Source organism: Haloterrigena alkaliphila (assembly GCF_017352155.2).
Lineage (GTDB): Archaea > Halobacteriota > Halobacteria > Halobacteriales > Natrialbaceae > Haloterrigena > Haloterrigena alkaliphila.
This window is the reverse complement of sequence record NZ_CP071462.1, coordinates 3417881-3473634: the sequence shown is the minus strand read 5'-3', so window position 1 is coordinate 3473634 and position 55754 is coordinate 3417881. Positions and strand designations below refer to the sequence as shown.

Genomic DNA, 55754 nt, shown 5'->3' with positions numbered 1-55754 from the left:
TCGGACTCGTCCGACGGTCCGGGAGAGCAGCGGCACCGCTCGCCCCAACGGGCCGGTGAACATCTCCTCGTAGAGGCGCGCGCGGATCTCGGTCCACTCGCCCTCGAGCGCGAGCCGGTGGAGTTCGCGGACGATCGGTCGGCCCGCCCCGGCGAGTCGACAGCCGGAGACCCCGAGGGCGAGTCGATCGACCAGATCCGGCCGCTCGCGGGCGAGTTCCTGTGCGATCAGGCCGCCCATCGAGAGGCCGAGCACCGACGCGGAGCCGACGTGCTCGGCGAGGACGTGCTCGTAGTCCCGGGCCATGGCCGCGATCGATTGGTGATCCTCGAGCCCGCGCGGCCGACTCACCTGATAGACGGTGTAGCCGTCGAGGAACCGCCGGAACGTCGCGGCGGTCGTCACCGCGTCCGTGCGGTCGTACTCCCCGTCGAACATCGCGTCGCCGACGCCTGGGATCACGAGCAGCGTCTTCGGGCCGGTGCCGACTCGCACGTACGGAATTCGGCCGTCGAACTGTCCGGTGTCGAATCGCCGCGTCAGTGCCGTTCCCATGCGACTGTCGCCTCTCGAGGTTACGGACGTGGGCAACCCTCAAAACGGTTGGACGCGCTCGTGCCATGACGCCTCGTGTGTGAGATAACTATGGGATTCGCTCAGTGCGTCTGCGGATGGCTCGACGCTTCGAGAGAAGTGGATGGCGAAGAAAACTGTCCTGCTATCGTGGCAACAGGGAGTAGCCACTTCCTCCCCAACCGATTCGCTCGTTCGCAGGCTCACTCGCTCATCCCTCGCACGAATTTGTCAGCCGCCCTCGCTATCACTCGGTCGGCCGACGGCGCGCGCCACAGCACGCCGGTTCCTCAACGGAGCGTAATCGGTTCTCAGCCAATACGCACCGAGTTGTTCCCACCTCGATTTGAGGAAAGGAACTGCCTTCCGGACTACTGAAGGCGTATCGGAGTATGCAGAAGGTTTTTCTCCGAACATGATTCACGTATTATCTATGACAAAACCGTCCCCGACCGGACCAGGATCGGATGCCTACGACATCTCCACGGTCGACCTCGATGACGACCGATACGAGGTCAAGCAGTCCGCAATCCGGAACAAATACGTCGTCCGTGACAGCGCTGCCGACGTCGTCCTGCGAGGGAAGCAGAAGCTGTTCAAACTGAAAGAGGAGTTTCCGTTCGTGACCGGCGACGGCGAGGATGCGTTCACCGTGAAGGCCGGTGGCATCATGGACGTCGCGGGAAACTACACCATCACGGACGCGGGCACCGACGAGGAGGTCGTCGTTCTCGACGAGGACTACTCGCTGTTCGCGGAGAACTGGACGATCCGAGACCCCGACACGGAGGAGTCGCTGGCGACCATTCGATCGAAGAGCAAGCTCCTCTCGGCGCTTCGGCACCTCGTCTCCGTCGCGAATCTCGTTCCCAACAAGTACGAGATATTCGACGCTGACGGCGACCACGTCGGCGACATCGAGGGGAAGTTCTCGCTGCGGGACGCCTACACGGTCAGCATCGACGACGCCAGCGACGTTCCGAAAGAGGCGGTGATCGCGTCCGCGTGCATCCTCGACGCCCTCGAGAACGAGTGACCCTTCGCTTCCGTTACGGAGACAGGTCCGGCAGCCCCGCCTCGATCTCCTCGCGGCGGTCCTCGAGCCACTCGGGGAGGACGAGTCGCTCGCCCAGCGACTCGAGGTCCTCGTCGACGGTGTAGCCGGGCGACTTCGTCGCGAACTCGAAGAGCACGCCACCGTACTCGCGGGCGTAGACCGATTTGAACCACTTGCGGTCGATGATCTCGGTCGGCCGCAGCCCCCGGTCCATGAGGAACTGCCGCCACGCCTCCTGCTCATCCTCGGTCACCTGAAAGGCGACGTGGTGCACGGTTCCGGCGCCGGGAATTCCCTGGGGCGCCTGCGGGTCCTCGAGAACGTCGACGACGTACCCGAGGTCGCCGTCCGCTTCGTAACGCTTGCGCGTCCCCTCGCGGTCGGTCTGGCGGTACCCCATCGCCTTCAGCAGGTCGCCGGTCGGATCGGCGCTCGTCAGCGAGAGCGTCACGCCGAAGAAGCCCCGGATCGCGTGGGCGTGGGGTACCGGGCTCTCCGGGAGGTTCCCGGCCGGCGCGTCCGTGCGGGCGACCAGTTCCAGCGGCAGGCCGTTCGGGTCGGTAAACGGGAGGACGGTGTCGCCGAACCGGTCGCGGGGCTCGTCGGGGTCGGCGCCGGCGTCCTCGAGTCGGCTTCGCCAGTAGTCGATCGATCCCTCGGGGACGAGAAACGAGACGGTGCTGGCCTGCCCGGAACCGACCTGGCCGGCGCGGGCGTCCGTGTAGGGGAAGAAGGTCATGCTCGTCCCCGGCGACCCCTCGTAGTCGGCGTAGAAGAGGTGGTAGACCGAGACGTCGTCCTGATTGACGCTTTTCTTGACGAGACGCAGGCCGAGCGTCTCCGTGTAGAACGCGTGGTTCCGTCCCGGATCGCTGGCGATTGCGGTGACGTGGTGAATTCCTGGCGTGTCAGCGGGCATACCCCTTTCTACGCCGTCGGGCGTGAAAACGCTGCGGCAGGGAGTCGAACGTCGGACGCGACAGGGAGTCGAGCGCGCGACGCGGCAGTGCCGATCACGACGTCGCGGGGAGCAACGTCGATTCGTTGAACCAGAAGGCTTCGACCGCGTGACCCAGTTCCGCGAACTCGCCCGGATCGCTGGGCTTCGTGAGGTAGGCGTTGGCGCACAGGCGGTAGCTCTTGGCGATGTCCTCCGCGTCCTCCGAACTCGTGAGGACGAGCACCGGCGGTGCCGTCAGTTCCGAATCCTCCTTGATCGTCTCGAGGACCTCGAAGCCGCCGGTCCGCGGGAGGTTGAGATCCAGGAGAACGAGGTCGATTTCGGCTCCCGACGGATCGTCGTGTTGCTCGTGGAGGAACTCGAGGGCTTCGTCACCGTCGCGAACCGCGTGGAAGGTCGTCTCGACGTCGGCTTCCCGGAACGCCTCCCGGATCAGCCGGACGTCGCCCGGGTTGTCCTCGACGAGGAGAATACGGATCGGAGGAGAGGGGCGGTGATCGCTCATATACGTACACTGACACCAGATCCGGATAAGTCTGGTCACTAAAGACGTTGGAACGACGCCGGTGCTGGAATCGCCACTGATCGCAACTCGACCGAACCGCGGTACGGGCGGCAGTCGACCGGCGGATCCTGACAGCGAGCGGGGGGATACGGCACCGGGTCGAAACCGGTGGTCGGTTCACGAACGCGAGCGACTACTCGAGCGAGACCGGAGGGAGGCCGTCGTCCGCGCCGGTTATCGCTCGACGAGCGTGCCGCCGGCCAGCCCCTCCCACTCGACGCGGTAGCCGAGTTCGGCGAGGATCGCGCTCGAGTCGGTGATCCCGTACGCCTCGAGCGCGTCCTCGGCGTCGGCGAGGTCCATGCCCGCCTCGAGGTCCTCGCTCAACGATTCGAGGACGGCTGGCCGCACGAGCGTCCGGCCCACTCGCTCGTGCTCGGGGAAGGCGACGTCGGCCAGCGCGTCCTCGCTGACGCCGCGGCGCTCGGCAAGGGTCTCGAGCGAGACGACGTCTTCGTCGGGGGCGAGTTCGTCCGGCAGCGCGGCGGCGCTCTCGGCGACGAGTTGGCGCTCGTACTCCCGGAGGACGGCGGCGACGTCCTTCAGACGGACCGTCCCGAAGTAAGGAATCGCCCGGAAGTCCCGCGCGGCGATCTCCTCGCCGACGCCCAGCGACTCGTCGACGGCGACGATCAGTTCGACGTCCTCGAGATCGGCGAGCTGCGAGAGTTTCTTCTCGACGTACTCCGGCGTCCAGAACCCCATTATCTCGAAAAATGCGCGAAACTCGCCGTGCTGGTAGTCGAACGCGAAGTCGGGAATCATCACCCGCGTCCCCGTCGCGAGCGGTTCGGGTTCGCGCACGAGGTCCCACTCGAGGTCGAGGTTCGAAAAGCGGGCGGCGAAGTCGGACTCGACGCCGCTGTCGAAGGTGACGTCGGCGACCGGTTCGGCGTCGGGGACGCGGACGGGATCCTCGTGGGACAGTTCGAGCGTCCGCTCGGTTCCGCGGTCGTCGATCGTCGCCTCGAGGTGCCACCTCTCCGCCTTCGCGACCGTCCGCAGGAGTCGCGCGAAGCGGGTCCCGTACCGCCGGGTCGCCCGGAAGAGGCGAGTCGGACCGGTGACGATCACCTCGCGTTCGGCGACGCCACCGCTCCCGCTTTCGCTCTCGCCACCTTCGTCCCCCAGCCGCCGAATCTCGTACATCAGCCGCAGGCGCTTGATCGCCGAGATCAGCGCCTTCGGATCGCTCGAGCGGACCCGGACCTCCGTCGCGTCGAAGAGGGCGGTCTGTGCGAGCGATAAGTTATACTGGCTCACCAGGCCGTCGGGATCCCACCGCGAGTCGAGGTCGACGAGGACCTGTCGCTCCTCGAGGTCGGCGTACAGCGCCCGCTCGAGGTCGTCCGCGGAGATGCCGAGCGATTCCCCGGCGCGGATGAGCGCCATCGCGCGGTCGTCGTCGGAGACGACGCCGACCGCTTCGGCGGCCTCGAAGGCGGCCCGACGGCCCCGCTCGGGGTCGACGATCGCCTCGGTCTCGAACGTCGCCTCGCGCTCGAGCAGGGTCGAGAGGCCTCTCACGAGCTTGAAATCCACCGATTCCGTCTCGAGGTCCGCGAGCGCGTCCTCGAGGGCCGCGCGGGGTTCGCCGACGTGACCCTGGTAGGTGCCGATGACGCGGGCGGCCAGCGGCCGGTGCTCCCGGTCGGCGAACTGCGGCCGATAGCCGCCGGCACGCGAGACGCGAAGCAGGTCCTTCGTCAGCATCCGCCTCACACTCGGCGCGGCAGGTGCAAAAGTGACGCGCAACTGAACGGCGACGACCGGCGGAGCCGACCGTCGACGCCGCCCGTCGGGGGTTCAGGCACCGACGTTACGGCGAACCGGACCGAACGGGCGAGTATGGACGATTCGGACCTCCGGATCGCGTACGAGACCCACGACGGCGTGCGGGAACTGATCGACTGCCTGTTGCACACCCTCGAGTCGATCAGCCTGAACTTCGACCGCTGGGACGAGCAGTACGTCAAGGGACCGGGAATGTACGTCGCCGTCGTCGCGGGGCCGTCGGTCGCGGAGTTCGCCGACCCGATGGGCCACAACACGTGGCCGACCGATCGCTGTCGGAACGTCTGCATGGACATCGAGACCTTCTTCGAGACGGCCCAGCAGGTCGCGATGAACCAGGACGGCGCGGTCGTCGTCAGCGTCGACGGCGTCGTCCAGGAGCAGATGGTTCGCTTTACCGACCTGCTGCCAGGCGAACTCGAGCGCGTCGACGTCGCCGAGACGGAGTACGAGGACTGGATGGGGTCGCGTCACATGAGCGCGCTGGACACCTCGCAACGACCGAACGTGATCTCGACGCTGACGCTGAGCGAGGAGACCGGCCGCGTGACGATTTTCGAGGACGGGGAGTTCGACACCTACCGGCGGACGGAGCTGGGTGGGCAGTGGAACCCGCGCGTACTCCTGACGAGGCTGAAGAAGCAGGCGGCGTCCGTGTCCGACGTTACTGTCCGGGCGCCTCGCCGTTCTCACAGTCCGAGACGAAGTCTCCGGCCAGCGGATGGTCGGGATACAGGTCCAGAACGGTCTCCATCTTCGCCGTCGAGGTCTCGCAGTCGCCTCGCCAGTAGGCCTCGAGGCCGTCCTCGTAGGCGAGTTGCATCTCTCCGGCGGTGTTCTCAACCCCGAGCGTGTTCAGGAACCCCTTCGCGATCTCTATCGGCAGCCCGAACTGGATGTCCTGGATCTGGACGTCGATCGGGCTGAACGTCGCAACGCCGACGACCTCGCCGTCGCTGTTGTACATGGGACCGCCGCTGTTGCCGCTGTTGATCGCCGCGTCGGTCTGAATCGAATCGATGCCGGTATTGAGCGTCCGCCGCGAACTGACGATGCCAGTGGTCATCGTCGGCTCGAGGACGGTGTCTCGATTCTCGAAGAATTCGCCGATTCCGATATCGGGGTAGCCAATGACGAAGAGGTCCTCGCCAGTCCCGACATCGGTCGCGTCTCCGAGCGTCACCGTCGGAAGGTTCTCTCCGCTGACGCTCAGGACGGCGATATCACGGCCCATGGACGGCTCTCCGCCGGTGTTCTTGTAGACCGTCCCCTCGGTCTCGACGGTCGCCGCCCAGCTCTCGACCTCGAGGTCGTCTTCGGGTGTCGCACGACCGTTCAGGACGTTCACCGCCTCGGAGATGCCTTCCACGCCGGCGTACTCCTCGTAGTACGCCATGGCCTCGTCGAACAGGATATCTTCGATCCGCTCTCGCTCCGTGTCACTCAGGCTCTCGTCGGAAGCCAGGTCCTGCCGAAGCGAGTCGCGCTCGTCGATCGCGAATCGCCGATAGAGTCGTTCTTCTGCGTTCTGGTGGGCTCCGACAACGTGTGCGTTCGTAACCACGTAGCCATCGGGCGAGACGATAAAGCCCGATCCCGTCCCGCCGCTTCGGACCGATTCTTGTTTCGTCGAGCCGTTCGGTTCGGGGACGACAATCAGATCATCGGCCACCGGAACGGGACCTCGTTCGTCGGCCTCGATTTCCTCGCGTTCGTATCTGATCCGGTGGGTTCCGTCGAAGTAGAGGTCCAGAACCGGTAGCGACGCGTCCGTTTGGACGGAGTACTGCCACTCCTCCGTACCCCCCGACTCATAATCGAGATACAGATAGTCGTCCCGTCTCGCATACTCCCCGGAATAGCTGTAGTTCGGTCCCTCGAGCGCGAATTCGCGATCATCCGAGAAATAGGCGTACTCGTCACCGTCGGACCGCCAGACGCCGAGGAGGTCCTGATCGACGGTATCGACCCACCTAGCCGAGGGCCACGTCACTGACCCGTCGACGATGTGCTGGACGCTAACGATGGCGGCCTTGTCCCGCTGGAAGATCTGTTGCTGGACGTTCGGCGGATCGGGCGTCGGTTCGGTGGTTTCCGTCTCCGACCCGGTTTCCGTCGGTTCGGTCTCGTCTCCGTCGTCGGAACAGCCGGCAACTGCGACGCTCCCCGCTACTGGAATTGCACACAACAGCCGTCGCCGACTCACGGTGCCTTCGCTATCCATTAGATACGATGAATTTCGATGTTACTTATAAGTATTCTCTGGCCGACCGATCGACTTCCCGACGGACCGCGATGCTATCGCGTCGAGGAGTCGTTCGAGTCGGTACTCGTATCGACGAGCGGCCGCCCTCGCGGCTCACCGACGTCGGATTACGTCGCTTCGCCTGGGGCTGCTCACTCGGATTCGATCGCGTCCTCGCCGAGTCGCTCGCCGCAGTTCGGGCAGCGGTCGTAGCGGAGGTCGCGGCTCGCACGGTGGACCGACTCCATCGCGTCGCGGATCCGTCCTTCGGCCTCGAGTTCCGTCTCGTGGGAGAGGTCCGCCCCTTCGACTTCGATCAGGAACCGCGCGACCTCCGTCGCCTCGGAGGCGATGTCGTCCAGTTCGCCGGCCGTGAAGAAGTCGGCGTCGGCGCCGTAGAGGAACGTCGCGCCGGCCTCGCGAACCTTGTCCTCGAAGGAGCGACGAGACTGGTAGACGGCCTGTCGCGTGTACTCGTCGTCCATGAAGGGAACGAGGTCGGGGAGGTGCTCCCCGATGGTCGTCATCTCGACCCCCCGTTCTGGTCCGAAAGTCGGCACAGAGGCGCGCGACCGCCCACTCGCGGGGTGTGAAGGCGACGCGATCGCGGAGGAACTCGGCGACGCGGTCGTAGTCGGCGCCCTCGAGTCGCTCGAACCGATCGGTAGTCGATGCACTGGCGCTGCTCCGGGAGGATGACTGCGTCTCTTCGGGCATGGTGGTTTTCTGCGGTTGCCCGCGTCACGTTCAGGGGTCCGACGAGGATAACGCTGTCCGTCCGCCGGATCGGGCGATCCGACCGGTCGCATTCATCGCCGATCGGCCGCGGAGTACGGCGATCGAAACCGACCTTTTCGACGTTTCTCGCCCCTAATTCGACCAGGTTCACTTCCACTGTGCTACGCGAGTCCTTTTCCCCGATGATCCCCTCCCTCCCATATGGTCCTCTCGAAAACCAGCACGGGACTCACAGTGACGAACGTCGAGACGAGAGTGGCGCCGCAACTCCAGTCTGACCGGAACGAGGTGACCGCCGATGGCGCGTAATTCGTCGCCCGACGGCGTCGTGGCCGACCCGAACCACTCCCGCGCGGAGAACGGCCGGACGCTCGAGCGAGTCACGTTCCGGGCCACCGACGAACAGCTCGCGGCGCTCGAGTCGCTCGTCGACGACGGCGTCTACCACTCCCGGAGCGAGGCGCTCCGGGCCGGCGTGCAACGGCTCCTCGAGCGACACCGTCGGACCGACGGCGACCGCAGCGATGCGTCCGCCCGTTCTCGAACGAATCAGTAGTCGCGACGGCGTCCCGCGATCCGCTCTTCACCGGTGTTTTCGGAGATAATCTCGTAGAGGATTGCACGTCGGCCGTCTTCCTTGGGTCGCAGAATCCGCCCCAGCCGCTGGACGAACTCCCGCTCGCTGCCGCTGCCCGAGAGGACGACTGCCACCGACGCGTCGGGGACGTCGACCCCCTCGTCGAGCACGTTCGAAGTCGCGATCCGGCTATAGGTCCCCTCGCGGAAGCGCTCGAGGATCTCCCGTCGCTCCGCCGTCCCGGTCTGGTGGGTGATCGTCGGGATCAGAAACCGCTCGCTGACGTCGTACGCGAGGTCGTTGTGGGCCGTGAACACGATCGTGCGCTCGCCGCGGTGGTCGTCGAGGATCCCCTCGAGGGCCTCGAGTTTGGCCGCGCTGCCAAACATGATCTCGCGTGCGCGCTGGCGTGCGAGCAGCGCCTCGCGGGCCTCGGGGTCGTTCCCGGAGCGCTTGACCAGTTCCTGGTAGTCCGACCCGCTGCGCATCTCGATGCCCGAGCGCGCGAGGTAGTCGGTGAAGACCTCCTGATTGCGCTCGTAGGTCTCACGTTCGTTGGCCGTCAGCGACACCTCGAGTCGCTTCACGTCGTAGGACGCGAGGTGGTCGCCCGCCAACTCGTCGACGTCGACGCGGTGGACGAGCGGTCCGACGATTTCCTCGACGACCTCGTGGGCGCCGTCGGGGCGCTCGAACGTCGCCGTCAATCCAAGGCGAGCGGGTGCGGCGAGTAAGCGAGCGATCTCGCGGTAGCCTTCGCCGCCGAGGTGGTGGACCTCGTCGAAGACGACGAGGCCGAACCGGTCGCCCACCGAATCGGCCTTCAGGTACGCCGAGTCGTACGTCGAGACGGTGATCGGCTCGAGGCGCTGTTCGCCGCCGCCGAAGCGTCCGATGGGCCTCTTGAACTCGCGCTCGAGTTCCCGCTGCCACTGCTCGAGCAGATCGATCGTCGGGACGACCACGAGCGTCGGCGTCGAGAGCCGTTCGATCGCCTTCAGGGCGATGACGGTCTTGCCGCTACCGGTCGGGAGCTCGAGGACGCCGGCCGGGGCGCGTTTCGGTGAGACGAAATCATTGTTGGCCTCGCCGTGCCAGCGATCGGTCTCCAGCCAGTCCTCCAGGGCCTCGCGCTGGTACGCGCGGAGTTCGTACGCCGAGTCGAGGGCCGGCAGGGACTCGATCGCGAGCACGCGGTCGTCGATCCGGTCGGCGTCGACGCCGGCGTCTCGCAGGGCCGCCCGGAGAACGGCGTAGCGGAAGGCGGGTACCCGCCAGCCGTCGGTTCGCGGATCGGCCTCGAGTTCCGGGATCGACTCGCGCACCGCGGTGAGCGTCGCCCCCTCGAGGCCGTCGATCCGGACGGTGCCGTCCTCGTACCGGAGCGTGATCGGCGTCGACGTCGTGCGCTCGTCCTGTGGCCGCGTCACGGTTCGCTTTCGGGGTCGAACAATCAAATACTGTCGGACTGTCGACGCCGTGGATCGGGAGCGCGACCGACCGGTCGCCGTACCTCAACCCTTTTATTACCGCTGTTCCTTGACAGGCACATGAGCGAAGACGAGGGCACGAACTCCTCCGCCCAGGGTGTCCCGTCCGAGGACCGATCCGACGACGGCGAGACGACCGACGGCGACTCCGCGGCAACGGGAGCGGACGAATCGACCGTCGAATCGGAGACGTCCGGTACGGACGCGCCGACCGAGGAAGACGACTCGAGCGAACGCGCGACCGACGACTCGAACGGGAGCGCGGACGCCGACGACGCCGATGCCGACGCATCGCCCGACGCCGAGCAGGCCGCACCCGAAACGAGCGACGACGTCCAGCAACTGGTCGACAGCGTGACCCAGTACGACGACGAACTCGCGCACAAGGTCAACGCCATCGTCGAGGAAGCCCGCGACCTGAACGCGACGGTCACCCACCAGCGCGAGGAACTCGAGGATCTGACCGAACGCGTCGAGGAGCAGGCCGAGACCATCGAGAACCTGCAGGCGGAGGTCGAGGCCCGCGACGAGAAACTCGATGAGTACGAGGAGGAAGTGGAGGACCTGAAGAGCCGTCTGAAGCGCAAACAGGCCGACTTCCAGAACTACAAGAAACGGGCCAAGAAGCGCCAGGACCAGATCAAAGAGCGCGCGACCGAGGATCTGGTCGAACGGCTGCTGGGCGTCCGCGACAACCTGAAACGCGCCCTCGAGGAGGAGAGCGGCGACGCCGACAGCCTCCGAGACGGCGTCGAAATGACGCTCAAGGAGTTCGATCGCATCCTCGAGGACGAGAACGTCGCCGAAATCGATCCCGAACCCGGGACCGAGACGGATCCCCAGCGCCACGAGGTCATGATGCGCGTCGACAGCGGCCAGCCGGAAGGCACCGTCGCCGACGTCTACACGCCCGGCTACGAGATGGGCGACAAGGTCATTCAGAACGCGCAGGTGACCGTCTCCAACGGCGAACTCGAGGGCGAAGCGGACGCCTCGAGCGGGGATTCGACCGCCGAGACCGACGCGGATGACGGGAGCGAGGACGTAGCGAACGCCGAAGACGCGTCGGACGACGGTGCAAGCGACGGATCCGCGGACGAGGACGATAGCGAGGGCGCGATCGAACTCGGCGGCGAGGTCGCCGAGGAGGACGACCGCACCGAGGCCGACGAGGCGAACTCGGCCGGCAACGGTGACCGCGAGTCGACCGCGGACTCCGAGTGAGCGCACCGAACCGTTCGACCATCGTCCCTGTTTCCGGCCAATTCAGTTTCGGTTCCTTGACTTTCCACTCGACATATATTATTCGTAATTAGGCGACTTGGATTGCCTATGGCGGCGTATCCGGCCAATTAGTCGTATTTTATTCGGCCCGTGATATCCCCTAGTAAGCTTTAAAACAAAGTGCGCACAATAGCCGTCCACGATGGCGAGCAACAAAATTCTCGGAATCGACCTCGGGACGACGAACAGCGCGTTCGCGGTGATGGAAGGCGGCGATCCGGAGATCATCGTCAACGCGGAAGGCGAACGGACGACCCCCTCCGTCGTCGCCTTTACCGACGACGACGAGCGACTCGTCGGGAAACCGGCGAAGAATCAGGCCGTTCAGAACCCCGAGAAGACGATCCAGTCGATCAAGCGCCACATCGGCGAGGAGGACTACACCGTCGAGGTGGATGACGAGGAGTACACGCCCGAACAGATCTCGGCGATGATCCTCCAGAAGATCAAGCGCGACGCCGAGGACTATCTGGGCGACGAGATCGAGAAGGCCGTCATCACGGTCCCCGCGTACTTCTCCGACCGACAGCGCCAGGCGACCAAAGACGCCGGCGAGATCGCCGGCTTCGAGGTCGAGCGCATCATCAACGAGCCGACGGCCGCGTCGATGGCCTACGGCCTCGACGACGACTCCGATCAAACCGTCCTCGTCTACGACCTCGGTGGCGGCACCTTCGACGTCTCTATTCTCGATCTCGGCGGCGGCGTCTACGAAGTCGTCGCCACGAACGGTGACAACGACCTCGGTGGCGACGACTGGGACGAGGCGATCATCGACTGGCTCGCCGACGAGTTCGAGGAGGAACACGGCATCGACCTCCGCGAGGACCGGCAGGCCCTCCAGCGCCTCAAGGACGCCGCGGAGGAGGCCAAGATCGAACTCTCGAGCCGGAAAGAGACCGAAATCAACCTGCCGTTCATCACGGCGACCGACGACGGCCCGATCCACCTCGAGGAGTCGATGACGCGAGCGAAGTTCGAGTCGCTCACCAGCGACCTCATCGACCGCACCGTCGAACCGACCGAGCAGGCCCTCGAGGACGCGGGCTACGAGAAAGAGGACATCGACGAGGTGCTGCTCGTCGGCGGCTCGACCCGGATGCCCCAGGTCTCGGAGAAGGTCGAGGAGCTGACGGGCAAGGAGCCCCAGAAGAACGTCAACCCCGACGAGGCCGTCGCGCTCGGCGCGGCGATCCAGGGCGGCGTCCTCGGCGGCGAGGTCGACGACATCGTGCTGCTGGACGTCACGCCGCTCTCGCTCGGTATCGAGGTCAAGGGCGGCCTCTTCGAGCGACTCATCGAGAAGAACACGACGATCCCGACCGAGGAGTCGAAGATCTTCACCACCGCGGCGGACAACCAGACCTCCGTCCAGGTCCGGGTCTTCCAGGGTGAGCGCGAACTGGCCGAGAAGAACGAGATGCTCGGCGAGTTCCACCTGACCGGCATCCCGCCGGCCCCCGCGGGGACCCCGCAGATCGAGGTCACGTTCTCCATCGACGAGAACGGCATCGTCAACGTCAGCGCGGAGGACAAGGGCACCGGCACCAGCGAGGAGATCACCATCGAGGGCGGCGCCGGACTCTCCGACTCCGAGATCGAGAAGATGCAGCGCGAGGCCGAGAAGCACGCCGAGGAGGACAAGGAGAAGCGCGAGCGTATCGAGGCCCGCAACACGGCCGAGGCCACGATCCAGCGCGCCGAGACGCTCCTCGAGGAGAACGAGGACGTCGACGACGACCTCCGCGCCGACATCGAGGCGGCCATCGAGGACCTCGAGGACACGATCGACGACGGCGACGCCGACGCCGACGACATCGAGGCGGCGACCGAGGACCTCAGCAAGGAACTCCAGGAGATCGGCAAGCAGATCTATCAGGACGCCGGCGCCGCGGAGGCCGGCGGTGCGGCCGGTGGCGCCGCGGGCGGCGCGGCAGGCGGCGCTGCGGGCGCGGGCATGGGCGGCGGCCCGAACCCCGGTCCCGAGGGCGCTGCGGCCGGCGGCGAGGACGAGGAGTTCGTCGACGCCGACTTCGAGGACGTCGACGACGAGGCTGAAGACGACGAATAAATCACCGTCTTCGACAGGTCAGACGTAGTCTGTCCCTCGGCGAGAACTCGTACCTTTCAGTCCTCTTCTTATTTGCTAGCGACTCTCCAATTTTGTTGAGCCGGCGACGGGGACGACTGACTCGAGTCCTCGTTTTCGAATTTGAGAAGGACGACTGGTTATCGTCTTCGGTGCGTTGGGATACATGATAGAGTAAAGCGGAGCCCGTATCGCAGCGGTCGAGGTGCAAGCGCTGCAGCCGCGAGCGACCAACGGGAGCGAGCGGCCTTTTTAGCGTAGATTTTTGCGCCGAGCGGTGAGCGAGCGGTGCGCGGTTCGGAGCGAACGGAGTGAGCGAGAACCGCGACAATGCGAACGGCGAAGCCGTGAGCGCAGCGAGCGAACCCGAGGCGGAAAAAGGTACTTCTGGAACGTTCGTTTCAAGTGTCTCAATCGAGTATCGGTTTGACAACGAATGAGCGAGGACTTCTACGACGTACTCGGTGTGGACCAGGACGCGTCCGCCGAGGAGATCAAACAGGCCTACCGGAAGAAGGCCACGGAGTACCATCCGGACGTCAGCGACGACCCCGATGCCGAGGAGAAATTCAAGAAGATCCAGAAGGCGAAGAAGGTCCTCACCGACGAGGAAAAGCGCAGCGCGTACGATCGCATGGGCCACGACCGCTACGAACAGGCCGAGAAACACGGCTTCGACGCCAGCGAGAGCGGCGGTGCCGGCGGCATGGGCGGCGGCCCGTTCGGCGGCATGGGTGGCGGCGGTGGCGGCATGGGCGGCGGCGGTCTCGGCGACATCTTCGAGCAGGTCTTCGGCGGCGGTGGCGGCGGCCGCGGACGTCGTCGCCCGCGCAAGGGCCGGGACCTGCGGACCGAACTCGAGATCGACCTCGAGGAGGCCTACGAGGGCGTCGAGAAGCAGTTCACCGTCGAGCGACCCGAGGAGTGTGACGTCTGCGAGGGGGAAGGCCACCCGCCGGAGGCCGACGCCGAGACCTGTCCGGAGTGTCAGGGTCGCGGGCAGGTGACGCAGGTCCAGCAGACGCCGCTGGGGCGCGTCCAGCAGACGACCACCTGTCGGCGCTGCGAGGGCGAGGGGACGCTGTACTCCGAGACCTGCGACGAGTGTCGCGGCGAGGGGTACGTCCGCAACGAAGCGCAGTTAACCGTCGAGGTCCCGGCGGGCATCCAGGAGGGCCAGACGCTCCGGATGGAAGGCGAGGGCGCGCCCAGCCCCGAGGGCGGCCGCCACGGCGACCTGCTGATCGACGTCGTCGTCCGCGACCACGACGAGTTCGAACGCCAGGGCGACGACCTCCAGTATCGGCTTCCCATCTCGTTCCCGCAGGCCACCTTCGGTGACGACGTCGAAGTCCCGACGCTCGACGGCGCCGCCGAGTTCGAGATTCCGAAGGGCACCCAGAGCGGCGAGACGTTCCGACTCGAGGGGAAGGGCATGCCCCGCCTGCGCGGTCGCGGACAGGGTGACCTCCACGTGCAGGTGCAGGTCGTCACCCCCGAGAGTCTCAACGAGGAGCAGCGGGAGGCCCTCGAGGCGTTCGCCGAGGCCGGCGGCGACGAGATCGAGGTGAAGGAAGGGTTCTTCGAGAAGATCAAGCGGGCGTTCTGAGCGCGTCCCGGCCTAGTTGTACCCTCGCTCTACCCGACGCCGTGTCGGATTCACGAATCGTATTATCCATCCGTCGCGTGCTATCAGATCGGAATGTGAGAGCTTGATTACTGCGTGGGACGTACTAGCACACGGATTTCCCCGCGTTAGGCAACGAACAGAACGGGAGCCGGATGACGACCGAACGGATGTCGGACGACGGCGAGAAATCCACAGGAGTGAGCGAATGGTATCTACAGAGACCCAAGCGGAGATCGAGGAGTATCTCGGACGAGTCCCCAGTTGGATCGACGCGCTTCCGGAGTCGGCCGCCGACCACAGTTGGGCGATCGTGCGAGACCTCCAGTTAGGCGAGACCGAACTCGAGAGGCGCGAGAAGGCGCTGGTCGCCCTCGGCGCGGCCGCGGCGATCCAGTGTCCGTACTGCATCCGTTTCCACAGGGAGGAAGCGAAGATCGACGGCGTAACCGACGACGAACTGTCGGAGGCGATCGGGGTCGCTAGCGGCGTGCGATACTTCTCGACGGTACTCCACGGAGCGGAGGTCGATCTCGAGGCGTTCGAATCCGAGACCCAGGAGATCGCCGACCACGTCAGAGACCAGCAGGCTGCCGCACCGAGCGACGACTGAATGACCGGACGCCCGGTCACGGTATTTCTTCCATCGCGACCGACTCGAGCGACTCGTGTGCGCCTCCGTGAGTGTCACGGTATCACCCAACACAGATTATGCCGACTGTCGTCGAATCGATACGCGGGGATACCCATGTCACAACAGATCCTGCTCCTCGCGGGCGATTTCGTCGAGGACTACGAGATAATGGTGCCGTTTCAGGCGCTCCAGATGGTCGGCCACGAGGTACACGCGGTTTGCCCGGAGAAAGAATCGGGTGACACCTGTCCGACCGCCATCCACGACTTCGAGGGCGACCAGACCTACACCGAGAAACCGGGACACCGGTTCGAACTGAACCACGATTTCGACGCCGTCGACCCCGCCGAGTACGACGCGCTCGTCGTTCCCGGCGGCCGCGCCCCGGAGTACCTCCGCACCTACGACGAGATCCTCGAGATCACCCGCCACTTCTTCGAGGAAGACAAGCCCGTCGCGTCACTCTGTCACGGCGTCCAGATCCTCGCCGCGGCGGACGTCCTCGAGGGACGGACCTGTACCGGCTATCCGGCTCTCGAGGCCGACGTGCGCGGCGCCGGCGGCGAGTGGACGGGTGAGGTCACGCGCGACGCCAATCTGGTGACGGGACAGGCGTGGCCCGACCACCCCGAGTGGCTCGCCGAGTTCCTCGAGTGTCTCGGCACCGAGATCGACCACGCCGACGCCGCGCCCGCTGCGGCGGACGACTGAACCGTCCGCTGCGACGCGGGGGCCGATCGCGCCACCGTCGTACGACGGCCGTTGACGGTCACGTCGCCGCCGCGAGTCGGCGCGCTTTTTTCCGCCGGGGCGGGAGTACGAGGTATGACCGCTGCGACAGTCGACGAGTTACTCACGCGCGAACTCCGGGCCGAGCACACGTCGCTGGTCGACGCGACGGGCCGGGAGTTCGACCACCACTGGCTGTGTACGACCGCGTGGAAGGCCGGGAACTTCCTGCGCCACGCGGGCGTCCGGAAGGGCGTCACCGTCGGCATCGTCGGGGAGAGCCCGCTCTCCCTGCTGGCCTGCTTCGGAACCGCGCTGCTCGAGGGAGCGACGCAGTTCGATCCGCCGACCGACCTCACAGATGCCGACGAGTTCCGGGCGCTCGTGGCGCCGGTCCGGGACCTCGAGTCCGGCACCTACGACCTCCCGCGGGGCGCCCAGCGGGTCGGCTACGGGGCGAAACCCGAGGAGCCGGACATCCACCACTTCGACGCCGGCGTCTGGACGGAAAACCCCGCGTTCCCGCCGCTGGACATCGATCCCGAGACGACGCTGCTGACGGACGGCGAGCGGACCGTCAGTCACGGTGCCGTGTGCGAGGCCGCCGTGAACGTCGTCGCGGAGTACGGCCTCGAGGAGGGCGACCGCGTGGTGATCCGGACCCCGTTCTCGGATCCGCGGACCGTCGCGGCGGGCGTCGTCGCCCCCCTGCTGGCCGACGGCGTCATCGTCCTCACCGGCGAGACAAAGGAGACGGCGGTCGAACGCGGCACGTACGCGGTCTCGAGCGACGATGATGGTCCGGATGCCGTTCCGGAACCGACCCGGATCGACCTCGGCGACGTTTCGCTCTAACTTGCCGATTCGAACGAGCGATCCGAATTTCGTACAGTCGCGATCGTTCCCGGTTAATCACGGGAACCGTCCTGCTATCGTGGCAACCGGGAATAGCCACGCCCTCCCCAATCGATTCGCTCGTTCCCTTCGTCTGCTCACGGGCGCTGCGGGACGGCTTCGCCGTCCCGACAGTCGCGGCGCTACGCGCCGCGCACTGCCCGTTCGCACGGTACGCGGGACCGAAGGTCCCGCGCCGGTCACTCGTTCATCCACTGGAAGACGCTTTGCGTCTTCCAAGCTGCTGAAAATCGAAGATTTTCGCATCAAGCGAAACCTTCGGTTTCGCGGACATCGCGAAGCTTCGCTCAGTCACGAGACGGCAAAGCCGTCTCGAACGACTTCGTTCACTCCGTTCACGAAGACCTCGTGCGACTCCGGACCACGGTTCGCTCGTCGCTCACCGTGGCCGGGCGCGCGCCACCGCAGCTAGATTCATGTTTCAGTTCGCCCGAACGTCACCAGCCTTGCGGACCACTCTTGGAACCCGTCCCGAACGCACCTCCGAACAGCGCTTCCACGCGAACTGATCAGAGTTCCCGATACGGCAATCCCTCGAGCGCGGGCCCGGAGAGCACGTCGCCGTCGTGGGTGAAGCGCGAGCCGTGACAGGGGCAGTCCCAGGTTCGCTCGGCGTCGTTCCACCGGACGAGACAGCCCATGTGGGGGCAGACCGCGGAGACGGCGTGGACCGAGCCCTCCTCGTCGCGATAGACCCCCATCGGACGGCCCGTCCGGCGGACGATCTTCCCCTCGCCGGACGAGGGAAGGTCGGCGCCCCCGTCGGCGCCGAGCGACGAGAGGAGCGACTTGATCCGATCGCCGACGAAGCTCCCGCCAACTACCGCGTTCTCCTCGAGGAAGCTCTTGGCCGACGATTTCGGCGGGAGCCGCTGGGGATCGAACACGTCCGCCCACGGACTCGAGCCCTCGACGATCAGGTCGGCGAGGATCATCCCGGCGGCGGTGCCGCCGGACATGCCCCAGCCGTTGAACCCCGTACCGACGTAGACGTGCTCGGACAGGGGATCAATTTGCCCGACGAAGGGCACCTTGTCGACCGGCGAATAGTCCATCGTCGACCAGCGGTACTCGATCGATTCGACGCTGAAGTGGTCGCGGGCGAATCGCTCGCAGCGCCGGTATCGCTCGGAGGTCGGCGGCCCGCTGACGCTCGGTTTGTGGCTCTGGCCGCCGACGAGGACGAGTTCGTCGGCTGCGGTATCGTCGTCTTCGCGGTCGCTCCGGTCGGATTCGGCGGCGTACGTTCGAATCGTGGCCGGCGGCGACGCCGTGCTGTAGTACATCCCCGCCGGTGGCTCCTCTTCGACGCGGACGGCCAGCAGGTAGGCCCGGTGGGGGTGCATCCGCGAGAAGTAGCCGGCCCGATCGAAGAAGGGGAAGTGCGTGGCGACCACGACGTCGTCCGCGACGACCGCGCCGCGTTCCGTCTCGACGCGGCAGGGGTCACCGGGCTCGAGGTCGACCGCCTGCGTCTCCTCGAAGACGTGGCAGCCGTCGCCGTGAATTGCCTCGGCAACGGCGAGCAGGTACTTCCGGGGGTGGAACTCCGCCTGCTCGTCGAAGCGGACGGCCCCTTCGGTCTCGAAGGGCAGGGGCGTCTCCGCGACGTATTCGGCCGGGAGGCCGAGCCGCTGGGCCGTCTCCACCTCCTCGCTGACCCGTTTGACGTCGGCGGACGAGGCCGCGTACGTGTACGCCGGCGTCCGCCGAAAGTCGCAGTCGATGTCGTGCTCCTCGATGCGTTCCTCGACCGCGTCGATCGCCGCCTCGTTGGCGTCGGCGTACTGTTTCGCCTTCTCGGGGCCGAACTGGGATACGAGCGTGTCGTAGATCAGCCCGTGCTGGGAGGTCAGTTTGGCCGTCGTGTGGCCGGTCGTGCTCTCGACGATGCGGTCCGACTCGAGCACCGCCACCGTCTTCCCAGCCTCTTTCAGGTTGATCGCGGCGGTCAGCCCGGTGATGCCGCCACCGACGACGGCGACGTCTACCTCGAGGCCGTCCTCGAGCGGTTCGTAGTCGGTCGTCGGCGTCGTGGCCAGCCACAGCGACTGCGGGCGCGGGGACTCGGGTCCGGGTTCGGGATCGAAATTGTGCGACATGGGGAGCAACGGGTCGTGCTATCTACACTCGTGACAAAAGGGGTGTGGGGTGATAACGCACGGTCGTCTCGGTTCGGGTGCCGGGTCGATTCGGAACAGCCGAGACGGCGTCGGGCGAGCCGGTGGCGCTACCGGCTCCTCGAGCGCCCGTGTCGCTCGCCGGACGGAAAAGCGGTCCCGCCTGACAGTGCCCCGAAACTCGCTGTGGACCGCCGAACGGGGGGAGGGGGAGGGGGTGACCGGCACCGGCGGGCCCACTCGCCACGGACGAACCGAGACCGAGGGAGAAGGCGCAGGCGGCAGGTTTTACCCGTTCGTCTGACTGAGTTGATGATATGTACGCGCAGCGGCCAAGCGGTCCATACAGGAGTCGAGGGCGTCGCGCTCGAGATGACTCCGGACCGGGTTGGGCACCGAAACGGGACGGCAGCGCAGACCGATCGACGACCCGGAGGGTTGCTCCGTGAGGGGGCGAACGCTCGGAACGATGGCGGCGGCCACCGCCCTCACGGTGCCGTGGATCGCCGTCTGGGCGGCGACCAGATACGACCTGGGGTTCCTCGGTGGCCTCTCGACGCTGGCCACCGTCGCGATCAGCGGGGTCTCGATCCTCGGCGCCGCGTTCCTGCTCGCCTGGGCGGCTGAAACCGCCGAAAAGGACGTTCCGCGCGCGTTCGCGATCGCGATCCTCGCCGTGCTGGCGGTCGCCCCGGAGTACGCGGTGGACGCCCTCTACGCCTGGAACGCGGGTCAGTTCGCGGGCACCGAGCGCGGCATCGAGGCGGGCAACCTCGCCGTCGCCAACATGACCGGCGCCAACCGGATCCTCATCGGGCTGGGCTGGTCCGGCATCGCGCTGTTCACGGTGTTCCGTCGCAACTCGACCGAGGACCCCGCCGTCGAGGACCGCGACGGCTACCTTCGGGACGCGGTCTCGATCGATCCCGACATCAGCCTCGAGATCGTCTTCCTGCTGTTGGCGACGCTGTGGGCCTTCCTGGTACCGCTGAACGGCGGGATCGACATCTTCGACATGGCGTTTCTGGTCGGGCTCTACGTGACGTACATCGCGATCGTGATCCGCGGCGACGTCGAACCGGAAGACGTCCACACCGGCGTGCCGGCCTATCTCCAGACGTTCCCCAAACCGCTGCGGATCGCCAGCGTCGTGTCGCTGTTCGTCTACTCCGGGTTCGTGATCTTCGTCGCCGTCGAACCCTTCGCCCACGGCCTCGAGGAACTCGGTACGGCGGCCGGGATCCCGCCGTTCTTCATGATCCAGTGGATCGCGCCGCTGGCCTCCGAGTCGCCGGAACTGATCGTCGTCGCCTACCTGGTGAACAAGACGCGGTCGACGGCCGGCTTCAACGCCCTGATCTCGTCGAAGCTCAACCAGTGGACGTTGCTGATCGGGACGCTCGTCGTCGTTTACTCCCTGGCGCTGGGTGAGTACGGGGCGCTCGAGTTCGATTCGAAGCAGTCGGCCGAGATCTGGCTCACGGCCGCTCAGTCGCTGTTCGCCATCGCGCTCCTGATCGACTTCGAGATCACGGCTCGAGAAGCGATCACCCTGCTGGTGCTGTTCGTCTCGCAGGTACTCCTCGAGTTCGCCGTAATCCGCGACGTCGTCACGCTCCCCGTCACGACCTACGAGATGCTCATCGCGTATAGCGTCGTCTACATCGTGCTCGCCCTGGCGCTGCTCGTCCACCGCCGCGAGTCGTTCCGCTATCTGGTCGGGCACAGCGTCGGAACGATATCCAGCGCGTTCCCGGGCCGCGAGCGGCCACAGCGGGCCGACGACTGACCACGGAGTCGACACCCGAGCGCGCCCGCCTCGAAGCGGGCCGCAGAACGATCCGTTTTTGCACCGATTCCCCCAATCGGCAGTATGGAGAAGCTCATCGAGTCCCTCGACGACGCACCGATCATCGATAAAGACGGCTACGAGTACCTCGTCCACCCGATCAGCAACGGCGTGCCGATGCTCGACCCCGACCTGCTGCGCGAGGTCGTCGTCGAGGTCATGCAGACGGCGGACCTGAACGTCGATAAGATCGTCGCCCCCGAGGCGATGGGGATCCACCTCGCGACCGCCCTCTCCTTACAGACCGACATCCCGCTGGTCGTGATCCGCAAGCGCCCCTACGGCCTCGAGGGCGAGGTCTCCCTCCATCAGCAGACCGGGTATTCGGAGTCGGAGATGTACATCAACGACATCGAGGCGGGCGACCGCGTCCTGATCGTCGACGACATGCTCTCGACCGGCGGCACGCTGGCGTCCATCTGCACTGCGCTGGACGACATCGGTGCCGACATCGTTGACATCGTCGTCGTGATGCGGAAGGTCGGTCCCTCGGCGCTCGACGACACGAAGTTCGAGGCGACGAGCCTGCTGGACATCACCGTCGAGGACGGCGAAGTCACCGTCCACTGACTGTCTCGCTCCCCCTCCATACATCTCGTTCCAACGCCCGGTCAGCGAATAGCTGGACGGTAGTGGTTCCGCGTCGTCGATCCGACGGTGATACACGAACGTGCCCATATCAACCGTCTGATCCCCGTTAGATGGGCGCATATACGAGACTTTTTGTGGATCGACTCGCAAGGGAGCGGATATAGCATGTCGAACGAAACGGACGCGGCCGACGGGGGGATTCAACTGGAATACGGCGTCGACGATAAACCGCCGCTGCCGAAGTCGATCCTGCTGGGGTTACAGCACGTGGCGGTGATGATCGTTCCTGCGACGGCGGTGGCGTACGTCGTCGCGGGCGGCGTCGGCCTCGACGCCGCGGACACGGCCTACATCGTCCAGATGGTCCTGCTGTTCTCGGGACTGGCGACGATGGTACAGGCGTACACCGTCGGTCCGGTCGGCGCGCGCCTGCCGATCGTCATGGGCTCGAGTTTCACCTTCGTGGGCGCGTCGATCTCGATCGGCGCCGACTACGGACTGGCGGCCGTCTTCGGCGCGATCCTCGTGACCGGCTTCGTCGTCGAGGGCCTGATCGGCTGGCAGTTCAAGCGCATTCAACCCTTCTTCCCGCCCCTGGTGACCGGACTCGTCGTCGTCATCATCGGGCTCTACCTGATTCCCGTCGCGATGGACTACGCCGCCGGCGGCGCCGATGCGGCCGACTTCGGCGCGCTGCACCACATCGGACTCGCCGCGCTCGTGCTGGCGGTCGCCGTCGGGCTCAACCTGTTCACGCGCGGCGTCACGCGACTCCTGTCCGTCCTCGCTGCGATCGTCGTCGGCTACGCGGCCGCCCTCGCACTGACGTTCGCCACCGGCCTCGAGCTCGTCGACTTCTCGCCCGTCGGCGAGGCCGCGTGGGTCGCGCTGCCGTCGCCGACGCACTTCGGCTTCGAGTTCGAGCCGATCGCGATCGCCACGTTCGCCGTCCTCTTCCTGGTCTCCGCGATGGAGACCGTCGGTGACATGTCGGGCGTCACGGCCGCCGAGGGGCGAAACCCGACCGACGAGGAGTTCCGCGGCGGGCTGTTCAACGACGGCCTGCTGAGTTCGATCGGCGCCGTCTTCGCCGCGTTCCCGATCACCTCGTTCTCTCAGAACGTCGGTATCGTCAACTTCACCGGCGTGATGAGCCGCCACGTCGTCGGCATCGGCGGCGTCTTCCTCGCCGTCCTCGGCCTGAGCCCCAAAGTCGGCGCGGCCGTCACGACCATTCCCAGCGCGGTCTTCGGCGGCGCGGTCCTGCTGATGGCCGGCATGGTCGCCGCCAGCGGATTCCGGCTGATCGTCTCCCACGTCGACCTCGACCGTCGGAATACGGTCGTCGTCGCCGTCTCGCTCGGCCTCGGACTGGGCATCGCCACGACGCCCGAAGCGCTCGCAGGGCTGCCCAGCCGGGCGGAACTGTTCTTCGGCCAGCCGGTCATCGTGACCGCGCTCTCGGCGCTGGCGCTCAACACGTTCGTCCCCGGCGACTCGAGCCCCCTGTTCGACGCGAGTCCCAATGCGGACACCGAGCCCGCGACCGCCGGACCGAGCGACGACTGATCGAGACCGGCCTCTCATTCCGGGACACCCTCTATCCGGCCGTCCGTGATAGCGTCGCTCATGCCAGACGTCGTAATCGTCGGCGGCGGCGCCGCCGGCCTGAGCGCCGCGCTGTTCACCGCGAAGAACGGCCTCGACACGTTCGTCTTCGACACTGACGAGACGTGGATGCACAAAGCCCACCTGTTCAACTACCCCGGAATTCGGAGCATCAGCGGCAGCGAGTTCATGGAACTCACGCGCGGTCAGGTCAAGGACCGCGGCGCCGACGTCCGCGTAGGCGAGGAGGTAACTGACGCCGAACCGACGACGGGCGACGGCTTCAGCGTCGAGACCAGCGTTGCGTCGGAGACGCAACGAGCAGACGGCGATAGCGCGGAGCGAAGCTCCGCGGACCGTTCGAGCGGGCGACGCCCGCGAGAAGAAGCCGTCGACGACGACGGCGAGTACGACGCCGACTACGTCGTGCTCGCGACCGGTGCGGACCGGTCGATGGCCGAGGACCTCGAGGTCGACTTCGACGAGGACGGGACCGTCGACGTCGATTTCGATACGGAGACGAGCATCGACGACCTGTACGCGACGGGCGCGATGGTCCGCGACGAGGAGTGACAGGCCGTCATCGCCGCCGGCGACGGCGCCTCCGCGGCCCTGGACATCCTCAGCAAGGAGAAGGGCGAGCACTTTCACGACTTCGACGTGCCCGACGACGTGCCCTGATCCGTTCCGTGAAGCGGGGCGGCTTCGCCTCGAAATGGCGCCATCGTCGGGCCGCTTCGGCCGAACCGATCGCGTCTGGCGGCTCGACCATCGGCTACAAGACCGATCACGTCGAAGTCGGGGTCGTGCAACTCGAGTGCGTCTTCTTCGGCCCGTTTCGGGACGCCGTCGGTCGGAAGACCGTCCACCCCGAGACGGACGCCGAGACGGTCGGCGACTTGCTCCGCGAACTCGAATCGAGCTATCCGGCACTCGAGGGTGAACTCCTCGCCGACGACGGCGACGGACTCGCGGGGGATACCGTCGTCACGAAGAACAAGCGAAACGTCACGCACGTGGACGGGCTCGAGACGACGCTCGAGGACGGCGACGTGATTCGACTGGTGCCGTCCGTGTACGGGGGGTGACCGGCCGCCGTCGCTCGATTCTCTCTCTCTCCGTGCATGAGTATATCACCCACATCCCTAATACGGTTGGCTGCGTGAGCCACTGTTGCAGTCGGGCGATAGCAAGTCCGACGGTTGGTCGGGCGCATCGTGGTAGAACACGATCACGGACCGAGTCACGCACTTTCGTGACGTATTGCAACGGGCGTCCACCGACGATCCGGACCCGTTATTCGCGTGACCCCGGTTCGGTACCGATTCGCGTCGACGATTCTCCGCGACGATGACTCTTCCCGCTGACGGCTCTTCGCGCTGCCGATTCTCCGCGTAGATGACCCCTGCAACGCCGAGGAGAGCCGAGTGGGAACGCCGACGTCCGCCCGTTTAGTCGACCGTTCGTCCGTTCAGCCAGTCGCTCGCCCGTTCAGTCGGCCGCCGGCGTGATCGACTCGAGGGCGCTCTCCGGAACGGTCCCGTCGTCGGTCCAGCCGCGCGCGTCGTAGTACTCGTCGATCGCGTCCTCGAGGTCCGGAATCTCGTACGGCAAAGTGTCGTCCGAGCGGTCGAAGCCGCGTTGATTGTTGAAGTGGCGCTCGAGGGCGACGGTTCGCGCGCCGACGGCCATCAGCTCGTCGTAGTCGGCGTCGAACAGCGCCTCGAGTCGCTCCTCGCTGACGTAGTCGCGACCGAAGACGCAGACGATTCCCGTATCGAGGAACGCCTTGTGATTCTCCCGGTCGACGAGCGTCTCTGCCTTGCCGAGCGTCCCCTGCGGATCGAGTTCGCCGCTGTACTCGAGGGCCAACATGCTCGCGTAGAGGTGGTCCGCACCGCGGTTGGCGAGCGCGTAGGAGAGGCCCTGCCCGTGGAGGACTCGCCCGTCGTGGGCGGCGAACTCCAGCCCCTTGACCGTGTAGTCCTCGACCCCGAGGTCGTCGTGACAGCGGGCGACGCCCTCCGCGAGCGTGTCGCCGATGTCCTCCCGATAGGCGATCTTCTCGGTGAGATCGCGCGCGAGTTCCGCGTCGCCGAACGCCTCCTCGCTGTCCAGATAGGCGGCGACGGTGACGCCCGCCGAGATGGTGTCCATCCCCAGCGAGTCGCACAGTTCGTTCGCCTGCATCACGTCCACGATGTCGTCGACCCCTTGCAGTGAGCCGAACGAGTAGACCGTCTCGAACTCCGGGCCTTCGGTTTCGACGCCGCGCTCCTCGTCCCGCGTCGGGAGTTTGCAGGCGTAGGCGCAGGCTGAGCACGCCCCCTTCTTGTACTTCTTCGCTTCGACCGCGTTGCCGCCGATGTCTGCTGCGCCCTCGAACTCGTACTCCCGGAAGTACCGGGTCGGCAGCGCGAAGTTGTCGTTGATGAACTCCGTGCCGCCCGTCGTTCCCTGGCTGCGCATTCGGTCGTCCGAGGTGGCCGCCTCCCGGTGGACGTCCCTCTCGGGCGGGTTCGGGATCTCGAGGGGCGCCTCGACCGAGCCGTCGAAGGTGACGCACTTGACGTTCTTGGCGCCCAGCACGGCACCCAGTCCGCCGCGGCCGAAGGCCCGCGAGTCGAAGGTCATCACCGACGCGAATCGAACGCGGTTCTCGCCGGCGGGACCGATCGCGAGACAGTGTTCCGGGCCGCGGTCGTGCCGATCGGCCATGTACTCGGAGGTCTCCGGCACCGTCGCTCCCTCGAGGTCGGGCACCGCTTCGAACTCGACGCCCGAATCGGAGACGTGGACGGCGAGGAGTTCGTCGCTCTCGCCCGCCAGCTCGAGGACGCTGTACCCCGTCTCGACGACGTTCCGCGAGAGGTAGCCGCCGGCGTTGCTCGAGACCAGCCCGTCGGTCAACGGCGAGAGCCCGGTCAAGTTCAGCCGACCGGTGAAGGACATCTGAGACTGCTGGAGCGGTCCCAGCGAGAGGTAGATCCGGTTTTCGGGACCGAACGGGTCCGCGTCGAAGGGAATCCGTTCGTGGGCGAGCGTCGTCGCCGTCGCCCGTCCGCCGACCGTCGCCTCGAGCACCTCGTCGATTTCGGTCTCGGTGGCCGTCCGCTCGCCGACGTCGACCGTGAGCAGGGGGCCTGTCGCGTGTAGCATGTTCACACAGTTACAGGGAGGCGCTCTTAACTGTGGGTCCTCCGTCGTCGGGCCCCGACCAGTCGGCAGTCCGGCGCGGGCTGAAGACCGACCGCGGCGAAAACGGTCGGCGTGCGAGCGGGGACATCGGGATCGCCGATCGTCCCGCAGAACCGTCCCACGGCGTGCGTACGTTTCTCACAGGAGTCTTTTTGAGCTCGGCCGAGTAGCAGCGTACAGCAATGCAGTACGACGCGGTTCTGTTCGACTTCGACGGCGTGGTGGTCGAGAACCCCTCGCCGCGGCGACTGTACGACGCACTCGCCAGGGCGTACGAGAACCTCGGTCGATCCGATCCGACGCCGGAGACGCTCCAGGCACTGCTCCGCGGCGACTTCGAGGCGATCGCCGACCGCTGTCGACGACTCGAGGTCGACACCGACACCTTCTGTACCCAGGCCGGACGCGAACTCGTCCGAACCCAGCTCGCGGACGTCGAGCGCGGCCTGCGCTCGATCTACGACGACGTGAGCGTCGTCCGATCGATCGATCTCCCGCTCGGCATCGTCAGCGACAACCACCCGACCGTCGTCTCGCGGCTGCTCGATCGCTTCGGCCTGCGATCGCGCTTCGAGACCGTCTACGGCTGTCCCCTGACGCCGGACGGCCTCGATCGACGCAAGCCCGATCCGTCGAACATCGAACGCGCGATGGACTCCCTCGAAGCCGAGTCGGCGCTGTACGTCGGCGACCGCGCCGTCGACGTCGAAGCGGCGCACAACGCGGGCATCGACGCCGCGTTGCTCTCGCGGTCGGCGGCCGACTCCGAGACCGACGCGCTCGAGGCGGCGCCGACGCACCACCTCTCCTCGCTCGCGGGGTTGCCGGCGGTTCTCGAGTAACGCGGACGCACGATTCCGCCCGCAGATTCCGGGCGCTGCTTTTTGCTCGAGAGGGTGGGAGGACCCGATATGAACGACGAGACCTGGGCCGACCTTCGATCCCAGTGTGGGGCCGTCGAACCGGGGGCCGAACTGGTGACGCCGCTCTCGAAGCGGCCGTTCCGCATCGACGCCACCGCCGACGATCGGATCGTCGTCCGCTTTACGGACAGCACCGAGGAGCGCCCGCTCTGGCGCGAGCAGTTCGGCGTCCTCGACGAGCAACTCGAGGGCGGCGAGATGGCCGTCGCCGACCTCCAGCCGGGGGTCGAACCCTACGCCGCGGTGCTCACGCTCTCGGACGCGTACGCCGCCGAGGACGACGCGATCGTCCGCGACGACGACGCGGCGACCGGCGGCGAGAGTCCGTTCCTCGTCCCAGCGGCGGAAGCGCGCACCCCGGCCGAGCGCGTCCACGACGACGCGCTGTTGCTCGCCCACCTCGTGGAGCGCCTCGAGGTCGACGACCGCGCCGATCTCGACTCGCTGGACACCGACTCGCTGACCGACTACTACGTCCTCGCCTCGGACGTCCAGCGCGGCGCCGACGGCCTCCGGACGACGGCCCGCGACGAACTGCTCGAGCGCCTCGGCCCCGAACAGGAACTCCACGGTCGGTTCGGCACGGTTCGCCGGACGACCCGCAAACGTCGTCGGCCGAAGGACGACGAGACCGTCCTCGCCGCCCTCGACGAACGCGGCATCCCCCGCGAGTGGGTGCTCGGGGTCGACCCGGACAAACTCGACGTCGTCCTCTCGGTGACCGACCTCGAGGAGGGCGCCGTGTACGACACCACGGAGGACGTCTACGTCCAGAAGACCGCCACCGACGAGGACGAGAAGTACTCGCGACTGCAGGGGTTGGCCGACCGCCTCGCGGACCTCGAGGACGCCGAGGGCGAGGCCATCCGCGACGAGATCGACGCGATCGAGGATCGACTGGAAGAGGCGCTGACGGCGGGGTGAGCGGACGCGAGCGCGGCGGCGATCTCGACGCTCCCGCTCTCTCGCGGACGCGTTCGAACCCTCGGAACCTTATCGGCCGCTCGACCAGCCGCAGTCGACGCAGGTGTACGATCCGCCGTCGCGAATCATCGTTCCCGAGCAGGTCGGACAGGCGCCGGCCGGGGTGCCGCCGTCCGCGACGACGGTCTCGGCGGATCCGCTGCGCTCGACGGGTCCCCGAATGGACGGATGACAGGCCGCGCAGACCTCTCGCGTCCGCCGGTGAGTCATGGTCTCGGTTCGCGTCCGGAGCGTGAACCGTCGGACTACCCGGTCGCCGCACCGTTCGCATTCGGACATTGTATGATACACGTTAACACGAAAAGATAAAAGTGTTACCCATGTATTGCTATATCGAGACTATCTATGGGCGTATGTAGGTCTATTTTCGAGAAGCCAGCCAACTCGTTTCGATACACTCTGTAGAGGTGTAGCTGTACCAAGAATATTTGGTGGTGAACGCGGACGAGTTGCAACACACCGTCCCCGCGGAAACCGGCCGCGCTGGCTCGAGCCACTGTCCGACCCACAAATCCTTTTGGCTGCAGGTCCCCTACCTCGAATCATGTACGTGCGGGACGCGAAAAACCGGGAAGAGGTCTGGCTGCTCGATCACATCGAGGCGATGGGGCTCGACGAGACGGCGTTCCGCTCGCGGGATTACGTGGTCGCGGTGGACGAAGCCTCCGGCGAGAAGGCGGGGTTCGGCCGGATTCGCATCCACAAGCCCGACGACGGCGACCCCGTCTGCGAGTTGACCAGCATCGGCGTCCTCGAGGGCTGGCGCGAGCAGGGCGTCGGCGCCCACGTCGTCGAACGCCTCGTCGAGTACGCCGGCGACGAGGGGTTCGACACCGTCTACACCCTGACCGGCGAGGGGAGTTACCTCGCGCAGTTCGGCTTTCGACGCATCGAGAGCTCGGAGCTTCCGGCTCCGCTTCGGGACCGTCTCGCCGACAAGCGCGAGGGCGTCGATCCGGACGCCGTTCCCCTCGCGCTCGAGGTCGAGCGGTTCCGGATGCCCGACCCGCTCCGCGAGGCGTTCAAGCGGGCGCCGGAGGCGCGCGACGAGGTGTCGACGGACGAATCCGCCGAGGACTTCGGGATCGATTCCGAGTCGGCGACCTACAAGTACGATACGGGACGATAGCGCGTGGCCGCTCGAGCCGAAAGTACGTCGCCCCTTCGAGCCGGTCGCGCATGGGACCCTCGATTCGGGCCGTGGAGAGCGACCGGCTGCCGAGAGCCGGCGCTAGTCGCGGCGACCGCCCGACCGCTGAGACTGCACGTCGAACCCGTGGGAGAACGCGACCCAGGCGATCGCCGAGATGGCCAGTATCGGCGGCAAAATTGCGAACGCCCACAGCGGATCCAGCCCCCACCCCAGCAGGAGGACGAGGTTCAACACCCCGATCGCGAGAAACGGCGCGACGTACAGCGCCGCTCGGCGGCGGTTCAGCGAGTCGTCGCCGGGGACCGTCGGCTCCATACCGGACCCACTACGGCGCGCGTGAAAAACGCCGCGGCGAGACGGCGGATCGGCGACGCGAATTCGTTCCGAGACGCCACGATACTGGCCGCGTTCATGAACCTTCAAGCCCCACCCCATCGACCGTTACTGTAATGTTCGATCAAGATGATCTCGAGGAGATCCGTGCCAGCACGGAGGAGTGGCACGAAGCGGAAGTCGAACCGGTCCTCGAGCGGTTCGGCGAGCGCAAGGAGACGTTCACCACGGATACGGGGGGACAGGAGGTCGATCGGCTCTACACGCCGAACGACATCGCTGACATCGACTACGAGGAAGATCTGGGGAACCCGGGCGAGCCGCCGTACACCCGCGGCGTCTACTCGACGGGGCACCGCGGGCGGCTCTGGACGATGCGCCAGTACGCCGGCTTCTCGACGCCCGAGGACACCAACGAACGCTACCACTACCTGCTCGACGAGGGCCAGACGGGGCTCTCGATGGCCTTCGACCTGCCGACCCAGATGGGGTACGACTCCGACGACCCCATGGCGGCCGGCGAGATCGGCAAGGCCGGGGTCGCGATCGACTCGCTGGACGACATGGAGACCGTCTTCGACGGCATCCCGCTCGACGAGGTCTCGACGTCGATGACGATCAACGCTCCCGCGTCGGTGCTGCTGGCGATGTACATCGCTGTGGGCGACCAGCAGGGGGTCGACCGCGAGGAACTCAGGGGAACGATCCAGAACGACCTCCTGAAGGAGTACATCGCGCGCAACACCTACATCTACCCGCCCGAGCCGTCGATGCGGATCATCACGGACATCTTCGAGTTCTGTGCCGAGGAGACGCCGAAGTTCAACACCATCTCCATCTCGGGGTATCACATCCGCGAGGCCGGGTCGACGGCCGCTCAGGAACTGGCCTTTACGCTCGGTAACGGCATCGAGTACGTCGAGACGGCGATCGAGGCCGGCCTCGACGTCGACGAGTTCGCGCCGCAGCTTTCCTTCTTCTTCAACGGCCACAACAACATCTTCGAGGAGGTCGCGAAGTTCCGCGCGGCCCGCCGGATGTGGCACGACATCGTCGAAGAGCGGTTCGACCCCGACGATCCGAAGTCCAAACAGCTCAAGTTCCACACGCAGACCGCGGGCTCGATGCTGACCGCCCAGCAGATCGAGAACAACGTCGTCCGCGTCGCCTACCAGGCGCTCGCAGCGGTGCTCGGCGGCACGCAGAGCCTCCACACGAACGGCAAGGACGAGGCGCTCGCGCTCCCCACCGAGGAGTCCGTCCGGACCGCCCTGCGGACCCAGCAGATTTTGGCTCACGAATCGGGAGCTGCCGACACCATCGACCCCCTCGCGGGCAGCTACTACGTCGAATCGCTGACCGACGACGTCGAGGAGGAAGCCTACGAGATCCTCGAGGAGGTCGAGGACCGCGGCGGCATGCTCGAGGCCGTCGAGCAACAGTGGGTCCAGCGCCAGATCCAGGACACCGCCTTCGACCGCCAGAAGGAGATCGACGAGAAAGAGCGCATCATCGTCGGCGTCAACGAGTTCGAGGTCGAGGAGGAAGAGCCGGAGATCGACGTCCAGGAGGTCACCGCGGAAGACCAGCAGCGCCAGATGGACAGCCTCGAGTCGGTCCGCGAGGAGCGCGACGACGAGGCCGTCGACGCGAAACTCGAGGCGCTGCGCGAGGCCGCGCGGGGCGACGAGAACCTGCTGCCGTACATCATCGAGGCCGTGAAGGTGTACGCGACGGTCGGCGAGATTTGTAACGTCATGCGCGACGAGTTCGGCGAGTACCAGCCCGGCGGCGCGGTCTAACGCTGGTCGTCGTCGAGGACGTCACTGACGCTCTCGACGGGCGCGTAATATCCTCGCTCGTTTCGCCACGTCTCGAGCCAGCCGTCCGCTGTCGCTTCGTCTATTCGTCCTTGCTCGACGCCGAGGACGAGCAGTCCGACCGATCCGACGACGGGTATCGTTCGCTCGTCAGCGACGCGGCGAGCGGCGAGATCGTCAGTAGCGAGCGTTCCGTCGCGCTCGATCACCGCGAGTAGTGATTCGGCTTCGCCAGCGTCGAGTCGGTCGCGAATCTCGGACGATTCGGCGGACCGATCGACGTCGATGATCGGTAGCTGATCGCCGAACGAATCGGCGATGGTCTCAAGATAGTCGTACCCGAGACGGTTTCCACGGTTGATTTCGTCACGGACTGCCGACACGACGACTGGTGATTCGAACGCTTCGACGAGAAAATCGATCGAATCCGCACTGGCGAAATTGGTCAGAACGGTCGCATCGAGAACGATCGGATTCGGATACCCCTCAGCCATCTATCGATCGTCCAGTCGCCGTGCCGTATCGAGTTCCTCCTGCAGCTCGTCATCCGTCCGTGGGCCGTAGAATCCGGTGAATCCGGCTTCTTCGAGCACCTCCTCGAATTCCCATCTGGACATCCCCGCTCGCTCGGCAGCTTTGCCGAGCGAGATTTCACCGAGAACGTACTGTCCGACGGCAGTCACCAGTTCGTCACTCGGTTCGTGGCTGGTGGACGACGCCATGGTACTCGTATGTCAGGTCTGTCACGGTAAATATCTATCCCACCAGTCCCCGACGATACCGATTCGTTGGCGTCCACGAAACGGCGCCTCGTATACGATGGTCGAGACGATCCGTACCGTTATGCGCGACGAGTTCTGTGAGTAACAGCCGGCGGCGCGGTGTGATCGACGGAACGAGCGCTTAGATCCGAGTAACGGTCACGATGCGTCTCGAGTAACAGCCGTTTTACGGTCGCTCCCCTCTGGCGATTCGGAGACAACGAGCCGTTGTGCCGCGAGGCCGACGGGAACGGTCGGGTCGGTTTATCCGAATATCGGGTGACGACGCTGTCGTGAGCGCAACATGAGCGAAAAACACGGCGAGGAGCAACCCGACGAGCAATCGATCCCGGTACCGGAGTCAGCCGACAGCTATCCATCGACGTCGCGCCGACGCGTGCTACAGGCCGCTGTAGCCGCCGGCGGCGTCGCCGGACTGGGCGGCGTCGCACTCGCCCAGGAAACCGAAACGATCGAACTGGGCGGCCAGACCAGCGGCTGGGAGGGCGTCGCGCCCGACGATATCGCAGGCGAGACGAATCCGACGCTGGAACTCGAGTCGGGAACCACCTACGAACTCACGTGGGAGAACCTCGACGGACAGCCCCACAATTTCGTCATCGAGAGCGGCGAGGGCGAGGAACTCGAGCGAACCGAGCTTCTGACCGGTCAGGGCGAGACACAGACGCTCGAGTTCGAGGCGACGAGCGAGATGGCGGAGTACTACTGCGAACCGCACTCGGCGACGATGCGCGGGGAGATCGCCGTCGGCGGCGGTCAAGAAGCACCGGCCGAGAGCGAGGAGACGGACGAGGGGCCCGAGCCCTTCTTCGAACCCGGGGCTGAGATCGGCGTGCAGACGCTCGCGTCGGGGATGACGGCGCCGACGGATATGGCGGTCGCCGACGAGGAGGAGGAACGGTACTTCGTCGCGGATCAGACCGGCGAGATGTGGGTCGTCACGAGCGACGGGTTGCAGGACGAGCCGTTCCTCGACGTCAGCGATCGACTGGTCGAACTCGGGACGTTCGAGGGCGACTACGCCGATCCGGACCAGGACTACGACGAGCGTGGACTCCTGGGGATCGAATTCCACCCCGAGTTCGCCGAGAACGGTCGCTTCTTCGTCCACTACAGCGCGCCGCCGAACGACGAGACGCCCGACGGCTGGAGCCACGTGGAGGTCGTCTCCGAGTTCCAGGCGACCGACGACCTGAGCGCGGGCGACCCCGACTCCGAGCGCGTCCTGCTGGAGTTCCAGAAGCCCCAGTACAACCACGACGCCGGCCCGATGGCGTTCGGCCCCGACGGCTACCTCTACGTCCCGATGGGCGACGGCGGCGGCGCGAACGACGACATGGAGGGCCACGTCGAGGACTGGTACGACGACAACGACGGCGGCAACGGGCAGAACGTCACCGATACCTTGCTCGGTGGTGTCCACCGGATCGACGTGGATACGGAGGGTGAAGACCGCCCGTACGGCATTCCGGAGGACAACCCGCTGGTCGACGTCGACGAGGGGCTCGACGAGTACTACGCGTGGGGAATGCGCAATCCCTTCGGCATCTCGTTCGACAGCGACGGGCGGCTGTTCGTCTCCGACGCCGGACAGGACCTCTTCGAGGAGGCCAACCTCGTCGAGGCGGGCGGCAACTACGGCTGGAACGTCAAGGAGGGAACCCACTGCTTCAGCACGGAAACCCCCAGCCAGCCCCCGGAGGACTGTCCCGACTCGGCGCCCGACGAACCGCCGTACGACGGGCAGGAACTGCAGGACCCGATCGTCGAGTATCCCCACGTCTATCAGGAGCAAGTAGTCGGCATCACGATCATCGGCGGCCACGTCTACGAGGCCGGCGACGTCGCCGACCTCGACGGGAAGTACGTCTTCGGCGACTGGACGGCCGACCCGGCGCGCCAGTCTCCACAGGGGCGGATCCTTGCCGCCTCGGAGCCGGACGACGGCGCCGAAGGGATGGCCGGCGGCGGCAACCAGACCGAAGGTTCGGAGAACGTGACGCCAGGCGAGGGCGGTATCGAAGCGGGAGGCTTCGAGAACGAGACGAACGCGACCGACGAGACGGCCGACGACGGCGCGGCAGACCTCGGCGGTGGCGACGGAGAGCAGGTCGTCCCGCGGGACGAACTCTGGACCATGGAGGAACTCCAGATCGCTGGCTCCGAGGACGGGACGTTCCCGTACTTCGTCCGCCAGTTCGGCCAGGACCTCGACGGGAACGTGTACGTGCTCGCGAACCAGATCGGCGTCCCCGAGGGTGACACGGGCACGGTCTTCGAGATCGTTCCGCCTGGCGAAGGCGAATCGCTGGAACCGCCCGAGGAGGACGAAGCGGTCGACTCCGAGGAGCAGGAGGCCGACGAGAACGCGACCGAAGACACGCAGGACGAACCGATCGACGAGGAAGGGAACGCCACGGACGGCGAGAATGCCACGGACGGGAACGCCACGGACAACGAGACCGTGATGGACGGAAACGTCACCGAGAACGCGACGGGGACCGACAACGAGACGTCGGGCGTGAACGTGACGGTCACCGAAAACGGCACCGCCGACGGCGCCTAAACCGGCCTCAGCGCGTCGTCGCGGTTCAACCAGCCGGTCTCGATCGAGTCGGGGCGAGCCATCCGGACGAGGACCGTCCTCGAGCGGTCAGCGATAGCTGCTTGATTTTCGCCGGCCGGAACTTGATAGCCGCCGACGTGGAAGCCGCCGCTATGACCACGGACCTCGCGACAGCGACCGTCAATGCGGGCGGCGCCGCGATTCCGGCGCTCGGATTCGGCACCGCGACGATGACCGGCGACGACTGCCGGCGGGCCGTCGAGACCGCCCTCGAGGTCGGCTATCGACACGTCGACACCGCCCAGATGTACGACAACGAGCGCGCCGTCGGCGAGGCCCTCGGCGGCAGCGACGTCGACCGCGAGGAGGTCTTCGTCGTCACCAAGGTCCACCCCGACAACGCCGCGCACGAGGACGCGCTCGCGTCGACCCGCGAGAGCCTCGAGCGCCTCGGGCTCTCGGCGGTCGACCTCCTCCTGTTGCACGCGCCGAGCGATCAGGCGCCGCTCGAGGAGACGCTGGCGGCCATGAACGAGTTGCGCGAGACGGGGCGGGTCGAGCACCTCGGCGTCAGCAACTTCGGAATCGACCAACTCGAGTCCGCACGCGAGCTGTCCGACGCGCCGATCGTCGCGAATCAGGTGAAGTACCACCCCTACCACCACCAGGACGGCCTGCTCGAGTACTGCGTCGAGCGCGACGTCTGCCTGACGGCGTACAGCCCGCTCGCCGACGGCGCCGTCGTCGGCGACGGTCGTCTTGACGAGATCGGCGAACCCTACGACGCGTCGGCGGCGCAGGTCGCGCTCCGGTGGCTGGTCCAGCAACCGAACGTCGCGGCGATTCCGAAGGCCTCGAGTCGCGGACACATCGAGGCGAACGCGGCGATTTTCGATTTCGAACTCACCGACGACGAGATGGCCGCCGTCGCCGACGTCGGCGACGGTCTCTGGGACCAACTGGCCGTCACGCTCGGGCTGCGCTGATTCGAAAATCGAAGCGAGAGTGAGAGAGAAAGAGCCGTCCGCATCCGTCCGATGCCCCGCGGAACCACGACACGATCGATCGAGAGTCGCTATCGAGCGCCGATCGCATCCGACGACCCGTTACTCGGTGTCGGTCCATCCGGATCGACACTCCTCGTCACAGAACGAGTGGAGATCGGTCTCGCCACCATCAGTGGCCATTTCGACGATGGGTGGCCAATCGTCGATGCCGAGTTGCGTTCCACAATGGGCACAGTACGTCCAGAAGTTCTCCCCGTCGTCAGCCATGGGAAACCTCGACGGTAACGCGAGTGTCTCCGGAAATACGCACACGGTAGCCCTGATACTCGAACTCGAGGGTCACGTCGCCGGTCTCGGACGGAAAGAGCGTATCGAAGGTGTCCGGATCGATGACCGAGGCCAGCGGCTGCAGCTCCAGCGGTGATACTCCCTCCGCGTCGGCAACGGTGTTGACGACGGCCTCGAGGAGTTCGTCTGGTTCGTGGAGGGACTCCGACTGGATCGTAGCGACCGGTGCGTTGTTCACAGCCGAAGGAGGAGACCCACGTATATAAAGCCTGGGTTGAGACTTCGATAGTTCCTAGTGTAGCCAGATATTGTATTGGATATCGAATCATACTCGACCATATAATCGGATTTCGAATGATCGAGATGCACTTATTAAGTGGCATGAGGGAGTTAGTTCGATTATTCCCCTAATATATAATATTCTCCAAAATATCGACGATATAGGCCGCCATACGGTGGAATATCGTTAACCACATAGGCGTGGACCGATAACGGAGCGTATGACGGCGTACGAACTCGACGACGTAGACAGACGACTGCTCGATCTGCTGCAGGAGGATGCCCGGTACAAAGCGATCGAACTGGCCGAGGAGATCGGCGTCTCCGACAACACGATTCACAATCGGATGGACCGCCTCGAGGAGGCCGGTATCATCACCGGATACACGGCGACCGTCGATCACGACCTGATGGGCCTCCGGCTCTACTTTCATTTCACCTGCACGGCTCGCATCAGCGCCCGCGCCGACGTGGCCGAGAAAGCGATGGCGATGCCCCAGATCCTCGAGGTGGTCGAACTGATGACGGGGCACGAGAACCTCCACATCAAGGCGGTCGGCGCCGAGGACGAGGACATCACGGCCATCGCCGAACGGCTCGACGGGCTCGACCTCGAGATCAACGACGAGAACCTCATCCGGACCGAACACACGAAACCCCTCAACCACGTGGAGGTCCTGAAGCTGGTCGACGAAGCGGAGTGAGTCGTCGCCGTCGCGCGACCGTGACGAATTTCGATCGAATCACAAGAATAACACTCGAATCGCGCGGACGTACGACCGATGCACTTCGATCACGCAGGGATCGCGACCGAGGACGCACAGGAACTCGCGGCGCTATACGGTGATCTTTTCGGCCTCGAGGTCGCCCACGAGGAGGAGTTCGACGGCATGCGCGTCGTCTTTCTCGAGGTGGACGGCGGTTATTTCGAACTGCTCGAACCCCTCGAGGAGGGAACGATTTCGCGGTATCTGGAGGAGAACGGGAACGGCATCCACCACCTCGCGCTCGCGACCGACGATATCGATGCCGCGCTCGAGACGGTCCGCGATCACGGCGTCGCGTTGATCGACGAGGAACCCCGCCCCGGTGCGTGGGGGCACTCGGTGGCCTTCCTCCACCCCAAGGACACCGGCGGGATTCTGATCGAACTCGTCGAACACTGAGCCGTCGACCACTGATCGGTCGAGACGGGCCGCGAATGGAACCGCACCGACGCCGCGTGGCTCACTCGAGTCGGTTCTCGCTCTCGCCCGGTTCGCCCCGATCGACGTCGATGCGGTGCGGTTCGGGTCGTTCGCTGCCGCCGCCGCTGCCGCTGCTTCCGCCGCCACCGACCGGAATCTTCGTCCGGAGGTCGGCGGCGAACGACTGGACCTGATCGACCAGCGTCTCCACTTCCTCTTGGAACTCGTCGACGGTCCGCTCGACGTAGTGGACGCGCTGGGCGGGGATCCGGCGGACGATGTCCCGGCCCTCGTCGTCCTCGTCGGTCTTGATGAGCCAGTGATCCTGGAAGTAGGCGATGTGTTCGTTCGGCACCGACTTCCGGACGGTCCCCTCGTCCGGTTCCTCGTAGACGATCGTCGCCTCGCCGATGTCCCGCTCGAGTTCGAGGTCTTCGTCAACCATAGCCGCGCTAGCGCGTGGAGACGCGTAGCTACTGTGCTTGCGTGGCAACGCCGGCCGAAGCGGTGTGGCCCGCCGGGGCGACGACGGTCGCCGAGACGTTCCTCAGCCGAAGTTCTCGATCTTGGCGTCGTCGGGGTCCCCGCCGGCCGACTCGATCGCGTCAGCGACGAACGTCACGAAGTCCTCGAATCCGAACGCGTAGATTTCGCCGTCCTCGTGGTGGGTCTCGATCGCGGCGGCCAGCCCCTCCTCGTCGTCAGCCTCGAGGATAGTGACGGCCGCGCCCTCCTCCTCGAGTGCCTCGAGGCGGTCCGCGTGGGCGGGCGCGTCGTCCTGATAGATGACGGTCGCGTCGTAGCCCTCCTCGCGGGCCGCCTCGGCGATGGCGACCGCGGGGCCGACGCCCGGACCGCCCGCGACGGCGACGACGTCCGCGTCGCGCTCGTACGTGATCGTCCCGAAGGGGCCCTCGACGTGGACGGTCTCGCCACCCTCGAGGCCGGCCAGCCACGGGGAGAGGTCACCGTCGGGATCGATCCCGACCGTGATCTCGAACGTGTCGCCGACCGACGGCGACGAGAGCGTGTAGTGGCGCATGACGACCTCGTCATCGTCGACCTCCGCGCCGTCGTCAACGTCCCGGGGGACGGCCCGGACCAGCACGAACTGGCCCGGGACGGCGTCGAACCCCTCGGGCGTCTCGAGTTCGAGCGCGACGGTGTCGGGACCTACTTCGCGGATCGATTCGACGGTGACTGGCGTCCCCTCGATTGTCATGTCGATTCGGTTCGGCGGCCGGTCGAAAAGGCGTTCCGTTCCCGTCGTGGCGACGGTCGCGAGACGGTCCATTGGGTCGCAAGACGGCACCAGTCTGGTTCGTTTTACGGCAAATATTGGCTGTCGAATGATACGAACGCGGGGGCGTCCTTGAACGACACGGTGCCGTCCCGTAATTTTTGCCACGAGCGAGCGTGTTGGGTTTCTCCCACGATTTCTATAACGATTAATGAAAACTGTCGTGGGTGAGCGAACATATCACCGACTGTTGCGGTGGTCCGGTTAGGGTTTCAGAAGCCTTTTCATTTACTGGAGGCAAGGCTCAGCATAACATGGCTGAGGACCTCAACTGGGCGATCGGAGGCGAGGCCGGAGACGGTATCGACTCCACGGGTAAGATCTTCGCTCAGGCACTTTCCCGCGCCGGACGGCACGTATTCACGTCGAAAGACTTCGCGTCGCGAATCCGCGGCGGCTACACGGCCTACAAGATTCGCACCTCCGTCGATCGCGTCCAGAGCGTCGTCGACCGACTGGACATCCTCGTCGCGTTGACCCAGCGGACCATCGACGAGAACCTCGACGAACTCCACGAGGGCAGCGCCGTCATCTACGACGGCGAGCGCTCCTGGGAAGCCGATATTCCCGACGAGATGACCGCAGTCGACGTCCCGCTGAAGTCGCTGGCCGAGGAGGCCGGCGGCGCGATCATGCGCAACATCGTCGCGCTCGGCGCCGCGTGTAAGATCACCGGCTTCGACGTCGAGTACTTGGACGAGGCCCTCGAGAAGCGCTTCGGCGGCAAGGGCTCGAAGATCGTCGAGAACAACAAGGAGGCCGCTCGCCTCGGCCAGGAGTACGTCGAGGAGAACTACGACCTCGAGCACCTCGGCTACAACGTCGACGTGACCGACAACGACTACGTCCTGCTCAACGGCAACGAGGCGATCGGCATGGGCGCGATCGCCGCGGGCTGCCGATTCTACGCCGGATACCCCATCACGCCCGCGACCTCGATCATGGAGTACCTGACCGGCCGCATCGAGGACTACGGCGGCCACGTCGTCCAGGCCGAAGACGAGCTGTCGGCGATCAACATGGCACTGGGGGCCGCCCGCTCCGGTGCTCGCTCCATGACCGCGACGTCCGGCGCCGGGATCGACCTCATGACCGAGACGTTCGGCCTCGTCGCGACCAGCGAGACGCCGCTGGTCATCACCGACGTCCAGCGGTCGGGTCCCTCGACGGGGATGCCGACGAAACAGGAGCAGGGCGACCTCAACATGGCGCTGTACGGCGGCCACGGCGAGGTGCCGCGGTTCGTCCTCACCCCGACGTCGATCGACGAGTGTTTCTGGAAGACCATCGAGGCGTTCAACCTCGCCGAGAAGTACCAGACGCCGGTCTTCCTCGTCTCCGATCTGGCGATGTCGGTCACCGAGCAGACCTTCGAACCCGAGACGTTCGACATGGACGCCGTCGAGATCGACCGCGGCAAACTCGTCGACGAGGACGAGGTCGACGAGTGGCTCGACGCCCAGGGCCACTTCCGCGCTCACGCCGTCACCGAGGACGGCGTCAGCCCGCGCGCCATCCCCGGCACGACCGACGCCGCCCACATGTCCACCGGCCTCGAGCATGACGAACTCGGCCGCCGGACCGAGGAAGAGGACGAGCGCGTCCAACAGGTCGACAAACGCTACCGGAAGGTCGAAACCGCCCAGAACGAGGAGAACTGGGACTACCGCGAGTTCGGCGACGAGGACGCCGAGAACCTCATCATCTCGTGGGGGTCGAACGAAGGCGCGCTCGTCGAAGCGCTGGGTTACCTCGAGGACGACGGGATCGACGTCCGCGTGATCTCGGTGCCCTACATCTTCCCGCGACCGGACCTCTCGGACGATATCGAGGCGGCCGAGGAGGTCATCGTGGTCGAGTGTAACGCGACCGGCCAGTTCGCCGACCTGATCGAACACGACGTGCTTACCCGTGTGAAGCGCATCAACAAGTACACCGGCGTCCGCTTCAAGGCGGACGAACTCGCCGAACAGATCACCGAGCAACTCTCCGAGGAGGTACCCGCATAATGAGCTCAGACGTACGATTCACCGACTTCAAGTCCGACAAACAGCCCACGTGGTGTCCCGGTTGCGGCGACTTCGGGACGATGAACGGCATGATGAAAGCCCTCGCCGAAACCGGCAACGACCCCGACAACACGTTCGTGGTCGCCGGGATCGGCTGTTCCGGCAAGATCGGGACCTACATGCACAGCTACGCCCTCCACGGGGTCCACGGCCGTGCGCTCCCGGTCGGCACCGGCGTCAAGATGGCCCGGCCCGACATCGAAGTGATGGTCGCCGGCGGCGACGGTGACGGCTACTCGATCGGTGCCGGTCACTTCGTCCACGCCGTCCGCCGGAACGTCGACATGTCCTACGTCGTCATGGACAACCGCATCTACGGCCTGACGAAGGGCCAGGCCTCGCCGACCTCGCGGTCCGACTTCGAGACCTCGACGACCCCCGAAGGGCCTAAACAGCCGCCGGTCAACCCGCTGGCGCTGGCGCTGGCCTCCGGCGCGTCGTTCATCGCCCAGTCGTTCGCGTCGGACGCGCTCCGACACCAGGAGATCGTCCAGGAGGCGATCGAACACGACGGGTTCGGCTTCGTGAACGTCTTCAGCCCCTGCGTCACGTTCAACGACGTCGACACCTACGACTACTTCCGGGAGAACCTCGTGGACCTGCAGGAAGAAGACCACGACCCGAACGACTACGAGGCCGCCAAGGAAGTCATCACCAGCAGCGACAAGGAGTACCAGGGCGTCATGTACAAGGACGAGAACTCCGTCCCGTACCACGAACAACACGGCGTCACCGAGGACATGTCCGAGATTCCCGACGGGGCACCCGAGGACGCGATGGATCTCGTCCGCGAGTTCTACTGACGGCCCGCTGATCGCGGTTTCGACGCCGATTTTCGGAGTTTCGTTTCGGACGGTTCACGGAACGAGACAGCGACGGCACCGCCGGCTACACCGTGGCCCCTGCTCGAGTCCCCCGGACGAACCGAGCGCAGATCGAAACGGACTGAGCACTACTCGAACTGAACTGAGCCACTGACCGAACCGAGTCACCGAACGAACTGAACCACCGACCGAACCGGCCCCCGAACGGACGGGGCGACGCCGGTTAGACGGGGTGTTCGGCGGACTCCATCAGTACCTCGACGTTGGCCGACTCCTTGGCCAGCGCCGCGGGATAGGTCCCGAGCAACACGATCAGGTCGTCCTCGTGGCTGAACGACGTGACCGCGAGTTCGATCTCGATCCGTTCGCCCTCGTATTTCGCTTCGCCCTCGAAGACGTCGACCTGACGGCCGTCGCCGAGGATATCGAGGGCAAACGACTCTTTCGGCGCGGTATCGTCGACCGTTCCGTAGTCTCCCTCGAAGCGGTCGAGAAACTCCGAGAGCAGTTCCTCGTTGCTCATGTCGGCGATCGGATTGAACGACCGTCCGAGAACCGAAAAGTCCGGAACCGACACGGCGCCGAAGAAGCCGGCTTCCCGTTCGGACCCCTGGTAGTCGATCGTCTTGGAGTACCGCGAGAGCCAGACGGTTGCCTCCACGTCGCGTTCGATGCGAGCGTCGATCGTCTCGTCGACCGTTCGCTGTTCGACCGCGTCTTCCACGTATCCGGCCTCCTCGAGCGCCGCGTCGGTCGGCGCGACGCGGTCGGAACTGAGTTCGAGCGGGCCGTTTCCGAGGGCGAAATCGAGACAGCCGGCGGTCAGAGCGAGCGTTCCGGCCGCGCCGGCGGCGAGGAACGTTCGTCGAGAGCGAGTCATTACTTCTGTAGTTCGCCACCGTCGATATATTCGTTGTGGCGGGTTTGTTCACATAAACGAACGGTCAGGATCGCAGACTGACGGCTCCGTCCCGCCTGAGTCGCGACACAGCAAGCGTTATCGGCCTCGCCCCCACCGGTTTAGGCATGACCGAGTTCGCACATCGGGTCGAGCAGGTGTCGATCAGCGGGATTCGCGAAGTGTTCGAGGCCGCGGGCGAGGACGCGATCAACCTCGGACTCGGACAGCCGGACTTTCCGACGCCCAGTCACGCCCGCCAGGGGGCGATCGAGGCCATCGAGGCCGGGCTCACCGACGCCTACACCTCGAACAAGGGAACGGAGAGCCTCCGGGAGGCGATCGCGGGAAAGTACGACCGCGACTACGGCCTCGAGATCGACCCCGCCGACCTCATCGCGACCTCGGGCGGCAGCGAGGCGCTGCACCTCGTCCTCGAGGCCCACGTGGATCCGGGCGAGGAAGTGATCTTCCCGGATCCGGGCTTCGTCTCCTACGACGCCCTGACGAAGATCGCGGACGGCACGCCGAAACCCGTCCCGCTGCGCGAGGATCTCACGCTCGACCCCGCGACGGTCGAGGAGGCGATCACCGACGAGACCGCCGTCTTCGTCGTCAACAGTCCCGCGAATCCGACCGGCGCCGTCCAGAGCGAGGACGATATGCGGGAGTTCGCCCGCATCGCAGACGAACACGACGTGCTCTGTCTCTCCGACGAGGTCTACGAGCATATCGTCTTCGAGGGCGAGCACCGCTCGCCGCTCGAGTTCGCCGAGACCGACAACGTGGTCGTCGTCAGCGCCTGTTCCAAGACGTACTCGATGACCGGCTGGCGACTCGGCTGGGTCACCGGCTCCAATCGCCGCATCGAGCGGATGCTGCGGGTCCACCAGTACGGGCAGGCCTGCGCCTCCGCGCCGGCCCAGTACGCGGCCGAAGCCGCGCTGACGGGGCCACAGGAACCGGTCGAAGAGATGGTCGCGGCCTTCGAGGAACGGCGCGACGTCGTCGTCGACGGCCTCGAGGACGCCGGCCTCGAGGTGCCCACGCCCGAAGGGGCCTTCTACGCGATGCCGAAGGTGCCCGAGGGCTGGTGCGACGAGGTTCTGGACCGGGGCGTGGTCGTCGTCCCGGGCGACGCCTTCGGCGCCAACGGCGCAGGCTACGCGCGACTGTCCTACGCGACGGGCATGGAGGAGTTGAAAGAGGCCCTCGAGATCATCGACGACGCGACGCGGGCGGTTCGATAGCGTCGGCAAACGGATCCGGGACGACGGTCACTTCGACGACTGGTCGACGACTCGAGGCGCCGTCTCGGCGGACGACAGACACTCGGCGGGGAGTTCGTCCCGACGGTCGTCCAGTAGCTCGACGACGGGCCTGATCTCGTCGAATTGGGGGCCCCGAGTCACGCGGTTTTCGTCCCGATTCCACTCGATGTACTCGTAGTCGGCCAGCTTCGGGAGGTGCACGTGGTGTGCGCGGAGCAGTTCTTCGTCCGCATCTGGTATTGCTCGGGAACTCGAGAGGTGTCTGCGAAGGAGTTCGTCGTTCGACTCGGCGACGGCCCACGAGACGCCGGCTGGTTTCGAAACGCGGTGGGACGCGTGGTCCAGCAGGCTGACGAGTAACTCGCGCCGGTACTCGTCCGCTAGTGCGTCGAATATGTGGTCGATCATTTATAGCGCCCTCCTCGAGAATCTGTGACGCCCGCGATTCAATTAAATGGGCTACATTTTCACCGCCTCCCGCTGTTTTGAATAATCGGGTGACAGTATTCTCACCCGTCTCGGGCCGCGAACTCCTCGAGGAACGTCTCGCAAACGGCCTCGAGACGGCGAACGGACGAGCGGTAGACCGGCTGGTGCAACGACGACTCGACCCGAGAACTGTAGCCTTATACGGTTCTACGGCCATGATACCAACGACATGCGCGCTGTACGCCTTCACGAACACGGCGACGCGGACGTACTGCAGGTTGACGAGGTCGACCGACCCGACCCCGCCGAGGACGAACTGCTCGTCGAGGTGGCCGCCGCGGGGGTCAACCCGGTCGACACCTACTTCCGGGACGGCTCGTACGAACCGGTCGACGTGCCGTTCACGCCCGGCGTCGATCTGGCGGGCGTCGTCGCGGAAACCGGCGCGGGCGTCGAGGACTTCCAGGAGGGCGACCGCGTCTTCGGCACCGGCATCGGCAACGGCGCCTCGCAGGGAGCCTACGCCGAGTACGCGACCGTCCCGACCGACCGCGTGGTCCACCTCCCCGACGGCGCGGACCTGACCGAGGCCGGCGCGGCGGGCGTCGCCGCCGTCACCGCGTGGCGCGCGCTGGTCGACCACGCCGCCCTCGATCCCGCCGAGTACTGTCTCGTCCACGGCGGCTCCGGCGGCGTCGGTCACGCCGCGGTCCAGATCGCCGACGCTGTCAGCGCCCACACGATCACGACCGCCTCGGAGGAGTACCACGACGACCTCGAGGACCTCGGCGCCGAGACCGTCCTCGACTACGCGCGCGACGACCTCGCGGACGCCGTCCTCGAGGCAAGCGACGGCGGGGTCGACGCCGTCCTCGATCACCGACTGGACGACTACCTCCAGTTCGACGCCGACGTCGCCGCGACCGGCGCCCGCGTCGTCGGCATCGGCGAGAACAGCCCCGATCCGGGCTTCTCGAACGACGGCGCCGCTCGGTCGAAGGACGTCAGCTACCAGTTCATGAGCATGTTCAACACGCCGGATCTGCGCGTCCCGCTGCGGGGCGTCGCCCACCTGCTGGAGCGCGACAGGCTGTCGATCGAACTCGCGCGGCGCTACGGCCTCGAGGAGGCCTCGCAGGCCCAGCGGGACGTGATGAACGACAGCTTCCTCGGAAAGCTGGTGCTCGAGCCCTGACGATCGCCGTCACCGGGAGAATCAGTTATCGAAGCGGCCCGCAGACGGCTTCTTGGCGGTTCAGCAGCGTCCTGCCGCGCTCGCGGAGCGCGAGCGTCTCCGTCTCCGGGTCGTACTCGATCGCGTTCGCCGCGACGAGCTTCGGGACGTGCGCGTGGTGGAGCGAGAGGCGAACGCGGCGCGTCTCTTGCGACGGAGCGCCGGCGTGATCCGAGACCACTGCCGGATCCGGGGTCCGGCTCTCGGCCGCGATGGCTCTCGCGACCTCGGACACTGTTGCACTGCCGTTCGCGCGCTCGAGGTAGCGTAACGCCGCACGCCGCTGGCGGTTCGCCAACAGGTCCATCGCCGAATCGATCTCGTCGGCACCGGCATCGTCGAATTCGGTGAGGACTGCCGGAGCGTTGGTGGATGGAGTCATACTCCCGATAGGCCAGCACGGTATTTAACGCACGTGTGAGTCCGATCGAAACACCCGGTTCGTGTTCGGTAGCGGAGTCCCCGCTCAGGGACTCGAGGGGCACCACAGCGGCGATTCGGATTACACCCCCGGTGATTCGGCTCTCACACCGGCGACCGGTCGCGCCGTCGATCGAACCGCTAGACGAGGTCGGCGACCGTTTCCATCGTCGTCGTCTTCTCGTCCTCGCTCATCTCGTTGACGAAGCCGAGGCGGATCGCGTCGACGCCCTCGATACTCGCGTACTCCTCGATCCACTCCTGAACCTCGTCGGGCGTCCCCGCCGGCGCGAGGTCGTCCAGCACGTCGTCGGGGAGCGCGGCGGCCATCGCCTCGGTGTCGCGATCCCCCCAGGCGGCGCGGATCTCCTCGACGACCTCGGCGTACCCCTGCTCGGCGACCGAATTGCCGTAGTAGGGCCCGTAGGCGCCCAGCATGAACGCGGTGGTCGATCGCGCTTTCGCCCGCGCGGCCTCGCGGTCCTCGCTCGCGATGGCGCGGACGATGGGTGCCACGCGCAGGTCCTCGAGCGTCTTGTCCGCGAGTTCGGCACCGCGCTCGAGGTCCTCGAGACGGCCCTCGAGCCCCTCCTTCGTGAACAGCTGGGGCGCCCAGCCGTCGCCGAAGCGGCCCGCCATCTCGGTGGCCTTCGGGCCGAGCGTCCCGAGGTCGATCGGCGGTGGATTCTCGGGGACCTCGCGTTCGTAGTTGAGGCCGGCGATGTCGAAGATCTCGCCCTCGTAGGCGGGGGAGCCGTTCTCGTAGACCGAGCGAATCACCTCGATGGTCTCTCGAGTGCGCCGGAGCGGACGGTCGAACTCGAGGCCGTGCCAGCGCTCGGTGATCGCGGGCGAACTCGGTCCGAGGCCGAAGCGGAACCGGCCGTCTGAGGCCTCGTGCATCGTCAGCGCGGTCTGAGCGAGCATCGCGGGCGAACGCCCGTACGGCGAGATGACGTCGTTGGAGATGCCCAGTTCGTCGGTGCGGTCGGCGGCCAGCGTCAGCGGCGGGACGATGTTCCAGCCCGTCGTCTCGCCGACGGTGATCCGATCGAAGCCGAACTCCTCGACCTGGACGGCGCGCTCGGCGAAGCCCTGCGGGCGCTCGTAGTCGCTGAGTCGCACCAACAGGTCCAGTTCGACGTTCATCGTGCTCTCCTCCGCGTCGGCCGTCGAATCGGTCGGCTCTTTGCCATCACCAGCTACCGCGTCACGGATTCACATAAAATTGTAGCGTTTCCATCCAGTTCGCGAGCGACCGTCGCGGAACGGCGGGGGACCAGTACGGAATTACCGAGCGTCACGATCCCGAGCCGCCTCCTCGTCTCCGAGAATCGACGCGCAGAGGCGCTCGGCCGCCTCGAGGTGAGCATCACCGTCCTCGTGGCCCGTGGTATCGACTTCCGACAGCAATCGCGCGACCGTCTCGACGCGCTCGCGGACCGTCCCGTCGTCGAGGTCGCTCGACGCCAGATCGCCGGCGATCGCATCGGCCTCGCCAAGCCATCGGTTCGCCTCCCGGTCGATTGGCAGCTCCGCAGTCGCCTCGAGGCGGCGAGCCAACCGCTGAACGCGCTCGTCCAGTGGATCATCGCTGCCGTCGGCATTCGCGTTCGGCTGCGTGGGCGAGTCGTCGGTCACGTTCGACGGGACGGGACCGAGTTCCGCAGTCGTATCCGCTCGCGTCGATCGACCGAATCGTTCAGCGCTGTCGAACGTCCGCCTCGGATACGAGTGGGAAACGTTGATACGGCGCGTGGACGACGTGGTCGTATGACACACGACTGTTCGTTCCTCGAGGCCCTCGATCTCGCGGACGACCAGCTATCGTTCGCGGAGAGCCGACGGGAATCGCACGCAACCGACTGGGGGACGACCCAGGGAAGCCGCGGCGTCCTGCCGGACGCGGTGGTCTACCCCGAGCGGACCGAAGACGTCTCGGCCGTCCTCGCCGCCGCGACCGAGCACGGCGTCCCCGTGACGCCCTACGCGGCGGGGACGGGGCTCGAGGGCAACGCGGTCCCGGCCCACGCTGGGATCAGCCTGGACCTGACGCGGATGGACGACGTCGTCGACTACCGCCCCGAGGACTTCCAGATCGACGTCGGGCCCGGGATCATCGGCGACAGCGTCGACGAGTACGTCGCTGCAGACGGCCTCTTCTTCCCGCCGATGCCGTCGTCGGGGAACATCTCCACGATCGGCGGCATGATCGCGACCGACGCCAGCGGCATGCAGACCGTCATGTACGGCGAAGTCTCCGACTGGGTGCTCGCCCTCGAGGCGGTCCTCGCGGACGGGACCGTGATCCGAACGGGGTCGCGGGCGATCAAGACCTCGAGCGGCTACAACCTGACCGACCTGCTCGTCGGCAGCGAGGGGACGCTGGGAGTCGTCACCGAGGCCACCCTCGAGTTGGCGGGTCGACCCAGACAGATCCGGGGCGGCCGGGCCATCTTCGAGACGCTCGACGACGCCGCCGAGGCCGTCTTCGACGCCGTCCGGACGGAGGTCGGCGTGGCCAAGATCGAACTCGTGGACGAACTGAGCGCCGGGATGGCCAACGACTACCTCGGCAGCGACCTGCCCGACGCGCCGATGGTGTTCCTCGAGTTCCACGCGAACCACGGCGTCGAGGAGGAGATCGAACTCTGTCGGACGATCTTCGAGGACCACGACGTCCGCCAGCTCGAGATGAGCGAGGACGACGACGAGATGGCCGAACTCTGGGAGATTCGTCGCGAACTCGGCCCCGCAGTCGCCAGTTACGATCCCGATCTCCAGATACTACAGCCCGGCGACGTGACGGTCCCGATCAGCAACTACCCGGAGATCGTCCGCGAGAGCAAGCGACTCGCCGAACAGTACGACCTCCTCGTCGCCTGTTTCGGCCACGCGGGCGACGGCAACCTCCACTACAACGTCCTCGCCGATCCCGACGACCCCGACCAGGTCGAGCGCGGCGAGCGGATCTACCGCGAGATCGTCGAACTCGCGCTCGAGCACGGCGGCACCTCGACCGGCGAACACGGTATCGGGCAGGGGAAGCGCAAGTACCTCGAGGCCGAGCACGGCGCCGGCGCGGTCGACGCCATGCGGTCGGTCAAACACGCGCTCGATCCGACGGGGACGCTCAACCCGGGGAAGATCTTCCCCGAGACGGCCGACGGAGAGCGCGTTCGGGATCCGCAGCGGTGACTACGGGGACTCGCAGTCGGCCGCTGGGCCGTTCGTCGCGTCGAGGACTTCGACGCCGGCGATCTCGAATCGGACACTGACGGAGTCGACGGGCGCTCGCAGGGCGGATTCAGTCGTGGACAAGCACGTCGAGGACGTCGGGGCCGTCGCGCGCCAGCGCGTTCTCCAGGGCGTCCTCGATTCCGTCGGGCGTCTCGACGAGTTCGGCGCGAGCGCCGTGGCTCTCGGCGTTCTTGACGAGGTCGACGGCCGGATCGAAGTCCATGCCGACGAACTCGTAGTCCTCCTCCTCGCCGCCGAGCAGGTGGAGGGTGTTGTCCTTCAGGATGCGATAGTTGCGGTTGTCGGAGATGACGACCGTCAGGTCCAGATCGTACCGGGCGGCGCTGTAGATCGAGTGGGGGTAGTACTGGTAGGAGCCGTCGCCGATGAAGCCGACCACGTCGCGCGGGTCGTCCAGTTGGTCTTCGGCCACGGCCGCGCCGACCGCCGCCGGAAGGCCGTAGCCGAGGCCCCCGCCCTTGTTCGACATGTACTGCTCGGGACCGAAATCCCACCGGGTGAGCATGGCGTACTTCGAGGTGACGCCCTCGTCGACGATGGCGGCGTCCCCCGCGACGCGCTCCATCGCGTCGACGAGCTGGGCCTTCGAGGCGCGCGGGTCGTCCCCGTCGCCCTCTCCGTAGCCGGCCATCTTGGACTCGACCATCTCCTTGACTTCGGCGACCTCCTCGAGGCGGTCGGAAACGACGTCGTCGGCGATCTTCCCCTGAACGCGCTCCGTGAGGTCCTGCATCACGAGCCCGGGGTCACCGATCACGGACGCGTCGGCGGGCTGGTTCTTGCCGATCTGCCAGGCGTCGTCACTGAGGTGGATGCAGGTCGTGTCGGGATCGACCAGCGCCTCCTCGTGTCGAGTCAGCGTCGTGTTCGTCGAGACGCCGGCGAACAGGATCGTGTCGGTGTCAAGCAGCATCGAGACGAGGTGCTCGCTGGTCGGCAGGTACGAGACCCACTGGTCGTGGTCGGTCGGGAAGTCCACCTCGCAGGAGAGGATCTCACCGTGGACGCGGGCGCCGGTCGCCTCCGCGAGTTCGACCGCCGCGGCGACGGCGTCGGCCCCCGAGCGGGCGACGTGATCGCCGACGACGATCACCGGGCTGTCGGCCTCGGCCAGCAACTCGGCGGCGCGCTCGAGTTGGACGGGGTCGCCGCTGCCGGCGTTCGGAATCGGCCCCAGCCGTTCGGGCTCGGCGTCGGTCTCGTCCATCGTGACGTCCAGGGGCAGCCCGAGGAAGACGGGGCCGGTCGGGGGCGTCATCGCGACCCGGAACGCCCGCCGGAGCATCGTCGGGAGGGCGGAGACGTCCAGCACCTCGTCGGACCACTTGCAGAACTGGCGAGCCATGTCGGCGAGTCGGCCCGACAGAATCGGCTCCTCGTGGCGGAAGTCGGTGCTGTGGTTACCCGCGGTCACGACCAGCGGCGCGCCGGCGATCTTGGCCGCGTAGAGATTTCCGAGGCCGTGGGCCAGCCCCGGTGCGATGTGGAGGTTCGCGACGCCGACGGGGGTGACCGAGTCGTCATGATGCGAGTGATACCGCCGACGCTGGGCGTAGCCCGAGGCCATCCCGACCGCGATGTCCTCGTGGAGGGCCAGCCGGTACTCGAGGTCGCTCTGGCCGATCGCCTCCATGATCGGCAACTCGGTCGTCCCCGGGTTTCCGAAGACGTAGTCGACGCCGTAGGATTCGAGCGCGTCCGTGAAGAGGTCCGCACCGGTGTAGTCGTCCGTCATGCTCCCCCGTGGCACGGGGCGGCACATCAAACTGTGCGTTTCGGCGTCACGCGCCGGATCGCGGAACACCGCCCCCGACGCGGGAGTTCCGGGCCGGGTATTATGTATCAGTTCGTTGTCGCCCGAGATATGGCCCTGGCGAGAGCGGACGGCGGCGCGGGAGCGACGGCGCGAGCGTACTGGTCGCAGGTCCATCCGGTCTTCATGACCCCGCCCGTAGCCGCGTCGCTGTTCGGCGCGGTGCTGGCCGGACGACTCGAGGCCGCGGTCGCGGCGGTCCACGTCGTCGCCATCTTCGCGGCGGTCTACACCGCCCACGTCAAGGACGGCTACGTCGACTTCTACGCCCGCGGCGAGGACGACGACCACCCGCTGACCGAGCGGGGGTGTCGCGTCGGTCTCGTCGGGTCGACGGCGACGTTCGCCGCGTGCTGCCTCCTCCTCCTCGCGCTCGTCGACTGGGTGGCCGTCGCGCTGACGCTTCCGACGTGGCTGATCGCCTACCACCACGCCCCGCAACTCGACACGAACCCCGTGACGGCGACGACCGGCTATCCGCTGGGCATCGCCCTCGCGATCCTCGGCGGCTTCTACGTCCAGACCAGTGCGCTCGCAGCTATCGCCGTCGGGTTCGCCCTCGTCTTTCTCGTCTTGCTCTCGGGCGTGAAGGTCATCGACGACACGCAGGACTACGAGTACGACCGTTCGATTCGCAAGCGGACCGTCGCCGTCGCGCTCGGCCCGGAGCGCGCGTACACGCTCGCCTACGGACTGATCACGACGGCGCTCCTGATCGTCGTCGGCTTCGCCGTCGCTCGCGTCTTCCCGCCGACGACCGTCCTCGCGGTGCTGGCCTTCGGCGCGGTCGCGGTCGTCGCCCGCCGCGCCGATCCGACCGTCGCCACCATGTTGCTCGTCCGGGGGTCGTACGTCTTTCTCGCCGTGCTCGTGACCGCCGTCTGGTTCGAGCCGCTCTCGGCGCTCGGCTGAGGCGCGCCGTCGTACGTCGCTCGAGTGGGACACGACGATCAGCCGGCGCCCAGAAGCGACCCCGAGGACCCGCGGGAAGACGATTCAAGGGCCCCCTTCGTGCAGTGACGGGCAGAATCGATCCCTAACGGGCGCTACTCGTCCTCATCGGAAGCGCTCGCGGGCTTCCAGTCCATCTTTATCGTGATCGTCTCGCGTGACCCGCGGAGGATCGACGATCGCTCCCGGACGCCGATTTCGTAGGCGACCGACGACGACGGCCGGAGTTCGACCGTCTTGTTCCCCGTCCGGATCGACGCGGGCCCGTCGCCCTCGAGTTGGTCGGCTACTGCTCGGAGTCGTTCGGCGGCCTCGTCGCGCGTGAGTTCGTCCGCGGAGATGGTTTTCTCCATATCGGAGACTCCAACGACCGCCGAAAAAAGCGGTATGCCTTACGAGGGAGGGTGCACGCGTCGGAGCCGGTCTCAGCCGCGGTCGGCGCGGGCTACGAATTCGACTTCGGAGGACGACTCTCCCGATCGCGATCACGGCCCTCGAGGCTCCACAGCGTAGACGACGCGAGACGGAGAGACCCGCTACCACACCACGGGAAAATTGAAGAATGCACGCCGGCGAACCGTCGTATGGAACTCGTCGAAGCCACCGAGGACGACCTCGATGCGCTCGTCGACCGCTGGTGCGACCTCGCGAAAGGGATGGCGGAGTACTCCGAACTGAACGAACTCGACGCGAACGGCGAGACCGTCGAAGACGGTTTCCGCGCTCACTTCGATGACGACGAAGTCACCGACTACCGCATCGTCCACGACGACGAGACCATCGGTTTCGTGACCCTCCGCGAGGGTCGCCATCCCTCCCGACGGTACTCGCGGTATCTCCGCGTCGTGAACCTCGCTATCGACGAGGACCACCGGAACCGCGGTCACGGCTCGAGCGTCCTCGAGCGCGTGCGAGAACTGGCCCGCGATCGGGGTTGCGACCACCTGAAAGTCTCCTGCGAGTGGCACAACGAAGACGCGCGTCGGTTCTACCGGGACGCGGGGTTCCGACCGAAGCAGGTCGACTACGCCCAGCCGCTGGAGTGAGTCGAGCGTTTTCGTGTCGTCAGTTCGCACTCACGACCGTGAGTACCGATACTGAGCCCACACAGCGTATACAAGGCATAAACCCACGTCTAGTCCGGCCTGGTTCTCGAGGTCACTATAGGTGCTTGATGGACCGAGTCTTCGGGAGGGTAGTGGTTGAAAACAAGCGTTCTGCTATCCGTGGCAACAAGGAATCGCCACGCCCTCCCCAGCCGATTCGCTCGCTACGCTCGCTCATCCCTCGCGCAGTTCCGTCGGAGCCCCTCGCTGTCGCTCGGTCCTCCGACAGCGCGCGCCACCTACGCCTGCTCCCAGCGCGGAGTGACATGTTTTTAGCCTGTTCTGATCGCTGCGCTCAACGGAATCGCAGCGCTCGAGTCGTGGGCCGATTCTCAGTTCGTACTCACGATCTTGATTACCACTCATGAGTCCACACACTGTACACAACTTATAAAACATATCTCGGTCCCGCCTGATTTTCGCGGTCACTATAGATGCTTGTCGACTGCTGGGAGTTCTATCAATAACGGATGATGTTCAGTGAGCCATGCTGGATAGTAGGCGCATATTCAATAGATGCCGACACTCATTCAGAAGGCCGATGAGCGGGCAGTACAGCACGGTGATAGCACATAGCCAGCACCGGTCTGATACACCGCAGTCAAAGACGCCGATACTGATTGGACGAAATTTGGTTGGAACGAACTATTGGGCTTGATCAGCGTGTGGGTCAACTTCTTCAAATCCGATCTCCGGGTCAGAATAGATGGAGACGAAAATAGCGTCTTCGTCCGTTTCATTCACAGTACCATGGACGGCCTCCTTCGGAGCGACATCCACCTGTCCGGCCTCTATTTGTTCGGTCTCTCCATTCCCAAGATAATATGTGAGCGTTCCTTGGATCATGATCCACGTGTCTTGGCCGTCAGGGTGAATGTGAGCAGGCACTTCTTGACCGGGCTTGACCCCCCATACGAACACTGCTGAATCGTCAGTTTGGGCCAGTTTCGTGTTTTTGGCTCGATCATCGGAGAACTCGACGACATCTGTAGCGGTGAAAATTCTCTCGTCCATTACAGCCTAAATAGGAGAGCCACTCATATATGATTATTGTCAGAATTATATGTTATTATTTTAATATTAGTATTAGGGAATAGAATAGGGCCTTGATTCTGGGGAAAATAAACGAGAGTCTCGTGCTGAACTCATCCATTGTATTTTATATACATAACTGATAATAGGCGGATAGATTATTATCCCTTCGCGGTACCTCCTTCCCCTGTACTGATCGGCGCTCCCAACTAAAACGCAAATCTTCTTCGTTGTATTAGTATCAGTTCGTGCTGACGATCTTGATCACGTCGCCCTCCTCGAGTTCGTACTCCTCGCCGATCTCCCGACTCGATTTAGCGTCGACGGCGTGGAGGTAGCCGTCGCCGATGTCGGAGTGGACGGCGTAGGCCAGATCGACCGGCGTCGAGCCGTCGGGCAGCAGGAAGGCGTCGGGCAGCACGTTGCCGCTGCCGTCGGACCACTTCGCGGCGTCCTCGACGGGGTAGGCGGTGAGGTGCTCGAGCAGGTCGTAGACGGCGTAGTTCAGCGCGCTCTGGACGCCGGTGCCGCCGTGCTCGGCCATCGTTTCGCCGAGGTCCTCGAGCGCCTCGCGCTGGGCGTCGCTGACGTCGTCGCCGATCTCGAGGTGCTCGTCGCCGGGATCATAGTCGACCAACCCGTTGTCTGCGGCCCGTCGCAGTGCAAGTTCGCCCTCCGCAGTGGTCGGGATCACGGGCTTGTCGAGGTCGAGTAGCTTCTCGACGTTCTCCTCGGGCGCGACGTCGATCTTGTTCGCGGCGACGACGATCGGTTTGGTGCGCTCCCGGACCAGCCGCGCGAGTTCCTCGCGGTGGTCGTCCTCCCACTGGATGGGGTCCTCGGGGTAGTCCAGTTCGCGCAGGACGGTCGCGATCTGTTTCGGCGAGGCGCCGAAGCCCGAGAGCATGTCCGACAGCACGTCGTCGATGTCAAAGTCGGGCGAGCGGGACTTGCGCTCCACGGACTCCCAGTTGTTCTCGACGATGCCCGCCAGCCAGAGGTCCATCTCCTCCTCGACGAAGTCGATGTCCTCGAGCGGGTCGTGAGCGCCGATGTCGACGGGTTCGCCCTTCTCGTTGGTCCCGCCGGAGGCGTCGATCACGTTGACGATCACGTCCGCGTTGGTGAGTTCGTCGAGGAACTGGTTGCCCAGCCCCTTCCCCTCGTGGGCGCCCGGCAC

At 65.9% G+C, this 55754-nt stretch carries 52 protein-coding genes and 3 pseudogenes (2 of these 55 running past the window's edge); 29 read left to right on the top strand and 26 right to left on the bottom strand.

Going from position 1 to position 55754, the window contains the following annotated elements; genetic code table 11:
• A protein-coding gene (locus J0X25_RS35835) for an alpha/beta fold hydrolase (protein ID WP_207288650.1) crosses the window boundary here: on the bottom strand, positions 1–555 show its 5' portion. The gene continues 297 nt to the left of window position 1, outside the view; only the first 555 of its 852 coding nucleotides appear in the window; it begins with the start codon at positions 553–555; the stop codon falls past the left edge of the window.
• 451 nt (positions 556–1006) lie between these two features.
• Between J0X25_RS35835 and J0X25_RS35830 the strand changes: the two genes are divergently transcribed.
• A complete protein-coding gene (locus J0X25_RS35830) occupies positions 1007–1609 on the top strand; it encodes an LURP-one-related/scramblase family protein (RefSeq protein WP_207288649.1) in 603 nt (200 codons plus the stop codon).
• Positions 1610–1622: 13 nt separating this feature from the next.
• Here J0X25_RS35830 and J0X25_RS35825 read toward each other — a convergent pair whose 3' ends face one another.
• From J0X25_RS35825 to J0X25_RS35815, 3 genes are all read right to left on the bottom strand, one after another.
• Positions 1623–2549: a ring-cleaving dioxygenase gene (locus J0X25_RS35825; RefSeq protein ID WP_207288648.1), complete on the bottom strand. Its 927-nt coding sequence runs from the start codon at positions 2547–2549 to the stop codon at positions 1623–1625.
• 94 nt (positions 2550–2643) lie between these two features.
• Positions 2644–3096 (bottom strand): response regulator, encoded by a 453-nt coding sequence (locus J0X25_RS35820; protein ID WP_207288647.1) that lies wholly within the window; start codon positions 3094–3096, stop codon positions 2644–2646.
• A 234-nt stretch (positions 3097–3330) separates the two neighbouring features.
• Positions 3331–4869 (bottom strand): DUF790 family protein, encoded by a 1539-nt coding sequence (locus tag J0X25_RS35815; protein WP_207288646.1) that lies wholly within the window; start codon positions 4867–4869, stop codon positions 3331–3333.
• Between the two features lie 135 nt (positions 4870–5004).
• On the opposite strand from J0X25_RS35815, the pseudogene J0X25_RS35810 reads away from it, so the two are divergent.
• Positions 5005–5562: pseudogene (locus J0X25_RS35810) on the top strand (diadenylate cyclase); the annotation flags it as partial.
• A gap of 52 nt (positions 5563–5614) precedes the next feature.
• Here the strand turns inward: J0X25_RS35810 and J0X25_RS35805 are convergent.
• Together J0X25_RS35805 and J0X25_RS35800 are read right to left on the bottom strand one after the other, a co-directional pair.
• Positions 5615–7174, bottom strand: a complete 1560-nt coding sequence (locus J0X25_RS35805; protein WP_207288645.1) for a S1C family serine protease — start codon at positions 7172–7174, stop codon at positions 5615–5617.
• Positions 7175–7347: 173 nt separating this feature from the next.
• Positions 7348–7912, bottom strand: a pseudogene (locus J0X25_RS35800) (DUF5806 family protein).
• Between the two features lie 319 nt (positions 7913–8231).
• Between J0X25_RS35800 and J0X25_RS35795 the strand changes: the two are divergent.
• Positions 8232–8489 carry a ribbon-helix-helix domain-containing protein gene (locus J0X25_RS35795; protein WP_207288644.1) on the top strand — a complete coding sequence of 86 codons (258 nt, stop codon included), beginning with the start codon at positions 8232–8234 and terminating at the stop codon, positions 8487–8489.
• Here J0X25_RS35795 and J0X25_RS35790 read toward each other — a convergent pair.
• Positions 8483–9940, bottom strand: a complete 1458-nt coding sequence (locus tag J0X25_RS35790; protein ID WP_207288643.1) for a DEAD/DEAH box helicase — start codon at positions 9938–9940, stop codon at positions 8483–8485. The two genes, J0X25_RS35795 and J0X25_RS35790, sit on opposite strands and share 7 nt — an antisense overlap.
• A gap of 120 nt (positions 9941–10060) precedes the next feature.
• On the opposite strand from J0X25_RS35790, the gene J0X25_RS35785 reads away from it, so the two are divergent.
• From J0X25_RS35785 to J0X25_RS35760, 6 genes are all read left to right on the top strand, one after another.
• A complete protein-coding gene (locus J0X25_RS35785; protein WP_207288642.1) occupies positions 10061–11224 on the top strand; it encodes a nucleotide exchange factor GrpE in 1164 nt (387 codons plus the stop codon).
• A 202-nt stretch (positions 11225–11426) separates the two neighbouring features.
• Positions 11427–13355: a molecular chaperone DnaK gene (gene dnaK, locus J0X25_RS35780; protein ID WP_207288641.1), complete on the top strand. Its 1929-nt coding sequence runs from the start codon at positions 11427–11429 to the stop codon at positions 13353–13355.
• A gap of 454 nt (positions 13356–13809) precedes the next feature.
• Complete coding sequence (dnaJ, locus tag J0X25_RS35775; protein ID WP_207288640.1) at positions 13810–14982, top strand: molecular chaperone DnaJ; 1173 nt, start codon at positions 13810–13812, stop codon at positions 14980–14982.
• Between the two features lie 226 nt (positions 14983–15208).
• On the top strand, positions 15209–15613 hold the full coding sequence (locus tag J0X25_RS35770; RefSeq protein WP_207288639.1) for a carboxymuconolactone decarboxylase family protein: 405 nt from the start codon (positions 15209–15211) through the stop codon (positions 15611–15613).
• A 135-nt stretch (positions 15614–15748) separates the two neighbouring features.
• Positions 15749–16345 (top strand): DJ-1/PfpI family protein, encoded by a 597-nt coding sequence (locus tag J0X25_RS35765; protein WP_207288638.1) that lies wholly within the window; start codon positions 15749–15751, stop codon positions 16343–16345.
• Positions 16346–16459: 114 nt separating this feature from the next.
• The gene (locus tag J0X25_RS35760; protein ID WP_207288637.1) at positions 16460–17218 is read left to right on the top strand and encodes a hypothetical protein; all 759 of its coding nucleotides are present in this window, start codon (positions 16460–16462) and stop codon (positions 17216–17218) included.
• A gap of 569 nt (positions 17219–17787) precedes the next feature.
• Here J0X25_RS35760 and J0X25_RS35755 read toward each other — a convergent pair.
• Positions 17788–19380: an FAD-dependent oxidoreductase gene (locus J0X25_RS35755; RefSeq protein WP_207288636.1), complete on the bottom strand. Its 1593-nt coding sequence runs from the start codon at positions 19378–19380 to the stop codon at positions 17788–17790.
• Between the two features lie 463 nt (positions 19381–19843).
• Between J0X25_RS35755 and J0X25_RS35750 the strand changes: the two genes are divergently transcribed.
• The 5 genes and pseudogenes from J0X25_RS35750 (at position 19844) to J0X25_RS35730 (ending at position 24534) form a co-directional block, all read left to right on the top strand.
• On the top strand, positions 19844–21187 hold the full coding sequence (locus J0X25_RS35750; protein ID WP_207288635.1) for a sodium:calcium antiporter: 1344 nt from the start codon (positions 19844–19846) through the stop codon (positions 21185–21187).
• A gap of 84 nt (positions 21188–21271) precedes the next feature.
• Positions 21272–21817: a hypoxanthine/guanine phosphoribosyltransferase gene (gene hpt, locus J0X25_RS35745; protein WP_207288634.1), complete on the top strand. Its 546-nt coding sequence runs from the start codon at positions 21272–21274 to the stop codon at positions 21815–21817.
• Between the two features lie 186 nt (positions 21818–22003).
• A complete protein-coding gene (locus tag J0X25_RS35740) occupies positions 22004–23407 on the top strand; it encodes a uracil-xanthine permease family protein (RefSeq protein WP_207288633.1) in 1404 nt (467 codons plus the stop codon).
• A gap of 60 nt (positions 23408–23467) precedes the next feature.
• Positions 23468–24127 (top strand): annotated as a pseudogene (locus J0X25_RS35735) (FAD-dependent oxidoreductase).
• An 8-nt stretch (positions 24128–24135) separates the two neighbouring features.
• A complete protein-coding gene (locus J0X25_RS35730; protein WP_225896687.1) occupies positions 24136–24534 on the top strand; it encodes a ubiquitin-like small modifier protein 1 in 399 nt (132 codons plus the stop codon).
• Between the two features lie 403 nt (positions 24535–24937).
• Here the strand turns inward: J0X25_RS35730 and J0X25_RS35725 are convergent, their stop codons facing one another.
• On the bottom strand, positions 24938–26605 hold the full coding sequence (locus J0X25_RS35725; protein WP_207288632.1) for an aldehyde ferredoxin oxidoreductase family protein: 1668 nt from the start codon (positions 26603–26605) through the stop codon (positions 24938–24940).
• 221 nt (positions 26606–26826) lie between these two features.
• On the opposite strand from J0X25_RS35725, the gene J0X25_RS35720 reads away from it, so the two are divergent.
• Complete coding sequence (locus tag J0X25_RS35720; protein WP_207288631.1) at positions 26827–27486, top strand: HAD family hydrolase; 660 nt, start codon at positions 26827–26829, stop codon at positions 27484–27486.
• A gap of 69 nt (positions 27487–27555) precedes the next feature.
• Positions 27556–28491, top strand: coding sequence for a DUF7983 family protein (locus J0X25_RS35715; RefSeq protein ID WP_207288630.1), 936 nt, complete (start codon positions 27556–27558; stop codon positions 28489–28491).
• Positions 28492–28560: 69 nt separating this feature from the next.
• Here the strand turns inward: J0X25_RS35715 and J0X25_RS35710 are convergent, their stop codons facing one another.
• Positions 28561–28830 (bottom strand): hypothetical protein, encoded by a 270-nt coding sequence (locus J0X25_RS35710; protein ID WP_207288629.1) that lies wholly within the window; start codon positions 28828–28830, stop codon positions 28561–28563.
• 265 nt (positions 28831–29095) lie between these two features.
• Here J0X25_RS35710 and J0X25_RS35705 point away from each other — a divergent pair, with 265 nt between their 5' ends.
• Complete coding sequence (locus J0X25_RS35705) at positions 29096–29680, top strand: GNAT family N-acetyltransferase (RefSeq protein ID WP_207288628.1); 585 nt, start codon at positions 29096–29098, stop codon at positions 29678–29680.
• A 102-nt stretch (positions 29681–29782) separates the two neighbouring features.
• Here J0X25_RS35705 and J0X25_RS35700 read toward each other — a convergent pair whose 3' ends face one another.
• On the bottom strand, positions 29783–30019 hold the full coding sequence (locus J0X25_RS35700) for a DUF8142 family protein (RefSeq protein ID WP_207288627.1): 237 nt from the start codon (positions 30017–30019) through the stop codon (positions 29783–29785).
• A gap of 134 nt (positions 30020–30153) precedes the next feature.
• Here J0X25_RS35700 and J0X25_RS35695 point away from each other — a divergent pair, with 134 nt between their 5' ends.
• Positions 30154–31839 carry an acyl-CoA mutase large subunit family protein gene (locus J0X25_RS35695; protein WP_207288626.1) on the top strand — a complete coding sequence of 562 codons (1686 nt, stop codon included), beginning with the start codon at positions 30154–30156 and terminating at the stop codon, positions 31837–31839.
• Here the strand turns inward: J0X25_RS35695 and J0X25_RS35690 are convergent.
• The gene (locus J0X25_RS35690) at positions 31836–32351 is read right to left on the bottom strand and encodes a PIN domain-containing protein (RefSeq protein ID WP_207288625.1); all 516 of its coding nucleotides are present in this window, start codon (positions 32349–32351) and stop codon (positions 31836–31838) included. The two genes, J0X25_RS35695 and J0X25_RS35690, sit on opposite strands and share 4 nt — an antisense overlap.
• The gene (locus J0X25_RS35685) at positions 32352–32579 is read right to left on the bottom strand and encodes a UPF0175 family protein (RefSeq protein WP_207288624.1); all 228 of its coding nucleotides are present in this window, start codon (positions 32577–32579) and stop codon (positions 32352–32354) included.
• Positions 32580–32922: 343 nt separating this feature from the next.
• Between J0X25_RS35685 and J0X25_RS35680 the strand changes: the two genes are divergently transcribed.
• Both J0X25_RS35680 and J0X25_RS35675 read left to right on the top strand, forming a co-directional pair.
• Positions 32923–35205, top strand: a complete 2283-nt coding sequence (locus J0X25_RS35680) for a PQQ-dependent sugar dehydrogenase (protein WP_207288623.1) — start codon at positions 32923–32925, stop codon at positions 35203–35205.
• A gap of 152 nt (positions 35206–35357) precedes the next feature.
• Positions 35358–36191, top strand: coding sequence for an aldo/keto reductase (locus J0X25_RS35675; RefSeq protein WP_207288622.1), 834 nt, complete (start codon positions 35358–35360; stop codon positions 36189–36191).
• A gap of 120 nt (positions 36192–36311) precedes the next feature.
• On the opposite strand, the gene J0X25_RS35670 is transcribed toward J0X25_RS35675, so the two are convergent.
• Both J0X25_RS35670 and J0X25_RS35665 read right to left on the bottom strand, forming a co-directional pair.
• A complete protein-coding gene (locus J0X25_RS35670; protein WP_207288621.1) occupies positions 36312–36479 on the bottom strand; it encodes a DUF7576 family protein in 168 nt (55 codons plus the stop codon).
• On the bottom strand, positions 36472–36738 hold the full coding sequence (locus J0X25_RS35665; protein ID WP_225896686.1) for a HalOD1 output domain-containing protein: 267 nt from the start codon (positions 36736–36738) through the stop codon (positions 36472–36474). Before J0X25_RS35665 ends, J0X25_RS35670 begins: the two co-directional genes overlap by 8 nt.
• A 262-nt stretch (positions 36739–37000) precedes the next feature.
• Between J0X25_RS35665 and J0X25_RS35660 the strand changes: the two genes are divergently transcribed.
• A complete protein-coding gene (locus J0X25_RS35660) occupies positions 37001–37483 on the top strand; it encodes an Lrp/AsnC family transcriptional regulator (protein ID WP_207288620.1) in 483 nt (160 codons plus the stop codon).
• A gap of 78 nt (positions 37484–37561) precedes the next feature.
• Complete coding sequence (gene mce / locus J0X25_RS35655; protein ID WP_207288619.1) at positions 37562–37945, top strand: methylmalonyl-CoA epimerase; 384 nt, start codon at positions 37562–37564, stop codon at positions 37943–37945.
• 61 nt (positions 37946–38006) lie between these two features.
• Here mce and J0X25_RS35650 read toward each other — a convergent pair whose 3' ends face one another.
• Both J0X25_RS35650 and J0X25_RS35645 read right to left on the bottom strand, forming a co-directional pair.
• Positions 38007–38411: a hypothetical protein gene (locus tag J0X25_RS35650; RefSeq protein WP_207288618.1), complete on the bottom strand. Its 405-nt coding sequence runs from the start codon at positions 38409–38411 to the stop codon at positions 38007–38009.
• Between the two features lie 102 nt (positions 38412–38513).
• Positions 38514–39188 carry a ferredoxin--NADP reductase gene (locus J0X25_RS35645; RefSeq protein ID WP_207288617.1) on the bottom strand — a complete coding sequence of 225 codons (675 nt, stop codon included), beginning with the start codon at positions 39186–39188 and terminating at the stop codon, positions 38514–38516.
• A 332-nt stretch (positions 39189–39520) separates the two neighbouring features.
• Between J0X25_RS35645 and J0X25_RS35640 the strand changes: the two genes are divergently transcribed.
• Entirely contained in the window at positions 39521–41275 is a 1755-nt protein-coding gene (locus J0X25_RS35640) for a 2-oxoacid:acceptor oxidoreductase subunit alpha (protein WP_207288616.1), read from the top strand.
• Entirely contained in the window at positions 41275–42138 is an 864-nt protein-coding gene (locus J0X25_RS35635) for a 2-oxoacid:ferredoxin oxidoreductase subunit beta (RefSeq protein ID WP_207288615.1), read from the top strand. The genes J0X25_RS35640 and J0X25_RS35635 overlap by 1 nt, the downstream gene beginning before the upstream one ends.
• 244 nt (positions 42139–42382) lie before the next feature.
• Here the strand turns inward: J0X25_RS35635 and J0X25_RS35630 are convergent, their stop codons facing one another.
• The gene (locus tag J0X25_RS35630) at positions 42383–43039 is read right to left on the bottom strand and encodes a DUF6517 family protein (protein ID WP_207288614.1); all 657 of its coding nucleotides are present in this window, start codon (positions 43037–43039) and stop codon (positions 42383–42385) included.
• Positions 43040–43185: 146 nt separating this feature from the next.
• On the opposite strand from J0X25_RS35630, the gene J0X25_RS35625 reads away from it, so the two are divergent.
• Complete coding sequence (locus tag J0X25_RS35625; RefSeq protein WP_207288613.1) at positions 43186–44307, top strand: pyridoxal phosphate-dependent aminotransferase; 1122 nt, start codon at positions 43186–43188, stop codon at positions 44305–44307.
• Between the two features lie 27 nt (positions 44308–44334).
• On the opposite strand, the gene J0X25_RS35620 is transcribed toward J0X25_RS35625, so the two are convergent.
• Positions 44335–44736 (bottom strand): hypothetical protein, encoded by a 402-nt coding sequence (locus J0X25_RS35620; RefSeq protein ID WP_207288612.1) that lies wholly within the window; start codon positions 44734–44736, stop codon positions 44335–44337.
• Positions 44737–44986: 250 nt separating this feature from the next.
• Between J0X25_RS35620 and J0X25_RS35615 the strand changes: the two genes are divergently transcribed.
• A complete protein-coding gene (locus J0X25_RS35615) occupies positions 44987–45952 on the top strand; it encodes an NADPH:quinone reductase (protein WP_207288611.1) in 966 nt (321 codons plus the stop codon).
• Between the two features lie 25 nt (positions 45953–45977).
• Here the strand turns inward: J0X25_RS35615 and J0X25_RS35610 are convergent, their stop codons facing one another.
• From J0X25_RS35610 to J0X25_RS35600, 3 genes are all read right to left on the bottom strand, one after another.
• Positions 45978–46373 carry a DUF7344 domain-containing protein gene (locus J0X25_RS35610; protein WP_207288610.1) on the bottom strand — a complete coding sequence of 132 codons (396 nt, stop codon included), beginning with the start codon at positions 46371–46373 and terminating at the stop codon, positions 45978–45980.
• A gap of 179 nt (positions 46374–46552) precedes the next feature.
• Complete coding sequence (locus J0X25_RS35605; RefSeq protein WP_207288609.1) at positions 46553–47560, bottom strand: TIGR04024 family LLM class F420-dependent oxidoreductase; 1008 nt, start codon at positions 47558–47560, stop codon at positions 46553–46555.
• A 141-nt stretch (positions 47561–47701) separates the two neighbouring features.
• On the bottom strand, positions 47702–48052 hold the full coding sequence (locus J0X25_RS35600) for a DUF8152 family protein (protein WP_207288608.1): 351 nt from the start codon (positions 48050–48052) through the stop codon (positions 47702–47704).
• A gap of 132 nt (positions 48053–48184) precedes the next feature.
• On the opposite strand from J0X25_RS35600, the gene J0X25_RS35595 reads away from it, so the two are divergent.
• Positions 48185–49609 (top strand): FAD-binding oxidoreductase, encoded by a 1425-nt coding sequence (locus tag J0X25_RS35595; protein WP_207288607.1) that lies wholly within the window; start codon positions 48185–48187, stop codon positions 49607–49609.
• 109 nt (positions 49610–49718) lie between these two features.
• Here J0X25_RS35595 and J0X25_RS35590 read toward each other — a convergent pair whose 3' ends face one another.
• On the bottom strand, positions 49719–51407 hold the full coding sequence (locus J0X25_RS35590) for a thiamine pyrophosphate-binding protein (protein WP_207288606.1): 1689 nt from the start codon (positions 51405–51407) through the stop codon (positions 49719–49721).
• 129 nt (positions 51408–51536) lie between these two features.
• Here J0X25_RS35590 and J0X25_RS35585 point away from each other — a divergent pair, with 129 nt between their 5' ends.
• Positions 51537–52397 carry a UbiA family prenyltransferase gene (locus tag J0X25_RS35585; protein ID WP_207288605.1) on the top strand — a complete coding sequence of 287 codons (861 nt, stop codon included), beginning with the start codon at positions 51537–51539 and terminating at the stop codon, positions 52395–52397.
• 134 nt (positions 52398–52531) lie between these two features.
• Here the strand turns inward: J0X25_RS35585 and J0X25_RS35580 are convergent, their stop codons facing one another.
• The gene (locus J0X25_RS35580) at positions 52532–52789 is read right to left on the bottom strand and encodes an amphi-Trp domain-containing protein (protein WP_207288604.1); all 258 of its coding nucleotides are present in this window, start codon (positions 52787–52789) and stop codon (positions 52532–52534) included.
• Positions 52790–53020: 231 nt separating this feature from the next.
• Here J0X25_RS35580 and J0X25_RS35575 point away from each other — a divergent pair, with 231 nt between their 5' ends.
• Positions 53021–53482 (top strand): GNAT family N-acetyltransferase, encoded by a 462-nt coding sequence (locus J0X25_RS35575; RefSeq protein WP_207288603.1) that lies wholly within the window; start codon positions 53021–53023, stop codon positions 53480–53482.
• A 705-nt stretch (positions 53483–54187) separates the two neighbouring features.
• On the opposite strand, the gene J0X25_RS35570 is transcribed toward J0X25_RS35575, so the two are convergent.
• Both J0X25_RS35570 and J0X25_RS35565 read right to left on the bottom strand, forming a co-directional pair.
• Complete coding sequence (locus tag J0X25_RS35570; RefSeq protein WP_207288602.1) at positions 54188–54556, bottom strand: cupin domain-containing protein; 369 nt, start codon at positions 54554–54556, stop codon at positions 54188–54190.
• Between the two features lie 259 nt (positions 54557–54815).
• A protein-coding gene (locus J0X25_RS35565; protein ID WP_207288601.1) for a redox-regulated ATPase YchF crosses the window boundary here: on the bottom strand, positions 54816–55754 show its 3' portion. Its footprint extends 240 nt past the window's final position; the window shows 939 of its 1179 coding nt (coding positions 241–1179); its start codon lies off the right edge, out of view — the gene reads right to left on this strand; the stop codon is at positions 54816–54818.

What these genes read in the sequence shown, in the direction of transcription:
- J0X25_RS35830 (WP_207288649.1), top strand. Translation starts at nt 1,007, where the DNA reads ATGACAAAACCGTCCCCGACCGGACCAGGATCGGATGCCTACGACATC.
- J0X25_RS35825 (WP_207288648.1), bottom strand. Translation starts at nt 2,549, where the DNA reads ATGCCCGCTGACACGCCAGGAATTCACCACGTCACCGCAATCGCCAGC.
- J0X25_RS35820 (WP_207288647.1), bottom strand. Translation starts at nt 3,096, where the DNA reads ATGAGCGATCACCGCCCCTCTCCTCCGATCCGTATTCTCCTCGTCGAG.
- J0X25_RS35815 (WP_207288646.1), bottom strand. Translation starts at nt 4,869, where the DNA reads ATGCTGACGAAGGACCTGCTTCGCGTCTCGCGTGCCGGCGGCTATCGG.
- J0X25_RS35805 (WP_207288645.1), bottom strand. Translation starts at nt 7,174, where the DNA reads ATGGATAGCGAAGGCACCGTGAGTCGGCGACGGCTGTTGTGTGCAATT.
- J0X25_RS35795 (WP_207288644.1), top strand. Translation starts at nt 8,232, where the DNA reads ATGGCGCGTAATTCGTCGCCCGACGGCGTCGTGGCCGACCCGAACCAC.
- J0X25_RS35785 (WP_207288642.1), top strand. Translation starts at nt 10,061, where the DNA reads ATGAGCGAAGACGAGGGCACGAACTCCTCCGCCCAGGGTGTCCCGTCC.
- dnaK (WP_207288641.1), top strand. Translation starts at nt 11,427, where the DNA reads ATGGCGAGCAACAAAATTCTCGGAATCGACCTCGGGACGACGAACAGC.
- dnaJ (WP_207288640.1), top strand. Translation starts at nt 13,810, where the DNA reads ATGAGCGAGGACTTCTACGACGTACTCGGTGTGGACCAGGACGCGTCC.
- J0X25_RS35770 (WP_207288639.1), top strand. Translation starts at nt 15,209, where the DNA reads ATGGTATCTACAGAGACCCAAGCGGAGATCGAGGAGTATCTCGGACGA.
- J0X25_RS35765 (WP_207288638.1), top strand. Translation starts at nt 15,749, where the DNA reads ATGTCACAACAGATCCTGCTCCTCGCGGGCGATTTCGTCGAGGACTAC.
- J0X25_RS35760 (WP_207288637.1), top strand. Translation starts at nt 16,460, where the DNA reads ATGACCGCTGCGACAGTCGACGAGTTACTCACGCGCGAACTCCGGGCC.
- J0X25_RS35755 (WP_207288636.1), bottom strand. Translation starts at nt 19,380, where the DNA reads ATGTCGCACAATTTCGATCCCGAACCCGGACCCGAGTCCCCGCGCCCG.
- hpt (WP_207288634.1), top strand. Translation starts at nt 21,272, where the DNA reads ATGGAGAAGCTCATCGAGTCCCTCGACGACGCACCGATCATCGATAAA.
- J0X25_RS35740 (WP_207288633.1), top strand. Translation starts at nt 22,004, where the DNA reads ATGTCGAACGAAACGGACGCGGCCGACGGGGGGATTCAACTGGAATAC.
- J0X25_RS35725 (WP_207288632.1), bottom strand. Translation starts at nt 26,605, where the DNA reads ATGCTACACGCGACAGGCCCCCTGCTCACGGTCGACGTCGGCGAGCGG.
- J0X25_RS35720 (WP_207288631.1), top strand. Translation starts at nt 26,827, where the DNA reads ATGCAGTACGACGCGGTTCTGTTCGACTTCGACGGCGTGGTGGTCGAG.
- J0X25_RS35715 (WP_207288630.1), top strand. Translation starts at nt 27,556, where the DNA reads ATGAACGACGAGACCTGGGCCGACCTTCGATCCCAGTGTGGGGCCGTC.
- J0X25_RS35710 (WP_207288629.1), bottom strand. Translation starts at nt 28,830, where the DNA reads ATGTCCGAATGCGAACGGTGCGGCGACCGGGTAGTCCGACGGTTCACG.
- J0X25_RS35705 (WP_207288628.1), top strand. Translation starts at nt 29,096, where the DNA reads ATGTACGTGCGGGACGCGAAAAACCGGGAAGAGGTCTGGCTGCTCGAT.
- J0X25_RS35700 (WP_207288627.1), bottom strand. Translation starts at nt 30,019, where the DNA reads ATGGAGCCGACGGTCCCCGGCGACGACTCGCTGAACCGCCGCCGAGCG.
- J0X25_RS35695 (WP_207288626.1), top strand. Translation starts at nt 30,154, where the DNA reads ATGTTCGATCAAGATGATCTCGAGGAGATCCGTGCCAGCACGGAGGAG.
- J0X25_RS35690 (WP_207288625.1), bottom strand. Translation starts at nt 32,351, where the DNA reads ATGGCTGAGGGGTATCCGAATCCGATCGTTCTCGATGCGACCGTTCTG.
- J0X25_RS35685 (WP_207288624.1), bottom strand. Translation starts at nt 32,579, where the DNA reads ATGGCGTCGTCCACCAGCCACGAACCGAGTGACGAACTGGTGACTGCC.
- J0X25_RS35680 (WP_207288623.1), top strand. Translation starts at nt 32,923, where the DNA reads ATGAGCGAAAAACACGGCGAGGAGCAACCCGACGAGCAATCGATCCCG.
- J0X25_RS35675 (WP_207288622.1), top strand. Translation starts at nt 35,358, where the DNA reads ATGACCACGGACCTCGCGACAGCGACCGTCAATGCGGGCGGCGCCGCG.
- J0X25_RS35670 (WP_207288621.1), bottom strand. Translation starts at nt 36,479, where the DNA reads ATGGCTGACGACGGGGAGAACTTCTGGACGTACTGTGCCCATTGTGGA.
- J0X25_RS35660 (WP_207288620.1), top strand. Translation starts at nt 37,001, where the DNA reads ATGACGGCGTACGAACTCGACGACGTAGACAGACGACTGCTCGATCTG.
- mce (WP_207288619.1), top strand. Translation starts at nt 37,562, where the DNA reads ATGCACTTCGATCACGCAGGGATCGCGACCGAGGACGCACAGGAACTC.
- J0X25_RS35650 (WP_207288618.1), bottom strand. Translation starts at nt 38,411, where the DNA reads ATGGTTGACGAAGACCTCGAACTCGAGCGGGACATCGGCGAGGCGACG.
- J0X25_RS35645 (WP_207288617.1), bottom strand. Translation starts at nt 39,188, where the DNA reads ATGACAATCGAGGGGACGCCAGTCACCGTCGAATCGATCCGCGAAGTA.
- J0X25_RS35640 (WP_207288616.1), top strand. Translation starts at nt 39,521, where the DNA reads ATGGCTGAGGACCTCAACTGGGCGATCGGAGGCGAGGCCGGAGACGGT.
- J0X25_RS35635 (WP_207288615.1), top strand. Translation starts at nt 41,275, where the DNA reads ATGAGCTCAGACGTACGATTCACCGACTTCAAGTCCGACAAACAGCCC.
- J0X25_RS35630 (WP_207288614.1), bottom strand. Translation starts at nt 43,039, where the DNA reads ATGACTCGCTCTCGACGAACGTTCCTCGCCGCCGGCGCGGCCGGAACG.
- J0X25_RS35625 (WP_207288613.1), top strand. Translation starts at nt 43,186, where the DNA reads ATGACCGAGTTCGCACATCGGGTCGAGCAGGTGTCGATCAGCGGGATT.
- J0X25_RS35620 (WP_207288612.1), bottom strand. Translation starts at nt 44,736, where the DNA reads ATGATCGACCACATATTCGACGCACTAGCGGACGAGTACCGGCGCGAG.
- J0X25_RS35615 (WP_207288611.1), top strand. Translation starts at nt 44,987, where the DNA reads ATGCGCGCTGTACGCCTTCACGAACACGGCGACGCGGACGTACTGCAG.
- J0X25_RS35610 (WP_207288610.1), bottom strand. Translation starts at nt 46,373, where the DNA reads ATGACTCCATCCACCAACGCTCCGGCAGTCCTCACCGAATTCGACGAT.
- J0X25_RS35605 (WP_207288609.1), bottom strand. Translation starts at nt 47,560, where the DNA reads ATGAACGTCGAACTGGACCTGTTGGTGCGACTCAGCGACTACGAGCGC.
- J0X25_RS35595 (WP_207288607.1), top strand. Translation starts at nt 48,185, where the DNA reads ATGACACACGACTGTTCGTTCCTCGAGGCCCTCGATCTCGCGGACGAC.
- J0X25_RS35590 (WP_207288606.1), bottom strand. Translation starts at nt 51,407, where the DNA reads ATGACGGACGACTACACCGGTGCGGACCTCTTCACGGACGCGCTCGAA.
- J0X25_RS35585 (WP_207288605.1), top strand. Translation starts at nt 51,537, where the DNA reads ATGGCCCTGGCGAGAGCGGACGGCGGCGCGGGAGCGACGGCGCGAGCG.
- J0X25_RS35580 (WP_207288604.1), bottom strand. Translation starts at nt 52,789, where the DNA reads ATGGAGAAAACCATCTCCGCGGACGAACTCACGCGCGACGAGGCCGCC.
- J0X25_RS35575 (WP_207288603.1), top strand. Translation starts at nt 53,021, where the DNA reads ATGGAACTCGTCGAAGCCACCGAGGACGACCTCGATGCGCTCGTCGAC.
- J0X25_RS35570 (WP_207288602.1), bottom strand. Translation starts at nt 54,556, where the DNA reads ATGGACGAGAGAATTTTCACCGCTACAGATGTCGTCGAGTTCTCCGAT.